Annotated in this window: 51 protein-coding genes (1 of these 51 cut by a window edge); 25 read left to right on the top strand and 26 right to left on the bottom strand. The window is 70.7% G+C overall.

Annotated features, from left to right (window positions below; all coding sequences use genetic code 11):
• Together EV292_RS15355 and EV292_RS15350 are read right to left on the bottom strand one after the other, a co-directional pair.
• Positions 1-1,227, bottom strand: partial view of a tryptophan halogenase family protein gene (locus tag EV292_RS15355; RefSeq protein WP_132910122.1) — the 5' portion only. Its footprint begins 318 nt before the window's first position; the window shows 1,227 of its 1,545 coding nt (coding positions 1-1,227); it begins with the start codon at positions 1,225-1,227; its stop codon lies off the left edge, out of view.
• Positions 1,228-1,276: 49 nt separating this feature from the next.
• Positions 1,277-4,330 carry a TonB-dependent receptor gene (locus EV292_RS15350; protein ID WP_165927139.1) on the bottom strand — a complete coding sequence of 1,018 codons (3,054 nt, stop codon included), beginning with the start codon at positions 4,328-4,330 and terminating at the stop codon, positions 1,277-1,279.
• Between the two features lie 375 nt (positions 4,331-4,705).
• Between EV292_RS15350 and EV292_RS15345 the strand changes: the two genes are divergently transcribed.
• Positions 4,706-5,479: a hypothetical protein gene (locus tag EV292_RS15345; protein ID WP_132910120.1), complete on the top strand. Its 774-nt coding sequence runs from the start codon at positions 4,706-4,708 to the stop codon at positions 5,477-5,479.
• A gap of 72 nt (positions 5,480-5,551) precedes the next feature.
• On the opposite strand, the gene lldD is transcribed toward EV292_RS15345, so the two are convergent.
• Positions 5,552-6,700 carry an FMN-dependent L-lactate dehydrogenase LldD gene (gene lldD, locus EV292_RS15340; protein ID WP_132910119.1) on the bottom strand — a complete coding sequence of 383 codons (1,149 nt, stop codon included), beginning with the start codon at positions 6,698-6,700 and terminating at the stop codon, positions 5,552-5,554.
• Between the two features lie 122 nt (positions 6,701-6,822).
• Here lldD and EV292_RS15335 point away from each other — a divergent pair, with 122 nt between their 5' ends.
• Positions 6,823-7,686, top strand: a complete 864-nt coding sequence (locus EV292_RS15335; RefSeq protein ID WP_132910118.1) for a fumarylacetoacetate hydrolase family protein — start codon at positions 6,823-6,825, stop codon at positions 7,684-7,686.
• A 43-nt stretch (positions 7,687-7,729) separates the two neighbouring features.
• Here EV292_RS15335 and EV292_RS15330 read toward each other — a convergent pair whose 3' ends face one another.
• The 3 genes from EV292_RS15330 to EV292_RS22700 form a co-directional block, all read right to left on the bottom strand.
• Positions 7,730-7,933 carry a hypothetical protein gene (locus EV292_RS15330; protein WP_132910117.1) on the bottom strand — a complete coding sequence of 68 codons (204 nt, stop codon included), beginning with the start codon at positions 7,931-7,933 and terminating at the stop codon, positions 7,730-7,732.
• A gap of 67 nt (positions 7,934-8,000) precedes the next feature.
• A complete protein-coding gene (locus EV292_RS15325) occupies positions 8,001-8,486 on the bottom strand; it encodes a GAF domain-containing protein (protein WP_132910116.1) in 486 nt (161 codons plus the stop codon).
• A gap of 44 nt (positions 8,487-8,530) precedes the next feature.
• Positions 8,531-8,692 carry a hypothetical protein gene (locus tag EV292_RS22700; RefSeq protein ID WP_165927138.1) on the bottom strand — a complete coding sequence of 54 codons (162 nt, stop codon included), beginning with the start codon at positions 8,690-8,692 and terminating at the stop codon, positions 8,531-8,533.
• A 150-nt stretch (positions 8,693-8,842) separates the two neighbouring features.
• Between EV292_RS22700 and EV292_RS15320 the strand changes: the two genes are divergently transcribed.
• Positions 8,843-10,249: a methyl-accepting chemotaxis protein gene (locus tag EV292_RS15320; RefSeq protein ID WP_132910115.1), complete on the top strand. Its 1,407-nt coding sequence runs from the start codon at positions 8,843-8,845 to the stop codon at positions 10,247-10,249.
• Between the two features lie 12 nt (positions 10,250-10,261).
• On the opposite strand, the gene EV292_RS15315 is transcribed toward EV292_RS15320, so the two are convergent.
• The gene (locus EV292_RS15315; protein ID WP_243693803.1) at positions 10,262-11,392 is read right to left on the bottom strand and encodes a serine hydrolase; all 1,131 of its coding nucleotides are present in this window, start codon (positions 11,390-11,392) and stop codon (positions 10,262-10,264) included.
• Positions 11,393-11,575: 183 nt separating this feature from the next.
• On the opposite strand from EV292_RS15315, the gene EV292_RS15310 reads away from it, so the two are divergent.
• Genes EV292_RS15310 through EV292_RS15300 form a run of 3 tightly spaced genes read left to right on the top strand, consistent with a single transcriptional unit; the run spans position 11,576 to position 14,173 of the window.
• The gene (locus EV292_RS15310; protein WP_132910113.1) at positions 11,576-12,574 is read left to right on the top strand and encodes an LLM class flavin-dependent oxidoreductase; all 999 of its coding nucleotides are present in this window, start codon (positions 11,576-11,578) and stop codon (positions 12,572-12,574) included.
• 52 nt (positions 12,575-12,626) lie between these two features.
• Positions 12,627-13,103 carry a 5-(carboxyamino)imidazole ribonucleotide mutase gene (purE, locus tag EV292_RS15305; protein ID WP_279432432.1) on the top strand — a complete coding sequence of 159 codons (477 nt, stop codon included), beginning with the start codon at positions 12,627-12,629 and terminating at the stop codon, positions 13,101-13,103.
• Positions 13,100-14,173, top strand: a complete 1,074-nt coding sequence (locus EV292_RS15300) for a 5-(carboxyamino)imidazole ribonucleotide synthase (protein ID WP_132910112.1) — start codon at positions 13,100-13,102, stop codon at positions 14,171-14,173. The genes purE and EV292_RS15300 overlap by 4 nt, the downstream gene beginning before the upstream one ends.
• A 16-nt stretch (positions 14,174-14,189) precedes the next feature.
• Here EV292_RS15300 and EV292_RS15295 read toward each other — a convergent pair whose 3' ends face one another.
• Positions 14,190-14,801 carry an MSMEG_1061 family FMN-dependent PPOX-type flavoprotein gene (locus EV292_RS15295; protein WP_132910111.1) on the bottom strand — a complete coding sequence of 204 codons (612 nt, stop codon included), beginning with the start codon at positions 14,799-14,801 and terminating at the stop codon, positions 14,190-14,192.
• Between the two features lie 166 nt (positions 14,802-14,967).
• On the opposite strand from EV292_RS15295, the gene EV292_RS15290 reads away from it, so the two are divergent.
• Entirely contained in the window at positions 14,968-16,104 is a 1,137-nt protein-coding gene (locus EV292_RS15290; RefSeq protein WP_132910110.1) for an AI-2E family transporter, read from the top strand.
• A gap of 172 nt (positions 16,105-16,276) precedes the next feature.
• On the opposite strand, the gene EV292_RS15285 is transcribed toward EV292_RS15290, so the two are convergent.
• Both EV292_RS15285 and EV292_RS15280 read right to left on the bottom strand, forming a co-directional pair.
• The gene (locus tag EV292_RS15285; protein ID WP_132910109.1) at positions 16,277-16,576 is read right to left on the bottom strand and encodes a hypothetical protein; all 300 of its coding nucleotides are present in this window, start codon (positions 16,574-16,576) and stop codon (positions 16,277-16,279) included.
• 10 nt (positions 16,577-16,586) lie between these two features.
• Entirely contained in the window at positions 16,587-19,457 is a 2,871-nt protein-coding gene (locus EV292_RS15280; RefSeq protein ID WP_243693802.1) for a pitrilysin family protein, read from the bottom strand.
• Positions 19,458-19,586: 129 nt separating this feature from the next.
• Here EV292_RS15280 and EV292_RS15275 point away from each other — a divergent pair, with 129 nt between their 5' ends.
• From EV292_RS15275 to EV292_RS15245, 7 genes are all read left to right on the top strand, one after another.
• Positions 19,587-20,051, top strand: coding sequence for a MarR family transcriptional regulator (locus tag EV292_RS15275; RefSeq protein ID WP_132910107.1), 465 nt, complete (start codon positions 19,587-19,589; stop codon positions 20,049-20,051).
• Positions 20,039-21,472 carry an efflux transporter outer membrane subunit gene (locus EV292_RS15270; protein WP_132910106.1) on the top strand — a complete coding sequence of 478 codons (1,434 nt, stop codon included), beginning with the start codon at positions 20,039-20,041 and terminating at the stop codon, positions 21,470-21,472. The genes EV292_RS15275 and EV292_RS15270 overlap by 13 nt, the downstream gene beginning before the upstream one ends.
• Entirely contained in the window at positions 21,469-22,656 is a 1,188-nt protein-coding gene (locus tag EV292_RS15265) for an efflux RND transporter periplasmic adaptor subunit (protein WP_132910105.1), read from the top strand. Before EV292_RS15270 ends, EV292_RS15265 begins: the two co-directional genes overlap by 4 nt.
• Positions 22,657-23,058: 402 nt before the next feature.
• Positions 23,059-24,603 (top strand): DHA2 family efflux MFS transporter permease subunit, encoded by a 1,545-nt coding sequence (locus EV292_RS15260; protein WP_132910104.1) that lies wholly within the window; start codon positions 23,059-23,061, stop codon positions 24,601-24,603.
• Between the two features lie 532 nt (positions 24,604-25,135).
• Positions 25,136-26,329 (top strand): kynureninase, encoded by a 1,194-nt coding sequence (gene kynU / locus EV292_RS15255; RefSeq protein ID WP_132910103.1) that lies wholly within the window; start codon positions 25,136-25,138, stop codon positions 26,327-26,329.
• Positions 26,329-27,141, top strand: coding sequence for a tryptophan 2,3-dioxygenase family protein (locus tag EV292_RS15250; protein WP_132910102.1), 813 nt, complete (start codon positions 26,329-26,331; stop codon positions 27,139-27,141). The genes kynU and EV292_RS15250 overlap by 1 nt, the downstream gene beginning before the upstream one ends.
• Before the next feature lie 308 nt (positions 27,142-27,449).
• Entirely contained in the window at positions 27,450-30,107 is a 2,658-nt protein-coding gene (locus EV292_RS15245; RefSeq protein ID WP_165927137.1) for a M1 family metallopeptidase, read from the top strand.
• Positions 30,108-30,388: 281 nt separating this feature from the next.
• Here the strand turns inward: EV292_RS15245 and mmsB are convergent, their stop codons facing one another.
• The 6 genes from mmsB to EV292_RS15215 form a co-directional block, all read right to left on the bottom strand.
• The gene (gene mmsB, locus EV292_RS15240) at positions 30,389-31,267 is read right to left on the bottom strand and encodes a 3-hydroxyisobutyrate dehydrogenase (RefSeq protein ID WP_132910100.1); all 879 of its coding nucleotides are present in this window, start codon (positions 31,265-31,267) and stop codon (positions 30,389-30,391) included.
• A gap of 368 nt (positions 31,268-31,635) precedes the next feature.
• Entirely contained in the window at positions 31,636-32,412 is a 777-nt protein-coding gene (locus tag EV292_RS15235; RefSeq protein WP_132910099.1) for an enoyl-CoA hydratase, read from the bottom strand.
• A gap of 11 nt (positions 32,413-32,423) precedes the next feature.
• On the bottom strand, positions 32,424-33,467 hold the full coding sequence (locus tag EV292_RS15230) for an enoyl-CoA hydratase/isomerase family protein (protein WP_207913443.1): 1,044 nt from the start codon (positions 33,465-33,467) through the stop codon (positions 32,424-32,426).
• A 196-nt stretch (positions 33,468-33,663) separates the two neighbouring features.
• The gene (locus tag EV292_RS15225; RefSeq protein WP_132910097.1) at positions 33,664-34,809 is read right to left on the bottom strand and encodes an acyl-CoA dehydrogenase family protein; all 1,146 of its coding nucleotides are present in this window, start codon (positions 34,807-34,809) and stop codon (positions 33,664-33,666) included.
• 14 nt (positions 34,810-34,823) lie between these two features.
• Positions 34,824-35,321, bottom strand: coding sequence for a hypothetical protein (locus EV292_RS15220; protein ID WP_132910096.1), 498 nt, complete (start codon positions 35,319-35,321; stop codon positions 34,824-34,826).
• A gap of 22 nt (positions 35,322-35,343) precedes the next feature.
• Positions 35,344-36,897, bottom strand: coding sequence for a CoA-acylating methylmalonate-semialdehyde dehydrogenase (locus tag EV292_RS15215; RefSeq protein ID WP_132910095.1), 1,554 nt, complete (start codon positions 36,895-36,897; stop codon positions 35,344-35,346).
• An 83-nt stretch (positions 36,898-36,980) separates the two neighbouring features.
• On the opposite strand from EV292_RS15215, the gene EV292_RS15210 reads away from it, so the two are divergent.
• The 4 genes from EV292_RS15210 (at position 36,981) to EV292_RS15195 (ending at position 39,933) form a co-directional block, all read left to right on the top strand.
• Complete coding sequence (locus EV292_RS15210; RefSeq protein ID WP_132910377.1) at positions 36,981-37,892, top strand: LysR family transcriptional regulator; 912 nt, start codon at positions 36,981-36,983, stop codon at positions 37,890-37,892.
• Between the two features lie 107 nt (positions 37,893-37,999).
• Positions 38,000-38,677, top strand: a complete 678-nt coding sequence (locus EV292_RS15205) for a PEPxxWA-CTERM sorting domain-containing protein (protein WP_132910094.1) — start codon at positions 38,000-38,002, stop codon at positions 38,675-38,677.
• Positions 38,674-39,306 (top strand): L,D-transpeptidase family protein, encoded by a 633-nt coding sequence (locus EV292_RS15200; RefSeq protein ID WP_132910093.1) that lies wholly within the window; start codon positions 38,674-38,676, stop codon positions 39,304-39,306. The genes EV292_RS15205 and EV292_RS15200 overlap by 4 nt, the downstream gene beginning before the upstream one ends.
• Before the next feature lie 99 nt (positions 39,307-39,405).
• Positions 39,406-39,933, top strand: a complete 528-nt coding sequence (locus EV292_RS15195; RefSeq protein WP_132910092.1) for a CAP domain-containing protein — start codon at positions 39,406-39,408, stop codon at positions 39,931-39,933.
• Between the two features lie 4 nt (positions 39,934-39,937).
• On the opposite strand, the gene EV292_RS15190 is transcribed toward EV292_RS15195, so the two are convergent.
• The 6 genes from EV292_RS15190 to EV292_RS15165 form a co-directional block, all read right to left on the bottom strand.
• Positions 39,938-40,696, bottom strand: a complete 759-nt coding sequence (locus EV292_RS15190) for a metallophosphoesterase family protein (RefSeq protein WP_132910091.1) — start codon at positions 40,694-40,696, stop codon at positions 39,938-39,940.
• A gap of 199 nt (positions 40,697-40,895) precedes the next feature.
• Positions 40,896-41,408: an FxDxF family PEP-CTERM protein gene (locus EV292_RS15185; RefSeq protein WP_132910090.1), complete on the bottom strand. Its 513-nt coding sequence runs from the start codon at positions 41,406-41,408 to the stop codon at positions 40,896-40,898.
• A 348-nt stretch (positions 41,409-41,756) separates the two neighbouring features.
• Positions 41,757-42,308 carry a hypothetical protein gene (locus EV292_RS15180; RefSeq protein ID WP_132910089.1) on the bottom strand — a complete coding sequence of 184 codons (552 nt, stop codon included), beginning with the start codon at positions 42,306-42,308 and terminating at the stop codon, positions 41,757-41,759.
• 2 nt (positions 42,309-42,310) lie between these two features.
• On the bottom strand, positions 42,311-43,096 hold the full coding sequence (locus tag EV292_RS15175) for a WecB/TagA/CpsF family glycosyltransferase (protein ID WP_132910088.1): 786 nt from the start codon (positions 43,094-43,096) through the stop codon (positions 42,311-42,313).
• Positions 43,086-44,528, bottom strand: coding sequence for an undecaprenyl-phosphate glucose phosphotransferase (locus EV292_RS15170; protein WP_243693801.1), 1,443 nt, complete (start codon positions 44,526-44,528; stop codon positions 43,086-43,088). The genes EV292_RS15175 and EV292_RS15170 overlap by 11 nt, the downstream gene beginning before the upstream one ends.
• Positions 44,529-44,565: 37 nt before the next feature.
• Positions 44,566-45,954, bottom strand: a complete 1,389-nt coding sequence (locus EV292_RS15165; protein ID WP_165927136.1) for a tetratricopeptide repeat protein — start codon at positions 45,952-45,954, stop codon at positions 44,566-44,568.
• A 195-nt stretch (positions 45,955-46,149) separates the two neighbouring features.
• Between EV292_RS15165 and EV292_RS15160 the strand changes: the two genes are divergently transcribed.
• Genes EV292_RS15160 through EV292_RS15145 form a run of 4 tightly spaced genes read left to right on the top strand, consistent with a single transcriptional unit; the run spans position 46,150 to position 50,247 of the window.
• Positions 46,150-46,752 (top strand): polysaccharide biosynthesis/export family protein, encoded by a 603-nt coding sequence (locus tag EV292_RS15160; RefSeq protein WP_243693800.1) that lies wholly within the window; start codon positions 46,150-46,152, stop codon positions 46,750-46,752.
• Positions 46,749-47,960: a hypothetical protein gene (locus tag EV292_RS15155; protein WP_132910086.1), complete on the top strand. Its 1,212-nt coding sequence runs from the start codon at positions 46,749-46,751 to the stop codon at positions 47,958-47,960. The genes EV292_RS15160 and EV292_RS15155 overlap by 4 nt, the downstream gene beginning before the upstream one ends.
• Positions 47,957-49,435 (top strand): Wzz/FepE/Etk N-terminal domain-containing protein, encoded by a 1,479-nt coding sequence (locus EV292_RS15150; protein WP_165927135.1) that lies wholly within the window; start codon positions 47,957-47,959, stop codon positions 49,433-49,435. Before EV292_RS15155 ends, EV292_RS15150 begins: the two co-directional genes overlap by 4 nt.
• A 29-nt stretch (positions 49,436-49,464) precedes the next feature.
• Positions 49,465-50,247, top strand: a complete 783-nt coding sequence (locus EV292_RS15145) for a CpsD/CapB family tyrosine-protein kinase (protein ID WP_165927134.1) — start codon at positions 49,465-49,467, stop codon at positions 50,245-50,247.
• A 302-nt stretch (positions 50,248-50,549) separates the two neighbouring features.
• On the opposite strand, the gene EV292_RS15140 is transcribed toward EV292_RS15145, so the two are convergent.
• On the bottom strand, positions 50,550-51,407 hold the full coding sequence (locus EV292_RS15140) for a SurA N-terminal domain-containing protein (RefSeq protein ID WP_132910083.1): 858 nt from the start codon (positions 51,405-51,407) through the stop codon (positions 50,550-50,552).
• A gap of 86 nt (positions 51,408-51,493) precedes the next feature.
• Between EV292_RS15140 and EV292_RS15135 the strand changes: the two genes are divergently transcribed.
• On the top strand, positions 51,494-51,745 hold the full coding sequence (locus EV292_RS15135) for an XrtV sorting system accessory protein (RefSeq protein ID WP_132910082.1): 252 nt from the start codon (positions 51,494-51,496) through the stop codon (positions 51,743-51,745).
• 18 nt (positions 51,746-51,763) lie between these two features.
• Here EV292_RS15135 and epsI read toward each other — a convergent pair whose 3' ends face one another.
• Both epsI and xrtV read right to left on the bottom strand, forming a co-directional pair.
• Complete coding sequence (epsI, locus tag EV292_RS15130) at positions 51,764-52,459, bottom strand: exosortase-associated protein EpsI, V-type (RefSeq protein WP_165927133.1); 696 nt, start codon at positions 52,457-52,459, stop codon at positions 51,764-51,766.
• Complete coding sequence (xrtV, locus tag EV292_RS15125; protein WP_165927132.1) at positions 52,449-53,348, bottom strand: exosortase V; 900 nt, start codon at positions 53,346-53,348, stop codon at positions 52,449-52,451. The genes epsI and xrtV overlap by 11 nt, the downstream gene beginning before the upstream one ends.
• A 297-nt stretch (positions 53,349-53,645) precedes the next feature.
• Between xrtV and EV292_RS15120 the strand changes: the two genes are divergently transcribed.
• Complete coding sequence (locus tag EV292_RS15120; RefSeq protein WP_243693799.1) at positions 53,646-54,860, top strand: glycosyltransferase family 2 protein; 1,215 nt, start codon at positions 53,646-53,648, stop codon at positions 54,858-54,860.
• Here the strand turns inward: EV292_RS15120 and EV292_RS15115 are convergent.
• On the bottom strand, positions 54,809-55,816 hold the full coding sequence (locus EV292_RS15115; protein WP_132910079.1) for an acyltransferase: 1,008 nt from the start codon (positions 55,814-55,816) through the stop codon (positions 54,809-54,811). The two genes, EV292_RS15120 and EV292_RS15115, sit on opposite strands and share 52 nt — an antisense overlap.
• Before the next feature lie 163 nt (positions 55,817-55,979).
• Between EV292_RS15115 and EV292_RS15110 the strand changes: the two genes are divergently transcribed.
• The coding region (locus EV292_RS15110; protein WP_132910078.1) for a GDP-mannose 4,6-dehydratase at positions 55,980-56,353 on the top strand (374 nt) is incomplete at its 3' end.

Below are 56,353 nucleotides of genomic sequence, written 5' to 3'. Positions count from 1 at the left end.
CCAGAAGTCGGTGTCGCGCCGCTCGGACAGGCAGTAATGCAGCTTGATGAAGTCGAGCGCGCGCTCGTAGCGGCGCAGCAGGTTGGCGTTGAACTGGCGCGCCGAGGTCTCGTGATCGCCGCTCCACGGGAAGAGGTTGGCGATCATCGCGGCGGACACCTCGGCGAAGGCGATGCCGGTCGCCTCGAGCGGCTCGAAGAAGCCGCTCGACAGCCCGACCGCGACGCAGTTGCGCCGCCAGTTGACCTCGCGGAAGCCCGCCTCGAAGCGGAAGCGGCGCACCTCGGCCTGTTCGCCGCGCGCGCCGAGATAGCGGCGCAGCGCGCGCTCCGCCGCGTCGTCATCGCTGTGATCGGACGAGTAGACGTGGCCGATGCCGCGGCGCCGATCGAGCCCGATGTCCCAGATCCATCCCGCCTCCTGCGCGGTGGAGATGGTCTGCGACGCGATCGGCGCGTCCGCGGCCTCGTACGGGAGCTGCGCGGCGAGCGCGCGGTCGCAGAACAGCACGTCGCGGCACGAGCGGAACGGCACGCCCATCGCCTTGCCGATCAGCTCGGCGCGGAATCCGGTGCAGTCGACGTAGAGGTCGGCGGTGAGCGCGCCGTGGCGCTCGGTCTCGACCCGCTCGATCGCGCCGCTGTGGTCGAGCGCGACATGGGTGACGGTGTCGATCAGATGGGTGACGCCGTTCGCCACCGCGCGCTCGCGCAGCAGCCCGGCGAGCGCGACCGCGTCGAAGTGGAAGGCATAATTGAGCGGCCCGACATAATCCGGGTGGGTCGGGAGCTTGGGCGCGCGCGCCGCGTCGGCGGCGGCTTTCTGCGGGGTGGACACCTCATCCCACTCGGCGTCGCCCGCCGCGCCGCTGAGCCAATAGGGCAGCAGCTCGAGCCCGCCCGGCGCCTCCGCGACCTGGAACGGGTGCATGTAATGGTCGCGGCCGAGCGTGCCCGGCGCGCGTTGCCAATGGACGAAGCGGGCGCCCTGTTTGAAGGTGGCGCCGCAGCGCCGCACCAGCTCGGCCTCGTCGACGCCGATCGTGGCGAGCGTGCGCCGGATCGTCGGGAAGGTGCCCTCGCCGACGCCGAGCACGCCGATGTCCTTGGACTCGACCAAAGTGATCGCGACGCCGTCGGCGAGATCGGCACCGAGCCGCTTGGCGAGATAGCCGGCGGTGAGCCACCCCGCGGTGCCCCCGCCGACGATCAGCACGCGCTTTCTCATCGCTCTCTCCCGATCCGCCGGCCCGCGCCGGCGGATCGTCATAACAGCCTTAGAAGGAGAGATTGATCCCCGTGCTGATGCGGCGGTCGCTCTGGAACCAGCTGCGCCCGACCAGCGCGCCGCCAGGATATCCGCCCATCAGCGTGCGCTGGGTCGAGGCGGTCAGGTTGGTCCCTTGCACGCCGAAGGAGAAATGGTCGTTCACCTTGAAACGGACGCCGGCATCGAGCGTGCCGAACGCGCCGCCGTAGACGGGGAGTGCGATCTGGATGTTGTCGCTCGCCGCGCCCGCCGGTGCGGCATAGAAGCCGTAGGTCGGGTTCGTGCCGTTGCTGTTGGTCGTCTGCAGGTAGCGCGAGCGCCACGAATACGCCACGCGCAGCGAGATCGGGTTGCGCTCGTAGAGCAGGGTCGCGTTGGCATTGTGCTTCGACAGGCCGATCAGTGGCGCGTCCGAGCGGATCACACCGTTGATGTCGCGGTACAGATCGCCGGGGTTCTTGCTGTCGATGAAGGTGTAATTGCCCTCGAAGCCGAAGCCGCTCAGCAGCCCGGGCAGCATATCGAGGAAGAACCGGCCGCCCACCTCGACGCCCTTCACCGTCGCCGCGCGATCGGAGTTGATATAGTCGGACGCCGCCGCGGTGACGACCTCGTTGGTGCCGTCGGCGAACACCACGTTCACCTGGCGCTGCGTCAGCGAGTAGATCGGCAGGTCGGTGATGCGCTTGTAGAAGGGCGCGACGTGGAACGACGTGCCCGCGCGCGGGTACCATTCCAGCGATATGTCGAAATTGTTCGACATCGTCGGCTTCAGCAGCGGATTGCCCGTATCGGCGCTGAAGTTGGTGAACAGGCCGGGCTGGCCCTGCACCGGATTGGACGTCGTCTGCACGCTGACCGATCCCGAGGCGCGCAGCGCCTGGAAGCTCGGCAGGTCGAGCGTGATGTTGTAGCCGCCGCGCAGCTTGGTGTTGCTCGTCGGCGCGAACTCGAGGTTCACCGATGGCAGGACGCGCGTGAACTCGGCCTCGCCGCCGCGCGGCACCGCCGCGTCGGTCAGCGTCACCGTCTGGCCGTTGCGGATGAAGGTGCTGGTGTTCTGGCGGATGTAGCCGCTGCCCTCGTTGCGGATGTTGACGACGCGGACGCCGACATTGCCCGAGATCCCCGGCATGTCACCCTGCGGCCCAAAGCGCAGCAGCGCGTAGCCCGCGATGTTGCGCGTGTAATTGTCGACGCGGTCATCGGGCAGCACGAAGCCCGGTGTGCGGATCCCGGACAGGCCGCCGTAACCGCTGACCGGCAGCGGACCGGAGACCGAGCAGTTCGATCCGTCGGCCGGGCAGAACCCAGCCGGCGGCTTCTGGACCAGCCCGGTGCGATCGAAGACGAAGCGTCGCGCCAGCGACTCGGTCGCGAACATCAGGTTGCCGGGCAGGATCGTATTGCCGCGGAAGAAATCGTCGAAGCTGTGGACCGAGACGTCGCCCGGCGCGGCGTTGGCATAAGTGAGCTGCGGGTCGCCGTTCCAGCCGCGGCCCAGCGCCGACCAGTTATAGCCGTTGGCGAAGTCGCGCTCGGTGCGGACCGCGGCGCGCGCGCCGAGCTTGACCGAGCGGAAGAAGCTGTCCTCGAACTTATATTCGGCGTCCACCTGCGCGGAGTCGAGCCGGCCCTTGTTGTTCTCGTTGTGCGGCATCGACGCCGACCAGAAATAGCTCGACGGATCGGCGAAGGACGCCTGGACGTCGGGGTTGACCGTGATGCGCGGCAGGTCGCCGGTGAGGTCCATGCCGAAACCCGAGCCGAAGCTCACCTCGCGGAAGATGTCGAGCCGATCGTAGATCTGCTTGGAATCGACGCGCTGGATCGCGCCGCGGATCGACAGCGCGCTGTCGTCGGGCGCGTAGGCGAAGGACAGCGAATAGTCGCGCGTGACCGTGTTGCTGGTCACGAACCCCTTGTTGCCGCTGCTGTTGACGATCCCCGTCCGCTGGAACGTGGCGGGATCGCGGTTGAACAGCGAATCTGTCTTCAGCAACAGACCATTGTCGTCGAACTGGCTGGTGGCAGGATCGACCGCGAGCGTCTGCGACGAGACCTGCGCACCATAGTCGCTCGACTGGCTCTTGTAGCGCGACTGGAAGAAGGTGCCGGTGAAGGTCAGCGAGTCGCTCGGCGCCCATTGCACCGCGCCGTAGATGCCGTAGCGGCGATACTGGAACGCCTCGTCGCCGTAGGTGAAGCCGCCGGGGACGTAATAATCGTTCCCGCTGATGCGCGTCTTGAAATAGGGCTCGGTGCGGATGAACTGCGACAGCGAGCTGAACTGGCTGAAGGCGAGGTCGGCGAGCACGCCGATGCGGCCGATGCCGGTGTCGAAGCTCTTGGTGACGAGGAACGAGCCGGTCGGATCGGCCTTGTTGGCCATGTCGCCCAGCGCCAGCTCGCCGGTCCCGGCGACGTGGAAGCCGCCATTGAAGTCGAACGGCAGCTTGGTGCGCAGGTCGATCTGGCCGCCGGTGCCGCCCTCGATCAGGTCGGCGGTGGAGGCCTTGTACACGTCGACCGCGGCCATCAGCTCGGGGGTGACGTCGCTCCACAGGATCGCGCGGCCGTTGTTGGCGCTGAAGATCTCGCGGCCGTTGAGGCGCGACGCGACGCCGGTCAGGCCGCGCACCTGCACGCCCGAACCCTGCACCGAATAGTGGTCGGGATCGCCGAGCGCGGCGAAGCGCACGATCGACACGCCCGAGACGCGCTGGAGCACCTCGGTGATCGAATTGTCGGGCAGCTTGCCCGCGTCGTCGGCGACGACCGAGTCGATGATGGTCTCGCTGCGGCGCTTGCGCTCGTCGGCGGCCTGCAACGCCGCACGACGGCCGGTGACGACGACGTCGCCGGCATCGTCCGCGCCGGGCTCACCCTGCTCCTGTCCGGGGGCGGCGGCCTGGGTGGCGTTGGGCGCCACCGGCTGGATCTCCGTCTGTGCCCAGGCGGCACCGCTCACGCCCATCGCCAGCAGCGCGGCGAGCGACACGCCGACGCGCAGCGACGAGTGAACGTTAACAGATCGAACGAGTCGCGAGGTACCCAGCATCATCCCCCCCTTTATTTCCGTCGACACGACGGTACGGACAGTGCGCCTTGTTGAGCGCTACCATCGCTGCCGTGTAGCTGCTCGGACATGTCGGATCAATGTGAAACTCGCACTCGCTCGCGACAGATCGGGATGTGCGGGGTAATTAGCTGGAATAGAAGGAAATCAACTTTCCGGGGCAGTCACGGACGGCGGCGCGCTCCCGCCAAGCCTCTGTCTCATCCCAAGACAAACATAAGCGTCGCGCGGACCACCGTCGCGGGTCGGCGTCACGGTTGATCGTGTGCCCCCCTCGCCCGACCATGCGCGCATGACCGACGCTCTCTTCCGCCGTCATCGCGGTCGCGCGCCCGGCTCCCGCGGTGAGTCGCGGCCGTGAGGACGCGCGACATCAACCGCCAGGCGCGGGCCGCGCTGATCTGGCTCGCGCCGGTGCTCGCCGCGCTGCCGATCGCCTTCTACGTCGGGGGCATCCTGCTCACCGCGGGGGCGTTCTTCCCGCTGGGGATCAGTACGCTCAGCGCGTTCGGTGCGACCGAACTCGCCCTGGCCGGCTGGCTGCGGCTCGGCAGCGTCACGCTCCTGCTCCTGCCGGTGTTCGTCATCGCGTCGATCCTCGTCTGGCCGGTGTCGCGGCTGCTGTCGCGCCGGCTGAGTCGCGCCGCGCCGCGCGCAATTCCGCTGGCCAGCGCGATGGTCGTGGCGGGCTGTTGCGGCATCGCCGCGATCGCGGCACGCGGCGTGTTCGAGGCGCTGGTCGCGCTCTTCGCCGCGGCGGTGTTCGTCGTGCTCGTCGTCGCGCTGCTCCGCCGCAGCGAGGCGGCGCTGCAACGGACGCTGCGCCCGCTCCGCTGGTATCTGGCGGCCTTCGCGATCACGCTCACTTTGCCCGCGCTGGGCGAGGCGGTGTCGCCGCTCGCGGACGGGCCGCGCCGCCCCGGCGTCGCCGCGCTCGCCACCCCCCGCGGACTGGCGTGCGTCCGCCCCCTGCTGCTCGGCCAACGTCGGATGCTGTTCGCGCAGGGCAACCGCATCTACCTCGCCGACGATCAGGCCAATGTCGCGCTCGAGGTCGGTCGGCTACCCCCCGCCACCGTCCCACGTGCCGACGACTGCCTCGCCCTCCCCTTGTTCAAGAAGGACAGCTAACGGCGAGCGGCTGGTAGCGTTACCAAGACAACGCTGTCATTCCGGAGCGGTCGGGGGCTTGACCGCGGGCGTTCAGCGCGGGACGAGCGCGTCCGGCCCGATCGCGTCGATCGTGGTGCAGCCGGTGAGCGCCATCGCCACGCGCATCTCCGCCTCGATCAGCGCGAGCATCCGCGCCACCCCGGCCTCGCCCCCCGCCGCGAGCGCATAGGCCCAGGCGCGCCCCAGCAGCACGCCGCGCGCGCCGAGCGCCAGCATCCGCACGACGTCCAGCCCGGTGCGCACCCCGCCATCGGCGAGCACGGTGATCCGGTCGCCCACCGCCTCCGCGATCGCGGGCAAGGCGCGTGCGGTGGAGGGCACGCCGTCGAGCTGGCGCCCGCCATGGTTGGAGACGACCAGCCCGTCGGCCCCCAGCGCCGCCGCCTCGCGCGCGTCCTCGGCGTCGAGCACCCCCTTGAGGATCAGCGGCCCGTCCCAGTCGCGCCGGATCGTCTCGAGGTCGCGCCACGTCACTGTGGGGTCGAAATTGTTGCGCATCCAGCCGAGGAAATCCTCCAGCCCCGAACTCTTGCCGAGGACCGGCGCGACATTGCCGAGCTGGTGCGGGCGCCCGTGCAGGCCGACGTCCCATGCCCAGCGCGGGTGGCGCAGCGCCTGGCCGAAGCGCCGCGCCGCGCCGCGCCATCCGGTCGCCCCCGCCAGGCCCGAGCGATAGTCGCGGTAGCGCGATCCCGGCACCGGCATGTCGACCGTGAAGACCAGCGCGTTGCACCCGGCCGCGCGCGCCTGGTCGAGCAGGTCGCGCATGAAGCCGCGGTCGCGGATCATGTAGAGCTGGAACCAGAAGGGCCGCGTCGTCCCGCACGCCACCTCGGCGATCGGGCAGGCCGAGACGGTCGAGAGGCAGAAGGGGATGCCCGCCGCCTCCGCCGCGCGCGCCGCCTGCACCTCGCCGCGCCGCGCGTTCATCCCCGCCAGCCCGATCGGCGCGAGCGCCACCGGCAGCGCGAGCCGCTGGCCGAACAGCTCGGTCGACAGGTCGAGCGCGCCGATGTCGCGCAGCACGCGCTGGCGCAACTCGATCGTCTCGAGATCGGCGACGTTCCGCCGCAGCGTCGTCTCGCTGTACGAGCCGCCGTCGATATATTCGAACAGGAAGGGCGGCAGGCGGCGCCGCGCGAGCGCGCGGAAATCGAGGGTGGAAGCGACGATTGTCATGAGGTTCGGGTTCACGAAGGCGGTGGCGCGCTGTAGCGCATAGGTGCAACCTGCATCCACTGGCGCGCGATGGCAACGTCCGCGTGGCCGCGCCGCTTCCTCCAGCCGTCGAGGTGATCACGATGAAACTCTGCCGCTACGGTGCGAAAGGCGCCGAGAAGCCAGCGCTGGTCGACGCCGACGGCCGGCTGCGCGACCTGTCGGGCGTGATCGCCGATCTCGGCGCGGCCGACCTCGCGCCGGCGTCGCTGACGCGCCTCGCCGCGCTCGATCCGGCGTCGCTGCCGCTGGTCGAGGGCACGCCGCGCTACGGCGTACCGGTCGCGGGGACGCAGAAGTTCGTCGCGATCGGGCTCAATTATGCCGATCACGCCGCCGAATCGAACCTGCCGATCCCGGCCGAGCCGGTGGTCTTCAACAAATGGGTCAATTGCCTCCAGGGCGCCAACGACCCGGTGGTGATCCCGCGCGACAGCGCAAAGACCGACTGGGAAGTCGAGCTCGGCGTCGTGATCGGTACGCGCGCCAGCTATGTCGACGAGGCCGCCGCGCTCGATCATGTCGCGGGCTATGTCGTCGTCAACGACGTCTCGGAACGCCACTGGCAGCAGGAGCGCGGCCCCACCTGGGACAAGGGCAAGGGCTTCCCGACCTTCGGCCCGGTCGGGCCGTGGCTCGTCACCGCCGACGAGGTGGGCGACCCGCAGCAGCTCCGGCTGTGGCTCGCGGTCAACGGCAAGACGGTGCAGGACGGCTCCACCGCGACGATGATCTTCACCGTCGCGCAGATCGTCGCTTATTGTTCGCAGTTCATGACGCTGGAGCCCGGCGACATCATCACCACGGGCACCCCGCCGGGTGTCGGCCTGGGCCAGAAGCCAGCGCCCTGGTATCTCAAGCCGGGCGACGTCGTGACGCTCGGGATCGACCGGCTCGGCGAGCAGCGCCAGGAGTTCGTCGCCTGGTCGCGCGAGGCGCTGGGCTGAGCGGGGCCGCGGCGGCGGGTGCCGCCGCGGACCGCCGCCCGGGTCATTTCTCGACGACGCCGCGCCCCGCCACTTTCTCATAGGCCGACAGCTCGTCGCCGATCGCGACCTTGGCGGCGAGATCGTCGGCGCGCGCGCGGTCCTTGGCGACCCGCTTGGGATCCCCGTCGTCGTCGGGGTCAGCCGCGCCCACGTTGGGGCTGTCGGGCACATACAGCACGCGCTGTTCTTCGCTGTCGTCGGCCATGCGCGATTCTCCTTGGTTCACCCCTGGCCAACGCGTCAGCCGCCGGGGGGTGCCGCGCGGAAGCGCATCAGATCGCCATGATCCGCTCGGCCCGTCGTGCCAGATGCGTCAGATCGTACACGTCGAAGCGACCGAGCCGCGGCGTCGTGTCGGCGACGCACAGGGCGCCCAGCGCGAAACCGGCGTGATCGACCAGCGGTACGCCCGCGTAGAAGCGGATGTGCGGATGCCCGGTGACCGCCGGATTGGAGCCGAAGCGCCGATCGTCGCGCGCGTCGGCGACGATCATCGGCTCGCCCGGGCGAAGGATCGTGTGCGCGCAGAAGGCATCGCGGCGCGGCCCTTCCTCGGCGTCGATCCCGATGCGCGCCGCGAGCCACTGGCGCGAGCGGTCTACCACCGAGATCGCCGCGATCGGCGCGCGGGCGAGACGCGCGGCCTCTTCCACGATGCGCTGCAGCTCGGGATTGCGCGGCCGCAGCAGGATGCCGCAATGATCCACCGCGCGCTGGCGCGCGATCTCATTGGCGGGAAAGGGAGCGAAGCTGCCCATCGCTCAGCGCCGCCGCGCCGCGGCGTGCGTCGTGCCGGTGCGCATCAGATCAACACGTCCGAGTTGGGGCGCGGCGGAAAGCGCAATTTGGCCTCCACCTCGCGCATATAGCGTTCGACCTCCTGCGCGGCGCGAATGTCGGTCAACGTGCCGGCGACTCGCGCGGCGACTTCCAGCTCGTTCTTGAGCTTGCGCGGATCATCCACGGGTACTCTCCTGTGTCACCGTGATTGTGTCAGCCTATCTGCCCCTTAAGTCCTAACAGACGGTTAACGATATAGTTAACGGCGCATCAACCACTTAGCCCACCCTTACGCGCTTGCGGTAAAGCCGCCTTAACCCGTGGCAGCTAGGATATGGCTTTCCGCAGGGGACCATGGGTGCCGCTCGACCAGACCATCGCTGAAGCCGCGCGCCGCTCGGGCGAGCTGGGGATCCGGACGCTCGATCTGCAGGCCGATATCGCCGAGCTGTCGACCCGCGTCACCGCGCAGGCGGGGACGATCGAGGGGATCGGCGCGCAGGCCAGCCGGCTCGCCGCCGACGCCGAGAATGTCGCGCATGCCGCGCGCGACGCGCTCGACACCACCACCGGCGCCAATGCGGTGCTGGCCGATTCGAACGTCCAGATCGACGCCGCGACCGGCGACGTGGTCGAGCTGATCGCCCAGGTCAGCCGCATCCACGAGAGCCTCGGCGGCTTCACCTCCGCGCTGGAGGATGTCGGGCGGGTCACCGCGACGATCGACGCGATCGCCAAGCAGACCAACCTGCTCGCGCTCAACGCCACGATCGAGGCGGCGCGCGCGGGCGATGCCGGACGCGGGTTCGCGGTGGTGGCGGGCGAGGTCAAGAAGCTCGCCTCGGAGACCGCGGTGGCGACCGCGCGGATCAACGGGTCGATCGACACGCTCACCGCCCAGGCCGATGCGATGCTCGGCCGCGTCGATCTCGGCGTCGCCAAGGCGCGGTCGGCGCATCGCGGCACCAAGGACATCGAGACGCTGGTGGCGCGGCTGCGCGGGCTGATGGACGGGTTGGCGCGCAACAGCGAGGCGGTGGCGCAGCGCGTCGGCTCGATGGTGAGCGCGGTGGGAGAGGTGCGCGGCGGCCTGGGCGAGCTGGCCAGCACCTCGACCGACAATGCGCGCGGGCTGCAACGGCTGTCCGACCGCGTCACCAGCGTCAGCGACGACACCAACGATCTGCTCCAGACGCTGGCCGAGAGCGACGCGGACATGCCCGATCGACCGTATATCCGCTTCGCGCTCGCCGCCGCGCGCGACGTGTCGGAGGGGCTGGCGCGCTTGATCGCCGAGGGTGCGCTCGACAAGGCCGCGGTGATGAGCGAGCGCTATGCCCCGGTCGAGGGCACCGACCCGCCGCTGTTCACGCATCCTGTCATGACCGCGCTGACCGCGCTGGCGCGCCCGCATCAGGAGGCGGCGCGCGCGCTGCCCGGCTTCTTCGGGATGAGCTTCACCGATCGCAACTGCTTCGGCGCGGTGGCGATGCCCGAGCGGTCGCAGCCGCAGCGCCCCGGCGACCGCGCGTGGAACGCGGAGCATTCGCGCAACGGCGTCTTCTTCCACTTCCCCGAGACCGCGGTGCAGGTACGCATCACCCAGCCCTTCTGCCTCAAGGCCTATCGTCGCCCGGTCGAGGGCGGCGGGGTGGTGCTGCTCAAGCAGGTGATCGCGTCGATCGCCGTGCTGGGCGATCACTGGGGCGTGCTCCAGCTCGCCTACGCCAACCAGGGCTGAGCCGCGGCGGGCTCAGTCGTGCGCCGCGACCAGCGCGCGCGTGACGTCCCCCATCAGCCGCATCCGCACCGGGATCGGCTCGCGCGTGCTCGCGATCAGCACCGCCACCGCGTAGCGATGACCGTCGGGCGCGACGATCAGCCCGACGTCATTATAGCCGGTCGCGAGCGAGCCGAGCTCCTGCCCCGTGCCGGTCTTGTGCGCGAGCGTCCAGCCCGGTCGCAGCCCCGAGCGGAGCCGTAGCGGCCCGGTCCGGCTCTGCCGCATCAGCGCGAGCAGCGAGGCGGTGGAACGCGCGCTCAGCAGCTTGCCCTGCGCCAGCAGCGACAGGCCCAGCGTGATGCCGTTGGCCGAGGCGCCATCGTAGGGCGCGGCGAGATAACGGTCGAGCGCGCGCCGCCGCACCGGCTCGCTGAGCTTCGCGCGCGCCTGGAGAAAGCCCCAGCCGCCGGCCCATTCGTCGCGCCATTCCAGCCCGGCGGTGCGCGCCTGGAGCAGCCGCTCGCCCGGCCCGAAGGTGACACCCTCGATGCCCTTGTCGCGCAGCAGGCGGCGCACCGCGATCGGCCCGCCGACCCGCCACAGCAGCACGTCGTTGCAGGTATTGTCGCTGTGCGTCATCGCGCCGCGCAACAGCTCGCCGATCGTGGTGCGATGGCCCGCCGCGCCGACCTTGGCGCGGATCGGCTGGTGGAAGAGCGTGAGGTCGGAGCGCCGCACCGTGATCGCGTCGTCGAGCGACAGCTTGCCCGCGTCCACCGCCGCCATCACCGCGATCGCGACCCATAATTTGCTCACGCTCTGCTGCGGGCGCGCGCTGTCGCCGCCCCAGGCGACGGTCCAGCCCTCGTCGATGTCGCGCACCGAGATGCCGACCTGCCCGCGGAACGCCCCGCCCAGCGCCTGCACCGCGTTGAGCAAGGTCGCGGGCGGCTGCGGACGCTCGGGGGCGCTCGGCGTAGCGGGAACGGGCGCCGGGCGCGCGGGCGGCGCGGTCTGCACCGTGATCGGCGTCGTGACAGGCGCAGCGGGAGCAGGCGCGGCGGGGGCGGGAGCCGGGGGAGCCCCGGCGGGTACACAGGCGGCGGCATGGATACAGGCGACGGCGAGCAGGCCGCCGCGCACAAACGCGAGACGAGACAATATTGCTTCCCTTTTGGCCCTCTTACGCATCCCTTCGAGGAGAGGCCAGCGATGCCGCACGCCCTGCCCCGCGCGGCGTGGCGTTCGTCGCGCCGGCGTCATGCCGCGCAGCAAGCCGCGCTTTGTCGCTCCCAAGCGAGGATCGCCTGGCATCCGGCGGGGGTCGTCCCCACTTCGGTTCGCATGACGCTCTTCTCGCTCCTCGACCTCGTTCCCGTCACCGAGTCCGGCTCGGTCGCGGAATCGCTCCGCAATGCCGCCGATCTCGCGCAGCACGCCGAGGCGCTCGGCTACCACCGCTATTGGGTAGCGGAGCATCACGGCATGACCGGCATCGCCTCGGCCGCGACCGCGGTGGTGATCGCGCATGTCGGCCAGGCGACCAGCACGATCCGCGTCGGTGCGGGCGGGATCATGCTGCCCAATTCGGCACCGCTCCAGATCGCCGAGCAGTTCGGCACGCTCGACGCGCTCTTCCCCGGGCGGATCGACCTCGGCCTCGGTCGCGCGCCCGGCTCCGACCAGCGCGTCGCGCAGGCGCTGCGCCGCAACCTCAGCAGCGACGCCAACGAGTTCCCGCGCGACGTCGTCGAGTTGCAGAGCTATTTCGCCGACGACGGCCGCACCGGCATCACCGCCACACCCGGCGCGGGCGCGAAACCGCAAATGTGGATCCTCGGCTCCAGCCTGTTCGGCGCGCAGCTCGCCGCGATGCTGGGCCTGCCCTATGCCTTCGCCTCGCATTTCGCGCCCGACGCGCTCGACCGGGCGCTGGCGATCTACCGCCGCGATTTCCGCCCGTCCGCGGCGCTGGAGCGGCCCTATGCGATGGCGGGCTTCAACGTCTTCGCCGCGGACACGCACGAGGAGGCCGAGCTGATCGCCAGCTCGCAGCAGCAGCAGTTCGTCGCGCTGCGCACCGGCAATCCCGGCCGGATGAAGCCGCCGGTGCCGGGCTATCGCGCGTCACTGCCGCCGCAGCATGCCGCGATCCTCGACCATGCGCTGTCGGCGAGCGCGATCGGCACGCGCGACGAGGTGGCGCGCGGCATCGCCGCCTTCGTCGCGCGCACCGGGGTGGACGAGCTGATGATCACCAGCGCGGTCTACGACCATCAGGCGCGCCGCCGCTCGATCGCACTGGCGGCGGACGCGATGCAGGAGCTCCAGCTCGCGGCATAATTGCTCGACTTGGGCGCTTGCCCCGCCCGCACCGCGCCGCTAACCGCACGCGATGGCGCGCGTCGGCATCATCATGGGGTCCACCTCAGACTGGGAGACGATGCGTCACGCGAGCGAGACGCTCGACGCGCTCGGCGTCGCGCACGAGACCAAGGTGGTGTCGGCGCATCGCACCCCGCAGCGGCTGTATGAGTACGCCAGCGGCGCGGCGGCACGCGGGCTCCAGGTGATCGTCGCGGGCGCGGGCGGCGCGGCGCATCTCCCCGGCATGGCGGCGGCGATGACGCATCTGCCGGTGCTCGGCGTGCCGGTCGAGTCCAAGGCGCTCAAGGGCATGGATAGCCTGCTCTCGATCGTGCAGATGCCCGGCGGCATCCCGGTCGGCACGCTCGCGATCGGCAAGGCCGGCGCGATCAACGCCGGCCTGCTCGCCGCCGCGATCCTCGCGCTGGGCGACGAAGAGCTGTCGGCGCGGCTCCAGGCGTGGCGCGAGCGGCAGACCGAGTCGGTCGCGGTCGACCCCGCATGAGCCAGGAACCGATCCCGCCGGGCAGCACGATCGGCATCCTCGGCGGTGGCCAGCTCGGGCGGATGATCGCCAGTGCCGCGGCCGACCTCGGTTATCGCACCCATGTGCTCGCGCCCGATCGCGAGAGCGTCGCGGCGCAGACCGCCTCGTCGCTCACGCGCGCCGACTATCACAACAAGGTCGTGCTCGCCGACTTCGCCGCGCAGGTCGACGTCGTCACCTATGAGTTCGAGAATGTCGCCGCCGGCCCGGTCGAGTGGCTGGCCGAGCGCGTGCCGGTCTATCCCGGACCGAAGAGCCTCGCGGTGGCGCAGGACCGGGTCAAGGAGAAGAGCTTCGTCGAGCAGGTCGGCGGCCGCCCCGCGCGCTGGCAGGCGGTGACCTCGCGCGAGGAGCTCGACGCCGCGATCGCCGCGATCGGCTGCCCCGCGGTGCTCAAGACCACGCGTTTCGGCTATGATGGCAAGGGCCAGGCGCGGCTCGCCTCGCCCGCCGACGCCGACGCGGCCTGGGAGGCGATCGGCGGGCCGGCGGTGCTCGAGGCGTTCGTCGCGTTCAGCCACGAATTCTCGATCGTGCTGGTGCGCGGCCGCGACGGCGCGATGACGAGCTACCCGCCGCCGTGGAACGAGCATCGCGACGGCATCCTGCACCGCTCCACCCTCCCCGCCCCGCCCGAGATCGCGCGGCAATGGACCGAGGCGGCCGCGCTGACCGGCCGCATCGCCGACGCGCTCGGCCATGTCGGCGTGCTCACCTGCGAATATTTCGCGAGCGCCGACGGTCCTGTGTTCAACGAGATGGCGCCGCGCGTCCACAACAGCGGGCATTGGACCATCGAGGGCGCGGCGACCTCGCAATTCGCCAACCACGTCCGCGCGATCTGCGGCCTGCCGCTGGGCGACACCGGGCTCACCGCGGCACAGGTGGCGATGGAGAATCTGATCGGCGACGAGTGGGAGCGCTGGCCCGAGATCGTCGCCGAGCCGGGCGCCTACCTCCACCTCTACGGCAAGCGCGAGAGCCGCGCCGGGCGCAAGATGGGGCATGTCACGCGCGTGACGCGCTGAGCCGGGGAGCGCCGGCTCAGTAGAGGTCCTTCCGCACCGCTTCCTGATAATCGGCGTCCAGCCGCGCGGCGTCGGCGGCCGACCCGCCGCTGAGCGCCGCCTTCATCGCGCCGATCGAGGGGACCGCGTCGCGCGCGAGCCGGGCGTCGGGTGCCCAGAGCCGCGCCCGGTTGATCGCCTTGCCGCAGTGGAACAGCACCTGCTCGACCGCCACGACGATGGCGGTCTTGGGCCGCTTGCCGCTCTCGCTCAGCTGCTCGAGCAGCGCGGCATCGTCGCTGATGCGACCGCGCCCGTTGATGCGCAGGAAGACATCGAGACCGAGGAAGAGGAAGAGCAGCGCCAGCCGATCATCCTCGACGAGGTTGCGCAGCGTCTCGATCCGGTTGTTGCCGGGCCAGTCGGCGAAAGCGACGTGCGCGGGATCGAGCACGCGGACGAAGCCGGGTGGCCCGCCGCGCGGCGACACGTCGAGCCCCTCCTCACGCCCGCTGGCGAGACAGAAGAAGCTGGCCTGCTGGAGATAGGCCGCGTGGAAATCGATCAGCCGCGGCAGCACCGCCCGCTGGATCGACTCGGCCGGCGGCGCATACAGGCGGTCGAGGTCGGCGGCGGTGAGATCAGGCATCGACGTTCCCGATGGATCATCGGGCTATAGTCTCTGGCGCACCGCTGCGCACAGACGCGCTGACCCGGATCGGCGTTCGCACGAGCGCACCGACGCGCGCGGGAGCAAAGCCGCGCGCGGCGGGTTGCCATGGCGTAACGATCTTCTTCCCACCGAGGTCCACCGAATGACGATCCCGCGGCGCCGTGTCGAGAACGGCGGCTTGCTCCTGTTCCTGCTGCTCATCAGCGTCGCGCTGGTGGCGGTGGTGTCGAGCTTCCTCGGCGCCCTGCTCTGGGCGGCGCTGGCGGCGCTGCTGTTCCAGCCGCTCTACCAGCGGCTGCTCAACCGCTGGCCCGAACGGCGCAACATGGCCGCCGCGGTGACGCTGCTGATCATCACCGTCGCGGTGGTGATCCCGGCGCTGATCGTCGGCAGCCTCGTCGTCGACCAGGCGGCGGGCGTCTACACCCAGATCCGCGGCGGCCAGATCAATTTCGCGACTTATTTCCAGCAGGTCCACGACGCGCTGCCCGAGCGATTGCGGCGGCTGGTCGACAACTCCGGCTTCAACAGCTTCGAGCGCGCACAGGCGCAACTCAGCGCGGCGGTGAGCAACAGCGCGAGCACGCTGACGCGCCGCGCGCTGTCGATCGGCGCCAACGCCGCCGCCTTCCTGCTGGCGTTCGGCGTCGGGCTGTACGTCACCTTCTTCCTGCTGCGCGACGGCGACCGGATCGGCCCGGCGGTGGTGCGCGCGCTGCCGCTCGAGCCGGCGGTGGCGGGCAAGCTGGCGGACAAGTTCGTCGCGGTGGTGCGCGCCACGATCAAGGGATCGGGCGTGGTCGCGATCGTGCAGGGCGCGCTCGGCGCGGTGACCTTCTGGATCGTCGGGCTGCCCGCGGCGTTGCTGTGGGGCATATTGATGGCGATCGCGGCGCTGCTGCCCGCGGTGGGGCCGGCGATCATCTGGGCGCCGGTCGCGCTCTATCTGCTGGCCACCGGGGCGATCTGGCAGGCGGTGGTGGTGATCCTGTCGGGCGTGCTGGTGATCGGCCTCGCCGACAATATCCTGCGCCCGATCCTGGTGGGGCGCGACACCGGCATCCCCGACTGGCTGGTGCTGGTGACGACGCTGGGCGGGATCGACCTGGTCGGGCTCAGCGGGATCGTGGTCGGGCCGCTAATCGGGGCTTTGTTCATCACCGGCTGGCAGGTGCTGACCGAGCAGCGCGCGGGGCAGCGGGAGGCGGGCGACGCTCCCTCCCCTTCAGGGGAGGGTCGGGGTGGGGCGTCGCCGTCTCACCGAGACCGGCGCGCGTGAGGGGTGCGCCAGCCCGACACCTCGCCTAGAGGAACGCCCCTACGACATTCTCCCGTCATCCCGGACTTGGTCCGGGATCCACGGTGCCGCATACTCCTAACGCGTTGTTTTTGCGGAAGGGTGGATCCCGGAACAAGTCCGGGATGACGGGGGGTGAGAGGAGGAGCTCACCTCACCCCACGCGCGTGCCCGACAGCGGGAAGCTGCCGAACGCGCCCGCGCCGACGCTGCCCGTGATCGTGTCGCCGTCGACCGTCGCGGAGATGTCGAGCGTCATCGGCATCGGCGAGGTCATCTGCTGCTTCCACGCCAGCGTGTCGCCGTTCACCGAACCCTGCACGTCCGAGGCGCCCATCGCGCCCGAGGCCTGGCCGGTGAAGCTGTCGCCCTGCGACGTCACCGTCAGCGTCAGCTTCTGGTCGCCCAGCGGCGACTTCACGGTGCAATCGTAGGTTCCGTCGACTCCGGCCATCACGCTCTCCTCACTTCGTGGCGGCGGCAGGCGTCGCCGGGGGCGGCGTGCCCGCCACCGCGGATGCCGCCATGACCTCCACCGGCAACCCCAAGGAGTCAAGCTGCGGCTTCACCTTCGCGGCCTCGCCCACGACCACCCAGACGAAGCGCGCCGGGTCGATCGCGGCCTTGGTCGCCGCATTCACCTGCGGCAACGTCAGCGCGCGATACTTCTGCGGCAGCGTCGCGTAATAATCGTCGGGCCGGCGGTAGAGGTCGTTCGACTGCATCGCGTCGAGCACGTTGTCCGACGTCTCGAACTCGCCCGAGAGCGAGCGCGTGCCGCCGTTGATCGCGCGCTCGAACTCGGCCTGGGTCATCGGCTGCGACGTGAGATATCGCGCGATGTCGCCGCGCAGCGCCGCGACCGCGGGGCCGGTCTTGTCGGCCTGCACCGGCGCCGAGATCACATAAGGCGCGGCGAAGGCGTTGCGGCTGAAATTGCCGCCGACGCCGTAGGACCAATGCTTGTCCTCGCGCAGGTCCATGTTGAGCCGGCCGAGGAAGCTGCCGCCGAGCGCGTCGTTGCCGACCTCGACCGGCAGAAGATCGTCGGTGCCCTTGAGCCCGGTCTGCACGCCCCCAGCGATCAGCGACTGCGGGCTGTCCGGGCGGTCGATCACGACGATGCGCGGGCTGGCCGAGGTGACCCGCGCCGGGAAGGTCTTGCTGCCCGCGGCACCCTCGGCGCGCCAGTCGCCGAAGCGCGCCTCCATCACGCGCCGCACCTCGGCGAGCGGGCGATCGGAGACGACGAAGATCTTCGCCTTGTCGGGGCGCAGCCACGCCTGGCGGAAGGCGAGCAGGTCGGCGCGGGTCAGCGCCGCCACTGCCGCCGGATCACCCGAGCCCTGCGCCTTGGCATAAGGCGAGCCGGGGGAGACCAGCTTGGGCAGCACGCGCCGCGCCAGTCCGTTGGGGCTGGTCAGCTCCTGCGCGATCGCGGTGAGCTGCTGCGTCTTGACGCGACCCAGCTCGGCCTCGGCGAAGGAGGGCTCGCGCGCGATGCTGGCCCACAGCGCGGCGCCGGCGTCGAGATTGGCGCTGGGCACGCGCAGCCCCAGCGAGGTGCGGTCGGCGCTGCTGCCGCTTGAGATCGAGGCGCCGAGCCGCTCGCGCGCCTCCGCGATCTGGATCGAGTTGAGTTCGCGCGTGCCCTCGTCCATCATCGCCAGCGTCAGCTGCTGCGTGCCGAGCTTGTCGGCGACGTCGGCGGCGACGCCCGCGTCGAAGCTGAGCACCGCCTGGGTGACCGGCACCGCGCCGCGCTGCGCATAGACCAGCTCGATCCCGTTCGACAGCCGCGCGCGCTCCACCTTGGGGAAGCTGAGCGCGCCGATCGGACCGACGTCGGGCAGCGGCCCGCGCGTGCCCTTGGGCGGCTGCTCGGGCGCCTCCTTCACCGGCGCGGGCGGCGGCACCTTGCTCTCGGCGTAGGCGTCGCGCTGGCCGTCGACGATCTGGAGCGAATAGGCCGGGCGCGTCAGCCATTTGGCCGCGGCGGCGCGGACGCTGGCGGGGGTCTGCGCGGCGAGCGCGGCGAGCTGCTTCTTGTAGAAGCCGGGGTCGTCCGAGTAGAGCGCGCCCTCGGCGAGCGCCACCGCCTTGCCGCCGAAGCCGCCGACCGCCTCGAGCCCGCCGATCCGTGCCGAGACGGTGCTGGTGACGTAGCGCGCGACCTCGTCGGCGCTGGGGCCGGTCTTGATGAAGTCGGCGACGAGCTGGTCCATCCGCGCCTGCACCTGCGCCGCGTCTACGCCGGGCCGCACCATGGCGATCAGCTGGAAGGTGCCGACCTGCGCGAAGCTCTCATATTCCGCCGACGCCTGCACCGCGAGCTTCTCGCCCTTGACCAGCACATTGTCGAAGCGCGAGCTGGCCAGGCCGCCGAGCACGCCGGCGGCGACCTCGAGCGCGGGCGCGTCGCGGTCGTTGAGGCCGGGCACCGCCCATTCCTTCATCACCAGCGTCGCCGCGACGCGGTCCTTCATGATCTCGCTGGCCTTGCCCGGCAGCGACGAGGGCACCGGCGCGGGCGGCGCGACGCTCTTCGGCCCCGCGGCGATCGCGCCGAAATATTTCTCCACCTTGGCGCGCGCGGTGGCGAGGTCGACGTCGCCGGCGAGCACGAGGACGGCGTTGTTGGGGCCGTAATGGCTGCGGAACCACTCCTTGACGTCGGCGAGGCTGGCGGCGTCGAGGTCGGCCATCGAGCCGATCGTGGTGTGACCGTACGGGTGGCTCGCGGGGAACAGCCCCTCGGTCGCCTTGTAGCGCAGCAGGCCGTAGGGCTGGTTGTCGCCCTGGCGCTTCTCGTTCTGGACGACACCGCGCTGCTCGTCGAGCACGCTCTGGGTGATCGCGCCGGTGAGATAGCCCATCCGGTCCGACTCGAGGAACAAGGCGCGGTCGAGCGCGGCGGTCGGCACCGTTTCGAAATAATTGGTGCGGTCGAAATAGGTCGTGCCGTTGAAGTCGGTCGCCCCGACCTGCTGGAGCGGCTCGAAGAAGTCGCCCGGCGCGTTCTCGCTGCCGTTGAACATCAGATGCTCGAACAGATGCGCGAAGCCGGTCTTGCCCTGCGGCTCGTGCTTCGAGCCGACGTCGTACCAAACGCTGACCGCGACGATCGGCGCCTTGCGATCGGTATGAACGATCACGCGAAGGCCGTTCTTGAGCGTGAACTGCTGATAGGGGATGTCGATCGCCTTCACCAGCTCGGACACCGGGGCGGCAGCGGGCAGCGGGGCGGCGGAGCGGGCGACGGGAGCCTGGGCGTGAGCGGGAGCAGAGAAGACCGCCAGCGCCGCGCCGGCCGCCAGGAACGCACGATAGGTCAACGGATGATGCTCCCGCGGGATGGTGACGGCGGCGACCATAGCGGGCCGGCGACCGCCCGCAAGCGCGGCGCCCAGCAACATGGCGAAACAATTATTGACTGCACCGGCAATGGTTGCTAAGGCAACCGAATGCCGTTCTACAATCGTGACAATTTCGTGCCCGATGACTCGGCGGGCTATCTGATCAAGCGGTGCAACCAGCTCAACGTGGCGCTGCTCGATCGGACGTTCGCCGAGGAGGAGCTGACCGCCTCGCAATGGTCGACGTTGCTCACCATCCACCTCGACGCCGAGGCGACCTGCGCCTCGCTGGCGCGCGACCTCACCTATGACAAAGGCGCGATGACCCGGCTGATCGACGTGCTCGAGGCGCGCGGGCTGGTCGAGCGCGCGCGCAGCGAGGACGATCGCCGCGTCGTCAACCTGTCGCTGACCGACGCCGGGCGCGACGCCGCGATGCGCTGCCGCGACAAGGCGATCGAGTGCTGGAACCGCCATCTCGCCGACTGGAGCACCGCGGAGATCGAGCAGTTCCTCGCGCAGCTCCGCAAGCTGCGCCGCACGCTGGAGGAGACCGACGCATGCGCCGACTGATCCCGCTCGCCGCCGCGCTGCTCGCCAGCGCCTGCGCGGTCCCCGGCTCGCCGCCGGTGACGATCGCCAAGACCGCGCCCGACCTCGCGCTCGCCGGCCCGTCGGTGACGCTCGCGCCCGACTGGTGGAGCGCGATCGGCGACCCGCAGCTCGACCGCCTCGTCGCCGACGCGCTGGCGGGCAACCCCTCGCTCGACGCCGCGGCGGCGCGCGTGCGTCAGGCCGAGGCGACGCTGGCGCGGCAGGACGCCGAGCGGCGCCCCGACGCCGCACTCGACGTCAACGTGCAGGGCCAGCGGCTGTCGAGCAACTATATCATCCCCCCGCCCTTCGCGGGCACGGTGCGCGCGCTCGGCACCGGTCAGGCCGGGCTCAACTGGAACCTCGACCTGTTCGGCCGGCAGAAGGCCGCGATCGCGGGCGCCGCGGCGCAGCTCCAGGCGGCCGAATATGACCGCGCCGCCGCGCGGCTGATGCTCGCCGGCGCGGTGGTGCAGAGCTATGTCGAGCTGGCGCGCGCCGAGCGGCAGGCGGCGATCGCCGAGCGCACCATCGCGACGCGGCAGCAGTCGCTCGGGCTGGTGCAAGTGCGCGAGCGCAACCGGCTCGCCAGCCGGATCGACATGACCGCGGCGCAGACGCGCGTGTCGCAGGCGCAGCTCGCGCTGGTACAGGCGCAGGGCGCGCGCGCGCTCGCCGCCGACGCGCTCGCGGCGCTGGCGGGACGCGGCGGCGACTATGCCCGCGCGCTCCAGCCGACCCGGCTCGCCGCCGACGCCGCGCTGCCCGTGCCGGCGACGCTGCCCGCCGACCTGCTCGCGCGCCGCCCCGACGTTGCCGCCGCACAGGCGCGCATCGCCGCCGCCGCGGCGCAGCGCCAGGTCGCGCGCCGCGCCTTCTATCCCAACATCAACCTCTCGGCGCTCGTCGGGCTACAGGCGATCGGCTTCGGCAATTTCGTCGACCTGTCGTCGGGGATCGCGGGGGGCGGCGCCGCGATCCACCTGCCGCTGTTCGACAGCGGGCGGCGGACGGCCGAGCTGCGCGGCGCCACCGCCGCGGTCGATGTCGCCACCGCGCAGTACAATGAGTCGGTCGTCGCCGCCGCGCGCGACGCCGCTGACTCTATCGCGCGCGTGCAGGCCGCCGACGCCGCGCGCCTGCGCCAGCGCGAGGTGGTGACCGGGCTGGCCGAGACCAACCGGCTCAACGGCGTCCGCGTGCAGAGCGGGCTGTCCAGCCGGCTCGATCTGGTCAACACCGACATCCGCCTGCTCGAGGCCGAACTGGCCGACGCCAATCTCGCGATCGACTCGCTCGCGGCGCGCGCGCAGCTCGCCACCGCGCTCGGCGGCGGCTTCGCGCTGCCGACGCCCGCTACCCCCCTTCCCGCCACCGGCGCCCAGGACCTGTCCCGATGACCGACACCGCCGCCCCCACGCCCTCGCCCGCCCCCGCCCCGACGCCCGCGCCCACGCCCGCGGGCAAGCCGAAGGCGCGCCGCCGCGCCTTCCTGATCCTCGGCGCGGTGCTGCTGGTGGTGCTGATCATCTGGGCGATCATGCACTTCTTCTTCGCCCCGCCGGAGGAGGAGACCGATGACGCTTATGTCGCGGGCGATGTGGTGGCGATCACCGCGCGCGACCCCGGCACGGTGACGCAGCTCCACGCCGACAACACCCAGTCGGTCACCGCGGGCCAGCCGCTGATCGACCTGGACCCCACCACCGCCGACGTCAACGTCGCCGCCGCCGGCGCCGAGCTGGCGCGCGCGGTGCGCTCGACGCGCGCCGACTTCACGCGCGTGGGCCAATCCGACGCCGCGATCGTCCAGGCCGAGGCCGAGCTCAACCGCGCGCGCGACGATTACGCGCGCCGCCGCGGCGCCGCGCAGCAGGGCGCGATCTCGGGCGAGGAACTCAGCCACGCCGCCGACGCGGTGAAGGTGGCGACCGCCAACCTGCGGCTCGCGCGCGAGCAGCGCCGCCAGGCGCAGAGCGCGGTGCAGGGCACCGACGTCGACACCAACCCCGCGGTGCTCGCCGCTATCGCCAACTACCGTCGCGCCGCGGTGGCGCGCGGCCATATGCACGTGATCGCGCCGATCGCGGGCGTGGTGGCGCAGCGCACGGTGCAGGTCGGCCAGCAGGTCAATGCGGGGACGCCGCTGATGGCGATCGTGCCGCTCGACCGGCTGTGGGTCGACGCCAACTTCCGCGAGACCCAGCTCAAGGACCTGCGCATCGGCCAGCCGGTCAGGATCACCGCGGACATGTACGGCGGCGACATCGTCTATCACGGCCGCGTGATCGGGCTCGCCGCGGGCAGCGGCAACGCCTTCGCGCTGCTGCCGCCGCAGAACGCCAGCGGCAACTGGATCAAGATCGTCCAGCGCGTGCCGGTGCGGATCGCGCTCGACCCCCGCGAGCTGCGCGCCAACCCGCTGCGCGTCGGCCTGTCGGTGACGACGACCGTCGACACCGCCGACCAGCGCGGCGCGCGGCTCGCACAGGCAGCGGCGGCGCCTTACCGCGGCGACACCAATGTCGGGACCGACCCCAAGGTCGAGGCGGAGATCCGCCGCATCGTGGCGGCCAACCGGTGAGCGGCGTCGCGGAGCGGCTCGGGGCGGGGATCGCGCTGCTGTTCCCGCGGGTCGGTGACGCGGTGAGCGCGCAGCCGTCACCTATCGCGCTTCCCTCACCTTCTTCGTCATCCCGGACTTGTTCCGGGATCCAGCGTGCGCCGAGCCTCACGCCTGCGGGATACGCGGAAGGCTGGATCCCGGAACAAGTCCGGGATGACGGTAGCGCTTGGGATGACGGTAGCGCGGCGTACCACGGTAACGCGTGGGACGACCGTCGCGCGTCGGACCACGGTGGCGCGACGGACGACGATAGCCCGGGGGACGACGGCTCCTCCCGTTCCGCGATGATCGGCAGCGCGCGTCAGCGTTCGTGTCCCTGGATTCCCGCGTGCGCAGGAACACGGTTGAGGGGACCGCATCATGGCTAGCGGCGCGCCGCAGGAACAGGCGCCGCTCACCGGCGTCCAGCTCGGTGTCACCGCCTTCGCACTGGCGCTCGGCACCTTCATGATGGTGCTCGACAGCACCATCGCCAACGTCTCGCTGCCGACGATCGCGGGCAACCTCGGCGTGTCGAGCGACAATTCCACTTGGGTGGTCACCGCCTTCGCGGTCGCCAATGGCGTCGCGGTGCCGCTGACCGGCTGGCTGATGCGGCGCTTCGGCGTGGTGCGCGTGTTCTGCACCTCGGTGGTGCTGTTCACCCTCGCCTCCTTCCTGTGCGGCGTGGCGTGGGACCTGCCCTCGCTGATCCTCTTCCGCGTGCTTCAGGGCGCGGTGTCGGGGCCGATGATGCCGGGCAGCCAGGCGCTGCTGATCTCGATCTTCCCGCACGACAAGCGCTCCACCGCGCTCGGCATCTGGTCGATGACCACGCTGGTGGCGCCGATCATGGGGCCGATCCTCGGCGGCTACATCTCCGACAACTACCATTGGTCGTGGATCTTCCTGATCAACGTGCCGTTCGGCGTCGTCACCGCGCTGGTGTGCTGGTTCAACCTGCGCAGCCGCGAGACACCGACGATGAAGCTGCCGATCGACACGGTCGGGCTCGGGCTGCTGGTGCTGTGGGTCGGCTCGCTCCAGGTGATGCTCGACCTCGGCAAGAACGCCGACTGGTTCAACGATCCCCTGATCGTGGTGCTGACGATCACCGCGGCGATCGCCTTCGTCGCCTGGGTGATCTGGGAGCTGACCGACGCCAACCCGACGGTGGATCTGACCTTGTTCGCGCGGCGCAACTTCTGGATCGGCAATCTCTGCTTCTCGCTCGGCTACGCGGTGTTCTTCGCCAACATCCTGATCCTGCCTTTGTGGCTCCAGACCCAGCTGGGCTATACCGCGACCTGGGCCGGGCTGGTGGCGGCGCCGAGCGGGGTGGTGGCGGTGCTGCTGACCCCGCTGGTGGCGCGGCTGTCGGGCAAGGTCGACGCGCGCCTGATCGCGACGATCGCCTTCGCCGGCTTCGCGATCAGCTATTGGATGCGATCGGGCTATACCGCGCAGGCGACCTTCGGCGACCTCGTGCTGCCGCTGCTCGTCCAGGGCGTGTCGATGAGCACCTTCTTCCTCGCGATGCTGACGATCTCGCTCGACAAGATCCCGCCGCAGCGGCTGCCCTCGGCGACCGGCATCTCGAACTTCTGCCGCATCACCGCGGGCGGGTTCGCCGCCTCGCTGATCTCCACTGCATGGGACCGGCGCGAGGCGCTCCACCAGAGCCGGCTCGCCGAGGCGATCGGCAACGGCATGCCGTATCAGCTCGCGGCCGAGCAGATGCAGCGCATGGGGATGAGCGCGCAGCAGGCCGCCGCGGCGGTGACGCGGCAGATGGTGGGGCAGGCCTATCTGCTCGCCTCGGTCGACCTGTTCCGTCTGTCGGCGTGGCTCGCGGCGGGGCTGATCCTGCTGGTGTGGACCTGCCGCCGGCCGAGCGCGCCGTCGGGTCCGGTCGCGGCGGACTGAGGGGCGTAGGTGCCCCGGCGGAGACCGGGACCGGTCGGGGAGCGGGAGTGGGTCTCGCCGGTGTCGCCCTACCGGGCCTGTCTTCGCGCCACCTTTGCCAGCGTCGCGGGACGCTCTTCGTCCTCCGTCATCCCGGACGTGTCCCGGGATCCACGCTGCCGCGGGAACAACGCGCCGTGAGTCTGCGGCACGGTGGATCCCGGACCAAGTCCGGGATGACGGAAGTTTTGCGGAGGCTTACCGTCGCGAGGAACGTTGGGGAGATGGGGCGATGGGGCGTGCTGAGATGCGGTCCTTCCATTTTGCCGTCACCACCCCGGCGGACGCCGGGGTCCAGTTGGGAAAGCCTCCGTGGGACTTACCATCGTCCCCCAACTGGGCCCCGGCGTCCGCCGAGGCGGTAGGGAGTGTGGAGAGGTGGTGAGCGCGGAGCGGTGAGCGCGGAGCAATGAGCGCGCGAAGGCGGTGCGCCCCGAGCAATCCGAGCCTGTCGCGATTGGCCCGCTCCCTCCCGCGCGCTAAAGACGCGGGCATGACCGACTTCGCCGCCACCCGTGCGCTGTTCCATCTGCCGCCGGGCGTGATCTACCTCGACGGCAACTCGCTCGGCCCGCTGCCGCGCGCGGCCGAGGCGCGCGCCGCCGCGGCGATCCGCGAGCAATGGGGCGAGCGGCTGATCCGCGGCTGGAACGACGCCGGCTGGATGGCGCTGCCGACCCGCGTCGGCGACCGTATCGCGCGGCTGGTCGGCGCGCCCGCGGGCAGCGTCATCACCGGCGACACGCTCTCGATCAAGCTGTTCCAGGCGCTAGCCGCCGCAATCGCGCTGCGCCCCGGCCGCCGCGTGGTGCTGAGCGACAGCGGCAATTTCCCGAGCGACCTCTACATCGCCCAGTCGCTGCTCGACTCGCTCGGCCAGGGCCATGAACTGCGCGTCGTCGCGCCCGAGGAGGTGGCGGACGCGATCGACGAGGACGTCGCGGTGACGATGCTGACAGAGGTCGACTATCGCACCGGCCGCCTCCACGACATGCGCGCGCTCACCGCAAGCGCGCACGCCGCCGGCGCCATCGCTCTGTGGGACCTGGCGCATTCCGCCGGCGCGCTGCCGGTCGATCTTGCCGGCGCGGACGCCGACTTCGCGGTCGGCTGCACCTACAAGTACCTCAACGGCGGCCCCGGCGCCCCCGCCTTCCTCTATCTCGCGCCGCGCCACGCCGAGACCGCGCGCCCGATCCTGAGCGGCTGGCTCGGCCACCGCGCGCCCTTCGCATTCGAGCGCGACTATGCCCCCGCGCCGGGGGTCGAGCGGATGCGCGTCGGCACGCCGCCGGTGATCGCGCTGTCGGTGCTCGACGCCGCGCTCGACGTCTGGGACGGGGTCGACATGGCCGACCTGCGCGCCGCCTCGATCCGCCTGTCGCAGTGCTTCATCGCCGAGGTGGAGGCGCGCTGCCCCCAGCTCACGCTCGCCTCGCCGCGCGACCCGCACGCGCGTGGCAGCCAGGTGAGCGTCGCGCACCCGCAGGCCTATGCGGTGATGCAGGCGCTGATCGCGCGCGGCGTGATCGGCGACGTGCGCGCGCCCGACCTGCTGCGCTTCGGCTTCACGCCTCTGTACCTGAGCGAGGAGGAGGTGGTGCGCGCGGTCGACATCCTCGCCGACATCCTCGCCACCGGCGCGTGGGACCGCCCCGAGCATCATGCCCGCGCCGCGGTGACGTGATGAGCGAGCATCACGACGCCGAACTGAACTTCGCCGGGCGCATGGGCTATGGCGACTATCTCGCGCTCGACCGATTGCTCGACGCGCAGCACCCGCTGAGCGACGCGCACGACGAGCTGCTGTTCATCATCCAGCACCAGACCAGCGAATTGTGGATGAAGCTGGCGGTGCACGAGCTGGAGAGCGCGCGCGACGCGATCCTGGCCGATCGCCTGCCCCAGGCGTTCAAGCTGCTCGCGCGGGTGGCGCGGATCCTGGAGCAGCTCAACGGCGCCTGGGACGTGCTGCGCACGATGACGCCGTCCGACTATACCAGCTTTCGCGACGCGCTGGGGCAGTCGTCGGGGTTCCAGTCGTGGCAGTATCGCGCGGTGGAATATCTGTGCGGCAACCGCGTCTCCGCGACGCTCGGGCCGCACCGCCACCGCGCGCCGACGCTGACGCGGCTGGAGGCGATCCTCGCCGCGCCGAGCATCTACGACGCCGCGCTGGTCCGCCTCCACGCCGCGGGCTTGCTCGCCGATCCCGCGCGCGACTGGCGCACGCCGCACATCGCGAGCGAGGCGGTGGTGGGCGCGTGGGAGCAGGTGTATCGTGCGCCCGAGACGCACTGGCCGCTGTACGAGCTGGCGGAGAAGCTCGTCGACCTGGAGGATTATTTCCGGCGCTGGCGCTTCAACCACGTCACCACGGTGGAGCGCGTGATCGGGCTCAAGCGCGGCACGGGCGGCACCGCGGGTGTGTCGTACCTGCGCAAGATGCTCGAGGTCGAGCTGTTCCCCGAGCTGTGGCAGGTGCGCACGCGGTTGTGAGGAAGTATAGGGTGGTTGCTCTCTCTTCCCTCACCGTCATCCCGGCCTCGCGCCGGGATCCATTCTTCCGCGAGAGCAACGCCGGCGGCTCTCGCGGCACTATGGATCCCGGGTCAAGCCCGGGATGACGGGGGTAAGCTGCGTCCGCGACAATGAACCTTCTGCATCCGGGGCGGTGGATGCCGGAACAAGTCCGGGATGACGAAGGGGTGTTCAAAGGTCTCAACGCAGAAGCAGCGCTGTCGCGGGGGATGCACTTCGGCCGGTTCCGTCCTAGGCCTGCGGCAACCAGAACGAAGGTCGCGCCCATGAGACTCCCGCTGCTCGCCTCCACCGCCCTCGTCCTCGCCGCGCCCGCGCTGGCGCAGCAGGCCCCCGCCCCTGCCCCCGCCACCACCGCCCCAGGCCCGGTCCCGCTCGGCCAGCTCCCCGACACCGCGCGCCCCACCGCCTATCGCATCGACCTCACCGTCCGCCCCGAGCGGGAGCGCTTCACCGGCCACGCCGAGGTCGACGCCGAGCTCCGGCGCGCCACACCCTCGCTCTACCTCCACGGCAACGGCCTCGCCGTCAGCAAAGCCGTCGCGCGCGTCGGCGGCCGCACCGTCAGCGCGCGCTACACGCAGGTCGACACCTCGGGCGTGGCGCGGCTCGATTTCGCGACGCCGCTCCCCGCCGGTCGCGTCACGCTCGCCTTCGACTATGACGCGCCCTTCATGACCGGCGCCGAGGGGCTGTACCGCGCCAAGGTCGGCGACGACTGGTACGCCTGGACGCAGATGGAGCCGATCGACGCGCGGCGCATGTTCCCCGGCTTCGACGAGCCCGGCTTCAAGACGCCCTTCACGCTCAGCGTCACCGCGGCGAGCGGGCAGCAGGTCTTCGCCAACACGCCCGAGACCGCCGCCACCCCCGCCGGCGCGGGGCTGACCCGCCATGTCTTCGCCGCCTCCAAGCCGCTGCCGACCTATCTCGTCGCGATCGCGGTCGGCCCGTTCGACGTCGTGCCCGGCGACGCGCCCGCCAACGCGGTGCGCAAGACGGCGCTGCCCTATCGCGCCATCGCCACCAAGGGGCAGGCCGAGCGGCTCCGGCTCGCCGCGACCGAGGGGCCGAAGATCCTCGCGCTGCACGAGCGATATTTCGGCATCCCCTATCCCTACGAGAAGCTCGACCAGATCGCCGGCCCGGTGATGAGCGGCGCGATGGAGAATGCCGGCCTCGTCACCTACAACGACACGCTGCTGCTGCTCGACCCCGACGCGCCCGCGTCACAGCGGCGCGGCTTCGGCACGGTGGTGGCGCACGAGCTGGCGCACCAATGGTTCGGCGACCTCGTCACGCCGAAATGGTGGACCGACATCTGGCTCAACGAGAGCTTCGCCGAATGGGCGGGCAATCGCGTCGGCGAGATCTGGCAGCCGGGGCTCGGCACCGACGTCGCGCAGCTCGCCGAGGCGTTCACCGCGATGGACACCGACAGCCGCGCGGTGGGCCGCCCGATCCGCCAGGAGATCACGCGCAACGACCAGATCGCCAGCGCCTTCGACTCGATCACCTATCAGAAGGGCGGTCAGGTGCTGACCATGGTGGAGCGCTATCTCGGCGCGGAGAAGTTCCGGAAAGGCGTGCAGTTCCATCTAAACCGCTTCCGCTACGCCAACGCAGCCGCGGACGATTTCTTCGAATCGATGGCGACCGGGTCGGGCGATCCCGGCATCGTCCCGGTGTTCCGCAGCTTCGTGACGCAAACCGGCGTGCCGGTGATCCGCATCCGCGCCGACGGTGCCGGGCGGTGGCAGCTGAGCCAGCAGCGCTATCGCCCGATCGGCGTCGCCGCGCAACCGGCGCCGCAGACATGGACGGTGCCGGTCTGCGCGCGCCAGGGCGAGACGCGCAGCTGCACCCTGCTCGGCAGCGCGACCGGCACGCTCACTCTGCGCGGCAGCGGCGTGGCGGTGCCCAATGCCGATGGCGCGGGCTATTGGCGCTACAGCCTCGACGATGCCGGCTGGGCCGGGCTGCTCAAGGGCGCCGACACGCTGCCCGCGCGCGAGGCGATGGCGGCGGCGGACAGCCTGTGGGCCGACTTCCTCGCGGGCAACGCCAGCTTCGCGCGCGTGATCGCGGGGGCGCGCGCCTTCGCCGCGCATCGCGAGCGCAGCGCCACGCTGCAACTGCCGCAGGCGATCGCCGAGGTCGAGCAGCTCGACCTCTCGCCCGCCGCGACCGCGGGGCTGCGCCGGCTCGCGGGCGAGCTGTCGCTGCCGCGACTGCGCGCGCTCGGCGCGGTGTCGTTCGCGCCGGGCGCCTATGCCGGCGAGGAGACCGGGCAAGCGCTGCTGCGGCAGAACCTCGTCGACTATGCCGCGCAGACCGCGCGCGACGCGGCGCTCCGCTCGCAGCTCGCCGAGGCGGCCGAGGGCGCGCTGGCGGCGACGCCGCGCGCGATCGATCCCTCCTATCGCGAACTGGCGTTCGCGGTGGCGGTGGAGGACCGCGGCGTGGTCTTCATGAACCGGCTGCGCGACGCGCTGGCGGCGAGCGGCGATCCGCTGTTCCGCTCGCACGCGGTGCGCGCGCTGGGTCGCGCGAGCAGCGCCGCCGAGGTGGCGCGCGCGCTCGAGCTGACGCGCGACCCGGCGCTGCAATCGACCGAGCGGCTGACGCTGATGACCCGGCTCGCCGGCCAGAAGCTCGGGCGGGACGCGCTGCTGGCGCTGTTCACGCGCGACTTCGACGGCGCGATCGCGGGGGTGCCCGCCTTCGCGCGCGCGCGCATCCCGACGCTGTTCGGCGGCTATTGCAGCGCGGACAAGGCCGAGGCGGTCGAGGCGCTGTTCCGCCCGCGGCTGGCGACGCTGGGCGGGGGCGAACTGGAGCTGAGCCAGGCGCTCGGCGCGATCCGCCAGTGCGTCGCGCTGCGCGCGGCCAAGCGCGCGGAGGTGGAGGCGGCGCTGCGGTGAGGGGGCTCGCGCGAGCAAGCACCGCGCAATCCCTTACAAACGTCACCCCGGGCGTGTTCCGGGGTCCACGACGCCGCGCGGATTACCTCTGTGGAGCGTGCGGCGCCGTGGATCCCGGAACAAGTCCGGGATGACGTTGTGTTTCGTGGATTGATGGTCTTCAGCGCGTGAACCAGCGGAGTGCTCCTGCGGACGCAGGAGCCCAGAGCCACGAGCGTCACGCCTGACGCGCTGGGCTCCTGCTTCCGCAGGAGCACGGTTCAACCAGGGTAGATCAGACCCTAAGCGCCCCGCAGCATCCGGATGATGCCGGAGAAATCCTCGCCACCATGCCCGCTCTCGCCGAACGCGCGGTACAGGTCGCGCGCGTGGCCGCCGAGCGGCAGCGTCGCGCCGCCGTCCGCCGCCGCGGCCATCGCCAGCTCGAGGTCCTTGAGCATCAGCGCGCCCGCGAAGCCGCCGCGATAGTCGTTGTCCGCGGGCGATTGCGGGCCGACCCCCGGCACCGGGCAGTAGCTCGTCATCGACCAGCTCTGCGCGGTCGCCTTGCTGGCGATGTCGTAGAACACCTGCGGGTCGAGCCCGAGCCGCTCGGCGAGCACGAAGCCCTCGCAGGTCGCGATCATCGTCGCGCCCAGGATGAGGTTGTTGCACAGCTTGGCGGCCTGGCCGGTGCCGCTCGCCCCGGCGTGGATCACCGCCTTGCCCATCGCCTCGAGGTACGGCCGCGCACGCTCGAACGACTCGGCCGGCCCGCCGACCATGAAGGTGAGCGTGCCCGCGGTCGCCGCCGCGATGCCGCCCGACACCGGCGAGTCGACCGCGGCGACGCCGCGCGCACGCGCCTGTTCGGCGACCGCGCGCGCGGTGGCGACGTCGATCGTCGAGCAGTCGATCAGGATCGCCGCGGCGTCGACCAGCGGCAGGATCTCGTCATAGACCTGCGCGACGTGGCGCCCCGCGGGCAGCATGGTGACCACCGCCTCGGCGCCATCGACCGCCGCCGCGGCGCTCTCCGCGGCGAGGCAGCCGGCGCCCTCGGCGCGCGCCAGCGCCTCGGCGGAGAGATCGAAGGCGCGCACGTCATGGCCGTGCTTCGCGAGGTTGGCGGCCATCCCGCCGCCCATGTTGCCCAACCCGATGAACGCGACGCGTGCCATATTGCCTCTCCTCCTTGCTGGGGCTTGCCCCCGATCCGTTCGCCTCGAGTATCCGTCGCGCTTTTCGAGTTGGCGTATCGACAGGTCGTCGCGCGTGGTCCTCTCGACACGTCATCGCGGCAAGCTCGATCACTGCTCGAGGTGAACGGGTGGGATGTGGCGCCCGTCGTTCATGTTGCCGAGCAGGAAGAACGCGACAGCTGCGCCCCCCCTCACCTCGTGACCGTCACTCCTCTCCGTTCGCCTCGAGTAGCCGTCGAGCTCGTCGAGACGGCGTATCGAGAGGTCGGCGCACGTGGCCCTCTCGACACGTGATCTCGGCAGGCTCGATCACTGCTCGAGGCGAACGGATGGGGCAACCACCGAACCTACCGCCCGCTCCACTGTCCGGCACGCTTCTCCACGAACGCGGCCATCCCCTCCTTCTGGTCGGCGGTGCCGAACAAAGCGTGGAACAGCCGGCGCTCGAACTGGACGCCCTGCGCCAGCGTCGTCTCGAACGCGGCGTTGACCATCTCCTTGTTGGCGATCGCGGCAAGCGGCGCCATCTCGGCGATCGTCGCGGCGGTGCGCAGCGCCTCGTCGAGCAGCTCGGCGGCGGGCACGACGCGGCTGACCAGCCCGGCGCGCTCGGCCTCGTCGGCGTCGATCATCCGGCCGGTGAGCACCATCTCCATCGCCTTGGCCTTGCCGACCGCGCGCGCCAGCCGCTGCGAGCCGCCCATGCCCGGCGAGACGCCCAGCTTGATCTCGGGCTGGCCGAACTTGGCGGTGTCCGCCGCGAGGATGAAGTCGCACATCATCGCCAGCTCGCAGCCGCCGCCCAGCGCATAGCCCGCCACCGCCGCGATCAGCGGCTTGCGCGTCCGCGTCAGCTGCTCGTAGCCGGCGAAGAAATTGCCCGCATACATGTCGGCGAAGCCCTGCTCCGCCATCTCCTTGATGTCGGCGCCCGCGGCGAAGGCGCGCTCGCTGCCGGTGAGCACGGCGCAGCGCTGCGCGGGATCGGCGTCATAGTCGGCGAGCGCGCGCAACAGCTCGGCGAGCACCTGCGAGTTGAGCGCGTTGAGCGCCTTGGGGCGGTTGAGCGTCAGCAGCGTCACCGCGCCGCGGCGCTCCACCAGGATCGTCTCGTAATCGGCCATCAGTCGGTCCCTCAATCGTGCGGAGTCCAGGCCTCGGCCTCGGGCAGCGGGGCGAAGATCTGGTCGATGACATGGTCGCTGACGCCCGCGGGCGTGGCGGGCTCCCAGCGCGGGGTATTGTCCTTGTCGACGATCACCGCGCGCACGCCCTCGAGGAAGTCGTGGCGCTGCACCACGCGCGTGGCGACCGCATATTCCTGCCGCATCTCGTCGGCGAAATCGGCCATGCCCGCCCCATGCTTGAGCAGCTTGAGCGAGACCTTCATCGTCTGCGGCGACTTGGTCCGCAGCGTCGCCAGCGTCGCGCGCGCGAACTTGCTGTCCTCGGCCTCCAGCGCGGCGAACACCGCCTCGACCTCGTCCGAGGCGAACAGCCGGTCGATCGCCGCGCGCTGGTCGAGCAGCGCGGCATGGCCGGGATCGACATGCGCGGCGTCGAGCAAGGCGCGCAGCTCGGCCGGGCGGGCGGCGATGTCGCGCTTGAGCGCGTCGAGGCGCGCGCTCTCTACATAATGCGTCGCCAGCCCGAGCGCGTGGCAGGCCGCGCCGTCGACGCGCGCGCCGGTGAGTGCGAGATACTGGCCGATCCGTCCCGGCAGGCGCGAGAGATACCAGCCGCCGCCGACGTCGGGGAACAGGCCGATCCCGGTCTCGGGCATCGCCAGCTTGGTGTTCTCGGTGGCGACACGATAGCGGCACGGCTGCGACAGGCCGACGCCGCCGCCCATCGTCACCCCGTCCATGAACGCGACCACGTCCTTGGCGTAGGTGAACAGCCGGTGGTTCATCCGATACTCGACGTGGAAGAAGGCGCGCGCCGCGCTGCCGTCGCCCGCACCGCTCTCGGCGAGCAGGCGGATGTCGCCCCCGGCGCAGAAGCCGCGGCCCTCGGCATGGTCGATCGTGACGCAACGGATCGTGTCGTCGCCGCGCCAGCGCTCGAGCGCGTCGAGGATGTCCGCGCACATCCCGGCGGTGAGCGCGTGGAGTGCCTTGGGGCGATTGAGCCGCAGCTTGGCGACGCCGCCCTCGGCCTCGGCGATGAGATCGGTCATCAGATCCTCCCTGCCACAGGTAGGGGGATGGCGATCCCTGCACCGCGCCCCGCCGTCATCCCGGCCTTGTGCCGGGATCCATGGTCCCGCAAGCGCAGGAATCGGAGCGTACGCGGCACGATGGATCCCGGGGCAAGCCCGGGATGACGGCGGAGCATGTGGCTGGCACCACTACGGGAAATCTGGCCCAACCCCCTCATTGCCGGGTCAGCTCGCGGCCGACGATCATGCGCATCACCTGGTTGGTCCCCTCCAGGATCGAGTGGACGCGCAGGTCGCGCCAGAAGCGCTCGATCGGATAGTCCTTGAGATAGCCGTAGCCGCCGTGGAGCTGCAGCGCGCCGTCGACGATCGAGGAGCCGTTGTCGGTCGCCAGCCGCTTCGCCATCGCCGAGAAGCGCGACTTGTCGGGCGCGTCCGCGGTCACCTTGGCGGCGGCGAGATAGAGCAGCGCGCGCGCCGCCTCTAGGTCGGTTGCCATGTCCGCTAGCATGAACTGCGTGTTCTGGAAGTCGGCGATCGGCTGGCCGAACTGCTGGCGCTCGCGCGCGTAGCGGATCGACTCGTCGAGGCAGCGCTGCGCCCCCCCGAGCGAGCAGGCGCCGATGTTGAGCCGCCCGCCGTCGAGCCCCGCCATCGCGATGCGGAACCCCTCGCCCTCCGCGCCGACCAGATTGGCGGCGGGCACGCGGCAGTCCTCGAAGATCACCTGCGCGGTCGGCGAGGCGTTCCAGCCGAGCTTGCGCTCGGGCGCGCCGAAGGACAGGCCGGGCGTGCCCTTCTCCACCACGATCGCGCTGATGCCGCGGCTCTTCTCCTCGCCGGTGCGCACCATGCAGACGTACAGGTCGTTGTAGCCCGCGCCCGAGATGAACTGTTTGGTGCCGTTGAGCACGTAATCGTCGCCGTCGCGCCGCGCGCTCGTCTTCAGCGCCGCCGCGTCCGAGCCCGAGCCCGGCTCGGTGAGGCAATAGCTGCCGATCGTCTCCATCGTGACGAGGCCGGGCAGGAAGCGGTCCCTGATCGCCGCCGAGCCGAAGCGATCGATCATCCAGGCGACCATGTTGTGGATCGAGATGAACGCGCTGGTGGCGGGGCAGCCATAGGCCATCGCCTCCATCACCAGCGCCGCCTCGAGCCGGCCGAGCGCGATCCCGCCCGACGCCTCGCTGACGTAGATCGCGCCGAAGCCGAGCTCGCCCGCCGCCTTCCACACGTCGACGGGATAGTGGTGCGTCTCGTCCCACTCGGCCGCGTGCGGCGTGATGCGATCGGCGGTGAAACGGCGCGCGAGCTCCTGGATCTCGCGCTGGTCATCAGTGAGGTCGAACTGGTCGGTCATGTCCTGCCTTGCGGTCAGCAGCGCCGGTAGCGCTGGACGTTGGGTGCCTCGGTGCGGACGAGGATGGTGCCGCCCTGCTCGAGCGTGAAACGGTCGCGCCGCTCCCATGTCGCGCCTTCGCCGCCATCGAAGCGGAGATCCGCCACCACCTCATAGGGGGAGCGCTGCTCCAGCCGCTGCACGCGCGCCTTGGATTCGTGGAAGCGGATCGTGTCGGCGTCGACGTTGATCCGCCCGGTCGCATTCGTATTGGCGAGCTGACAATCGTCGTAGCTGACACCCCAATAGCCGAGAAAGTCGGTCGGAAAAGCACGGGCGCGCGCGGCGGTCTCGGTCGGCGCGGCGATCGGGACGCCCGCGCGCGCGGTGGTGGCGACGCCGTTCTGCGCGGCGGCGCGCTCGATCGCGGCCTGGGCGCGCGCCTCGTCCGCGGGCACGTCGTGGCGGTTATAGTCCGCCGCGTCGGGCGAGCAGGCCGCGAGCGTCGCCGCCAGCCCCGCCGTCATCGCCATCCGTCCGCTCTGCCGCATATCGTCACCCCATCGTCGGGATCACGAACGCGTCCTGCACGCGCGAGGGTCCACCGTCCTCGCTGCCGCTGGGGAGCGCGGACCCGTCGGGCCAGCGCTGCGTCACCGTCTTGACCTTGGTCCAGAAGCGCACGCCCTCCGGCCCGTGCTGGTTGATGTCGCCGAAACCCGAGCGCTTCCAGCCGCCGAACGTATGGTAAGCGACCGGCACCGGGATCGGCACGTTGATCCCGACCATGCCGACGTTGACCCGCGCGGCGAACTCGCGCGCGGCGTGACCGTTGCGCGTGAAGATCGCGACGCCGTTGCCGTACTGATGCTCGCTCGGCAGCCGCAGCGCGGTCTCGAAGTCGGGCGCGCGGACGATCTGGAGCACCGGCCCGAAGATCTCCTCCTGATAGGAGCGCATCTGCGGCGTGACGCGATCGAGCAGCGTCGGGCCGACGAAGAAGCCCTGCTCATGCCCCTGGAGCGTGAAGCCGCGGCCGTCGACGACCAGCTCCGCGCCCTCCTCGACCGCGGTGCCGATCCATTGCTCGACGCGCTGCTTGTGCGCGGCGTTGACCACCGGGCCGTAATGCGCCTCGGGATCGGTCGAGACGCCGACCCGCAGCCCGCCGATCGCGGGGATCAGCTTGTCGCGCAGGCGCTCCGCGGTCTGGTCGCCGACCGGCACGACCACGGGCAGCGCCATGCAGCGTTCCCCCGCGGAGCCGAAGGCGGCGCCGAGCAGGTCCGCGACGACCTGGTCGAGATCGGCGTCGGGCATCACCACGCCGTGGTTCTTGGCCCCGCCCATCGCCTGCACGCGCTTCCCTGCGTCCACGCCGCGGCGGTAGACGTAATGCGCGATATCGGAGGAGCCGACGAAGCTCACCGCCGCGATCGCGGGATGGTCGAGGATCGCGTCGACCATCTCCTTGTCGCCGTGGACGACCTGGAGGATGCCTTCCGGCGCACCCGCCTCGAGCATCAGCTCGGCGAGCCGCACCGGCACGCTCGGGTCGCGCTCGGACGGCTTGAGCAGGAAGGCGTTGCCGCAGGCGATCGCGACACCGAACATCCACATCGGGATCATCGCGGGGAAGTTGAACGGGGTGATGCCCGCGCCGAGGCCGAGCGGCTGACGCATCGAATAAACGTCGATCCCCGGACCGGCGCCCTGCGTATATTCGCCCTTGAGCGCGTGCGGGATGCCGCAGGCGAACTCGATCACCTCGAGCCCGCGCTGGATGTCGCCCTTCGCGTCGGCGATCACCTTGCCGTGCTCGGACGCGAGCAGCCGCGCGAGATCGTCCATCTCGCGCTCGACCAGCTCCTTGAAGCGGAACAGCACGCGCGCGCGGCGCTGCGGGTTGGTCGCGGCCCAGCCCGGCTGCGCCGCCTGCGCCGCGGCCACCGCGCGATCGAGGTCGGCGGCGGTGCCGAGCGTCACGCGCGCCTGCACCTGCCCGGTGTTGGGGTCGAACACGTTGCCGTGCCGCGCCGCCGCGGGCACCCCGCCACCGCCGCCCGCGGTGGACGCGGCGCCGGCGATGTGATGGTCGATGGTGCGCATCGCCTCTCCTCTCTCTGTCGCCTTGCTGTGCGGCGCGGCGCGGTTGCAGGCAAGCGGCAATTCTGCAACCTCCGCCTGCGATGATGCAGCCGATCGCGTGGAACGACCTGCAGGATTTCCTCGCCGTGGCACGCGCCGGGCAGATCGCGCGCGCCGCGGTGCTGCTCGGCGTCGACGCCACCACGGTCGGGCGGCGGCTGCGGCGGCTCGAGTCGCGGCTCGGGCGCACCTTGTTCGAGCAGACGCGCGAGGGGCAGGTGCTGACCGAGGCGGGCGAGGCGCTGTTCGCACAGGTGGAGCAGATGGCGCGCGCCGCCGAGCGGATCGGCGAGGGCGCCGATCCGCCGGGCGCGCTCACCGGCACGCTGCGCGTCAGCGTTTCCGAGGGATTCGGCACCTGGCTGGTGGCGCAGCATCTCGATTCGTTCGCGGCGGCGCACCCGGCGCTGACGGTCGATCTGGTCGCCAGCTCGGGCTTCCTCAGCCCGTCGCGGCGCGAGGCGGACGTCGCGGTGCTGCTCGCGCGCCCGCGCCAAGGGCCGGTGGTGGCGAGCAAATTGGCCGATTACGCGCTCCACCTCTATGCGGCGCGAACGCTGGTGGCGCGCGACGGCGCGCCGACGCTGGCGACGCTGGGCACGCGTCATCGGCTGGTCGGCTATATCCCCGACCTGCTCTACTCGCCCGAACTGCGCTACCTGCACGAGATCGGCGCCGCGCTGGCGCCGACGCTGCGCAGTTCGAGCATCAACGCGCAGGCGCGGCTGATCGCCGCGGGCGCGGGCGTGGGCGTGTTGCCGCACTTCATCGGGGGTCGTGATCCCGCTCTGTGCCGGGTGATGCCCGACGTCGCGATCACGCGCGCCTTCTGGCTGGTCACGCACCGCGATACGCGACAGTTGCGGCGAGTCCGCGCGTTCCGCCATTGGTTAATTCAACTGGTCGACGAGCATCGCGACCAACTGCTGCCCCAGCGCAACACTGTGCCACGATAAGGTCTTAGATCCCGACATTTTTCTGGACTCGTCGCGGTGCGCTGGTCCAGATGGATCATCGCGCTTCCTTGACCGTTGCCCGGTCGGAAACAGGGTTGGTCTCATCGATGAATAATTGGCGTCGCCCGATCACGCTCCTGTGGCAATTCTCGCTCGGCCGCGCCGTCGTGGGCGGTCTGGTGGGCGTCGCCACGGTCGGCGGCTATGCCGGCATGGGCGGCACCATCGGCGGGTTCGGCATCGCGGACGCCTCGGCGACGGTAGCGCATCTGGTCGACGCGCCCGACCCCGGCGCGATCCTCGGCGCGCGCTCGCCGGGCGGGCGTGAGGCCGGCGCGATGTTCACCACCAAGCCGCCGCGCGAGCGGGTCGCCGGTCGGCCGCGCGTGCCGCTGCCCTCGGCGCCGCGCGAGCGCGTGCTCAGCAACGTCCGCGAGCGGCCGAGCATCGGCTGGGCGCCGCCCTTCGTCGGCTTGCCCGACACGCCGCTGGCGTTCGGCCCCGGCGTGCCGGTCGGCGACCTGCCGCTGACTCCGACCGCGCTCGGCCCGCTGCCGCCGGGCGGCGGCGGCTTCAACCCGGTCACCCCCTTCGTTCCCGGCGGCGGGGGCGGTGGTGGCGGTGGCGGCGGCGGTGGTGGCGGCGATGATGGCACGCCCCCGCCGACCCCCGCGGTGCCCGAGCCCGCGACCTGGATGACGATGATCCTCGGCTTCGCTTTGATCGGCGGGGCGCTGCGCCGCGTCGCGCGGCGGCGCAGCGTGGAGCCCTCCCCCACCGCATGACCCGTTTCGCCGGGGCGGCGCTGTCGGTGGGCGCCGCGGTGGTGGGCGCCGCGGGCGCCGCGCTGCTGCTCGTGCCGCGATCCGATCCGCGCCCGGCGCCGGCGGTCGTCCGCTCCACCGCGCCCGCGACCACGATCGGCACCTTCGGCACGCGCGTCCATTATCCCGCGGGCGGCGAACCCGCGCTGAGCACGCCGGGGGGGCCAGCGCTGCGGGTACACAGCCTGCTGCGCGTCGACCGCCCGATGAAGTTCGGCGATTTCGTGTGGAACGACATCGGCGTCCCCGCGGGCGACACGCGCATCCGCGTCGACCTCGGCCGCCAGATCGTCTCGGTGTTCCGCGGCGGGCACGAGATCGGCACCGCGGTGATCCTGTACGGCACCGACCACAAGCCGACGCCGACCGGCACCTTCCCGATCCTGGCGCGCGCGCGGCGGCACCGTTCGTCGCTCTACGACGCCGAGATGCCGTACATGCTGCGGCTCACCAACGACGGTGTCGCGATCCATGCCAGCGCGGTGCGGCGCGGCTTCGCCACGCATGGCTGCGTCGGCGTGCCCGAGGCATTCGCGCGGCGGCTGTTCGACGCGAGCGCGCGCGGCGACCTCGTCACGATCGCGGCGTAAACATAGCTTACTGCCCGTAAACCACGTCTGTCGACGCGCTGGCAAGCGCCCGCCGGTTACATCGCCCTCCTGGAACGTGGATCAGGAAGGGTTCGGGACATGCCGCGCACCCGCGCGCCTCGCAAGCTGCTCGCCGCCGTCGCCGCGGTGCTGGTCGCCCCGCTGCTGAGCGGCGCGGCGAGCTTCTCGCAGACCTTCGACGCGCGCGTGCTGGCGGCGCACAATCACGAGCGCGCGACGATCGGCGTCCCGGCGCTGCGCTGGAACCGCGAGCTGGTCCAGTCGGCGCAACGCTGGGCGGATTATCTCGCCAGCACCGGGCGGTTCGAACACGCGCCGGAGCGGCATTACGACCCCGAGGGCGAGAATCTCTGGGCGGGCACGCGCGGCTATTTCTCGCCCGAGGCGATGGTCAATGGCTGGATCCGCGAGAAGCGCTTCTTCCGCCCCGGCGTCTTCCCGTACAACAGCGTGACCGGGCGGGTCGACGATGTCGGCCATTACACCCAGCTGATGTGGCGCGACACGCTCGAGGTGGGCTGCGCGGTGGCGCGCGGGCGCGAGGAGGACGTGCTCGTCTGCCGCTACAAGAACGCGGGCAATTACCTGGGCGAGCGCCCCTTCTGAGCGATCAGTCGAGCCGGCTGGTGAGCAGCCAGCGGCGATCCTCCTCCAGCCCCAGCACGGTGAGTCGGTTCGAGGCGTAAGCGCCGGTGTCGATGCCGATCCGGTTGGCGCGGAACTCGGCGCGCGCGCTGATCGTGTGACCGTGGACCACCATCATCCCGTGATCGACGCGGCTGTCGAGGAAATCACCCCGGATCCAGCGCAGGTCACGGTCGCTCTGCTCCTCCAGCGCGACGCGCGGGCGGATCCCGGCATGGACGAACAGATAATCGCCGAGCCGGAGCCACCGCTCCATCCGGCGCAGGAACGCGACATGGAGCCCCGGGATCGAGTCGCGCATCGCGCGGCGGAACGCCTCGGGGTCGCGCAGGAAGAGCGCTGGGTCGACTCCGTAGCTCAGCAACGTCTCCGCCCCGCCGACCGCGAGCCAGTCGTCCGCGCGCGCCCAGTCGCCGTCGAGGATGTCGAGCAGGGTCTGTTCGTGATTGCCGCGGATGAAGTGACGCTCACCGAAGGCGCCGCGCCCGCTGGCCAACATGCTGATGACCGCGGCCGAGCCCGGGCCGCGATCGATCAGATCGCCGAGAAAGACGACATGGACCTCGGGATAGCCGCCGCGCGCGGCGCTGTCCTCACGGATCCAGTCGAGCATCGGCGCGAGCAGGTCGGCGCGGCCATGGACGTCGCCCACCGCATAGGCGCGCAGACCGGGTGGCAGCACATAGCGCGCTTGCCGCTCGCGGCGCCACCATCGCCCGATCATCGCCGCACCACCGCCTCGCCGCCTCCCGCCGCGTGCCGGCGCTCGCTCGCCGTGCTGTCGAACAGTGCGGCGGGCGGGTCAAGCGGGTGATCGACCCGGCACGCACGAGAACGGCGGCCGCTCCGCAGAGCGACCGCCGTCTCAACGTCCCGGGACCGGGAGGCGCGGGCGGCCCGGCGGGCCGCCGCACGCCGCCAGATCAGATCGCCTGCGCGAAGCGCACCGACGGGCGGCGACGCAGCGCGTAGCCGACGACGCCGAAGCCGAGGATCATCAGCGCCCAGGTGGCGGGCTCCGGCACCGCGGCGAAGGTCACGTTCGCGGTGTAGCTGCCGCCACCCTGCGAGCTGCCGTTGATCACCAGCTTCTGCGGGTTGGTGATCGAGGGGATGCCCGCGGTCGGCAGGGTCAGCGTGTACACGAAGTCGCTCACCTTGGTCAGCGTCAGCGCCGAGCCGTTGAGCGTGCCCGAGGCCAGCGTGAGGCCACCGGTGAACGACAGCGAGATCACGCTCGCGCTGACCGAGCCGGCGGTCGGAACGGCGAAGTGATACTCGTCGCTGAAGCTGCCGGCGGCCGGGATCACCGTGCCGGTGGTGCCCGAGTAGGTGCCGTCGGCCGACTGGGTCAGCCCGATGGTGGTGGCCGCAGTGGCCGGGGTGGCGACGGCGAAGGCGCCGGCGACGAAAGCGGATGCGATAAAGCTCTTCATGCGGATAACTCCCTTTGATCCCTGAAACACCACGACCCGGACGCTTGGAGCGGCCCTTCCTCGACCCGCCACTGATTCGTCAGATAGCCGTTTACGGAAACTAAACCATCACCAAAATGAGGACCGGCGCACTGTTTCGGGACAGCCCACGATTGTAACAACTGTCGGCTGGGCTCAACGCCACCGCGACGTCACGCTTCAAGCGGTAAATAGGCAGCGTCGCAACGACCGCTTTTTCCTTTTTCGGGACTGACGAGGCAGGGAACTAATCCAAACGGGTCCAGTTCGGCCCCTCCGCTCAGCCGGCGCGACTCGGATGAACAGCCGTTAACAATTAAGAACAGACAGTCATCGCGCGGCAACACGCCGCAACATTACTAGTAATGCCCCAAGAGCGACGATGACGATGCCACCGATCTCAAGCAACCAATTGACCCGCACCGACAGCAAGGTCACGCCGAGCGCCCAGTCGACATGATGGAACGACGAAGCGCGGACCAGGATGAAGCAATACAGGAAGATCAACCCGGCCAAGGCGATCCGACGTGGCATCTCTTGGCGCCGGATGATAGAAGGCACGACGAGCAGAGCCGCGAAGCCGATTGCCGCAACTGCGAAGATGAACGCAGCCTGAAGCTCACGTCGCCGCTCGTACCAGCCGTGCGCCTTGGTCCAGTCGCGCACGACTTGGGTAAGAAGTGATTGAAGATCGAGCTGTTTATTGACCGCCAGCAGCAACAGGATGGCGGCGAGCCCTTCCCAGAAACGCGGCGGCGGTGCGCGACTCGAGTCGCGCCGGGCGGCTGCCCCGCACAGCACCGCGGCCGCGACGTAGAAAAAAACGGTGATCCAGCCGATCGCGGTGGGATCGCCGATACCGGGGTGCCAGCGATCGTCCACGATCAGCGCGGCACCGCGCCCTGACGCTCCCGCCGCCACCGCGCCGCCATCCGAAAGATCCGCGGCCCTTCCACGAGATAGCGCCGCCAGAGCCGGCGCGGCTGCGAGCCCAGCCGGTGCGCCCATTCGAGCCCGAGCCGCTGCACCAGCACCGGCGCGCGCCGCTGGCGCCCGGTGATGAAATCGAGCGACGCGCCGATGCACAGCGCCGCGCCGCGCGCCCCGCCCAAGGCCGCGATTCGCGCCGCGACGACCTCCTGCTGCGGCGAACCGACCGCGATCAGGAGGAAGCGCGCCGCCGAGTCGCGCCCGAACGCCGCCGCCGCGTCGAGCGCGGCCTCGTCGCGGATCAGTCCCATCGGCGGCAGGTGCTGGACGAAGCGCAGCAGCGGATAGCGCTGCTCCAGCGCGGCGAGCAGCGGGGCGTCGCCGCCGATCAGCGCGATCCGGTCGCCATCGCGCGCCACCTCGTCGAGCAATCGCGCGGTGAGGTCGCTGCCCGGCGCGAGCGGCAGCGTGACCCCGCACCAGCGCGCGAGTCGCGCCAGGATGCGGCTGTCGCACAGCACCAGCGTCGCGCGCTCATAGGCCTGCCACAGCGCGGCGCCGAGCGGGTCCGCGCGCCCCAGCGTGTCGAGCCGCACCAGATGGTCGACGTTGGGGGTGACGACATAGACGAAGCAATGCCCGGGCTCGACCGAGTCGAGCCAGCGGAGCGCCGCGTCGGTGTCGAGCGGATCGAACGCCAGGCCGAGGAAGTCGCGCCGCGCGCGCGGCTCAATAGGCATTCTTGTCGAACAGCAGATTGACCACCGTCTGCACGATGATCTTGAGGTCGAGCGTGAGCGACCAATGATCGATGTAATAGCGGTCCAGCTCGACCCGCCGCTTGGCGCGATCGATCGTCTGGATCTCGCCGCGCAGCCCGCGCACCTGCGCCAGTCCGGTGATGCCCGGCTTGACGCGGTGGCGCGCGGCATAGCCCTTCACCGCGTCGAAATAATAATGGTCGCCTACCTTCATATGGGTGGCGTGCGGGCGCGGGCCGACGATCGACATCTCGCCGCGCAGGACGTTCCAGATCTGCGGCAGCTCGTCGATGCTGAGCTTGCGGATGAGCCGGCCGACCGGGGTGACGCGCGGGTCGCCCTTGCGCGTCCGCTCCGCCCCCGACACGTCCTGCCGGTCGACGTACATCGACCGGAACTTGTAGACCATGATCTCGCGGTTGTTGAAACCGAAGCGCGGCTGCTTGAACAGCACCGGGCCGCGGCTGCTCGCCTTGATCGCGATCGCGGTGACGAGCAGCAGCGGGGACAGGAAGATCAGCGCCAGTCCGGCGATGATGAGGTCCTCGGCGTCCTTGAGCAACGTGTCGCCGTCGCGCATCGGGCGCTGCCACAGCGTCAGCACCGGGATCGAGCCGACGAAATTGACGCGATAGTCGGGCGCCAGCGCCACCGCCTCGCGCGGGATCAGCGAGATGTCGATCGCCACCTCGCTCAGCTTCTCGATGATGAGGTCGAGTCGGTCGCGCTTCATCTCGGCCAGCGAGATCAGCACCTGATCCACCTCGCCGTCGCGCGCCAGCGTCAGCAGCTCGGAGAAGCCGCCGATGAAGGGCAGGTCGCCCACGGTCTCGTCGCGCTCGCGCCGCGCATAATCGTCCGCCACGCCGACCAGCAGCAGCTGCGGCAGCGCCTGCAGGTCGAGCATGCGGCAGGTCTGCTCGACGATCCCGGTGTCGGCGCCATAGATCACGACGCGCTGGCGGATCCGCCCGCTGCGCGCCAGCCGGTGGAGCAAGGCGCGCAGCACGAAGCGCGACAGCAGCAGCGATCCCACCGACCAGCCGACGTAAGCGAGCGTCAGCCCGCGCGAGAATTCATCGACCAGCCCGAACTGCCAGACGATCGCACTGCTCAGCAGAGCGGCGAAGATATAGTCGAGCGCCACCGCGGCGTCGCTCGACCGCAGCATCGCGAGCGACTGGCTATAGACGCCGCGCGACTGGCGAATCAGGATGAAGGCGACCCCGGCGATGAACGCCGCCGCGGTATGGACCCCGGGGACGACCCCCTGCCCCACCGTGACCTGATAGGAGATCAGCGCCGCGGGCATGCTGAGCAACAGGCACAGCACGTCGACGACGAAGATCAACGTCGGGATCACGTTCGACGTGAATCGCCTGATCTTGGTCGCTGGCACTACCGTCGCCACCCGCACCTGCCCCGCCGCTGCATCAACCGAAGTCCGGTCACCATTGTGCCCGCGCTAACCGTTGCTGCTCAACAAATTGTTGATCCAGCGCGGCGACGTCGTCGCGCCGGCCCGCGGCGACGAGGAATAGGCGCAGATGATCGCGCAGCAGCGGGTCGGCCGGAATGTCCTGCAAGCCGCCGCGCAGCGCGTTCTCGGCGAGCTGCGGCTGGCCCGCCTGCTGGTAGGCGCGCGCCAGCCGGACGCGATCGTCCGCGGCGCGCGGCTTCTCGGCGACCAGCCGCTGCGCGTCGAACACGGCCTGCCGCCCGCGCCCGGTGCGCAGATACAAATCGGCGCGCGCGCGCAGCGCCACCACATTGCTGCGGTCGAAGGCGAGCACCTGGTCGAGCAGCGTCTCGGCGGCGCGATCCTGCCCCTGTGCCGCGCGGGTCTGCGCCAGCAGCGCCAGCGCCGAGGCGTTGGCGGCGGTGACGGGCGGGCGGGCGAGCGGCGCGACCAGCGCCTCGGCCTCGTCCGCCTCGCCCGACAGCATCAGGAAATAGGCGTAGCGCAGCCGGTCCGCGACGCTGGCGCGGGGCGCCAGCGCGCGCGCGCGCGCCACGCCCCATTCGCGCGGTTCGTAGCGGCGCCACAGCGCGAGGACGTCGATCAGCGCGCCGCCATGATCTCCCGCGACCATCTGCTCGGTCAGCGCGCGCGCGCGGTCGCGCCGCCCCAGTCGATAGAGCGTGTCGGCATAGCCCACGCGCAGCGCGGCGTCGCGCGGGCGCAGCGCCAGCAGCTTCTCGCGCGCGACCGCGAGCGGGGCGAGCCGGTCGAACCGCGCCGCGATCGTCGCGAGCGTCTCCAGCGAGGGCGCATCGGCGGGGTGATCGGCGACATAGCGGTCGAGCAGCGCCAGCGCCTGGTCCTGCTCGCCCGAGGAGGCGAGCGCGCGCGCCTTGAGCACCGTGGCGTTCGAATCGGTCGGGCGCGACGCCAGCACCGCGTCGGCGCGCTGGAGCGCGCCGGCATAATCGCGCTCGTGCAGCGCGACGAAGCCGAGCGTCGCCTGGGGCGCGGGATCGCTCGGCTGGAGCAGCAGCACCTGATTGGCGAAGCGTCGCGCATCCTCGACGCGCCCGCTCAGCGCGGACAGGTCCGCCAGCGCCTGGAGCACCACCGCGTCGGAACGGTCGAGTTCGTTGGCGCGCGTGAAGGCGCCGAACGCGCCCGAATAGTCGCCCATCGTGAGCTGGACGCGGCCGAGCGCGGTCCAATATTGCGCGTTGGCGTCGTCGATCTGCACCGCGCGCAGCATCGCCTGACGCGCGTGCCAGGGATCATTATTGGCCATCGCGGCCTCATATTGCGCGGCGAATTGCGCTGCGCGCTGTTCCGGCGGGCGACAACCCGCCAGCGCCGCCAAGGCGATCAGCGTCATCGGCGCGCCTTCGCGCCACACACGCACCAGAATGCTGCACATACTCAACAATCTCGTGCGTACTTCTTGAGGAAAATGCGATAAGGGCGGCTGACGGTGCCGGCGATACTCGATATGAGACAGTCGAGCAATTAAACTCGTAGCGTGTGCGGATCGATGTGTGGATCAGGCCGCGAGTAATTGGGGGGTTGAGGGATGATCATGAAGCTTTGGTCGGCGGCAGCCGTGGCGTTGGCGCTGTCGACCGCCGCGCCGGCGCTGGCCCAGTCGGCCGCGACGGGCGCCGCCGCCCCGCTCGCCGCCTATCGCATCAACCCCGGTGACGAGCTCGACATCTTCGTCTGGGGCGAGGAGCGGTTGCAGCGCACCGTCCGCGTCCTGCCCGACGGCACCTTCTCCTTCCCGCTGGTGGGCAAGGTGGACGCGCTCAACGCGCTGCCCAGCGAGATCGAGGCGCGCATCACCAAGGGGCTCGAGTCGCAGTATCGCACCGCGGTGCCGCAGGTGACCGTGTCGGTGAAGACCCCGTCGGGGCTGCAATTCTCGGTGCTGGGCAAGGTGCGCTCGCCCGGCTCCTTCACCCCCGGCCGCTATGTCAACGTGATCGAGGCGCTCAGCTTCGCGGGCGGCCCGACCGAGTTCGCGCAGCTCGGCAACGTCGTCATCATCCGCAAGACCCAGACCGGCAGCCAGGCGATCCGCGTCCGGCTGAGCGACCTGATGAAGGGCTCGACCGGCGACCTGTCGGGCGAGTCGATCCCGCAGGTGCGCGGCGGCGACACGGTCATCGTCCCGTGAGGCGCGCGATCCGCTGCCTGCGCCTCGGTGTCGCGCTGCCGCTCGGCGCCGCGCTGATCGCGCTGCCGACCACGCTCGCCACCGCCCAGTCCACCCGCCTGATCGTCGACGGTCAGGCCGGGCTGGGCTATTCCACCAACCCCTTCCTGATCGACGGCGACGATCGCGGCAGCGCGTTCAGCGAGCTGTCGATCACGCCGCAGCTCATCCAGGTCGACGAGAAGGGCGACGCGGCGCTGCGCGCTTTCTATCGCCGCACCGATTACTTCAACCGCTACGATTCGGCCGACGCCTATGGCGCGGAGGCGAGCGCGCGGCGCCAGCTCAGCGAGACCCTCGCCGGCCATGCCAGCGTCGGCTATGAGAGCTCGATCCTCGGCCAGGCGAGCTACGGGCTGGTCGGCGTGCTCGATCCCAGCGTGCCGATCGATCCCGGCACGCCCGATATCGCGCTGCTCGGCCTGCGCCAGCGCCAGGAGAGCATCACCGCGGCGGTGGGTGGCGACCTGCGCATCAGCCAGCGCGACACGATCAACGCCGAGGGGCGCGCGGTCCAGATCAACTACGGCGATACCGGGCTGCTGACCTCGTCGCGCACCACCTCGGCGACGCTCGGCTGGTCGCACGCGGTCTCGGCGCGCACCAGCGTCGGCCTCCAGGGCTCGGGCTCGTGGAGCGATTTCGGCCGCCAGGGCAATTCGGGGTCCTTCTATCAGCCGCAGGTCACCGTCACCCACTCGCTCAGCGAGACGGTCTCGGTCACCGCCGCGGTCGGCGCGCTGTTCATCACCTCGCGCACCCCCGCGGGCACGGTGAAATCGACCGGACTGTCGGGCAATGTGCTGGCCTGCAAGTCGAGCCAGCGCACCAACGCCTGTCTGCGCGCCTATGCGGACGCGCAGCCCACCGGCTTCGGCGACGTGTCGAAGCGCCAGGGCGTCGGCGCGGACTATTCGTATCTGGTCCGCGAGAACGACGTGCTGCGCGCCTCGCTCGATTTCTCGCGCGTGCAGGAAACCTCTGATTTGCCGCAGGCTCGCAACGCCTCCTTCATCACTGGTGGGGCAAGCTACGAACGTGGCTTCTCGCGGCGACTCTTCGGCGGAGTCGCGGGCGGCTATCGCCGCGCGACCGGCAGCGATCGCGGCGCGGTGTCCGACCTGAACGTGAAGGCGTTCGTGCGAGTGAGATGGGGCGATACGCGGTGAGTGACCTCGATACGGAAGACGAACAGTCGGGCGGCGGCTTCTTCGGCTATATCCCGACCATCCTGTGGCAGCGCCGCTGGCTGATCGTCGTGCCCTTCGTGGTGCTGTCGACGATCGGGGTGGCGCTCGCGCTGCTGCTGCCGCCGATGTACCGCTCGTCGGCGACGTTGCTGGTCGAGTCGCAGGAACTGCCCTCCACGCTGGTCAGCTCGCCGCTCACCCAGATCATCGACCAGCGCATCGCCAAGATCCGCGAGCAGGTGCTCAGCCGCGGCGACCTGATCGAACTGATCGAGCAGAACGGCCTGTACGAGAAGGAGCGCCGCTCCAAGCCGCTGTCCGACATCGTCGCGACGATGCAGAAGGCCACCGAGGTCAAGGCGGTCAGCGGTGACATCGGCCAGGGCCAGCAGGCGCAGGCCGGCGGCACCAGCACCATCGCCTTCACGATGAGCTTCGATTACGCCGATCCCGGCAAGGCGCAGGCGGTGATGCAGAGCATCGTCAGCCGCTTCCTCGAGATCGACGCGACCAGCATGGCGGCGCAGGCGACCAACACGGTCGACTTCCTGCAGGACCAGTCGCGCAAGCTGCAGGAGCAGATCGGCCAGATCGAGGGCCAGATCACCGCGCTGAAGGCGCGCAACGGCAGCGCGCTCGCCACCGGCGGGCTGGTGCTGCCGTCGAACGCGAGCACCTACAGCTCGCAGATCGCCCAGCTCCAGAGCGAGAATCGCTCGCTGCTGGCGCAGTCGCGGCGCAGCGGCGGCAAGGACCCGCTGGTGCAGCAGGCCGAGGCGGCGCTGGTCGCGGCGCGCGCGGTGTTCAACGAGAGCCACCCCGACGTGGTGCGCGCCAAGGCGCGGCTGGCGCAGGCGCAGGAGATCTCCGCCTCGCAGGGCGCGTCGTCCGACAGCGCGCTGATCCAGAGCCAGATCCAGGCGAACAACGCGCAGATCGCGCAGCTGGAGCAGTTCCGCGCCAGCGACAATGCGCGCACCTCGGCGAGCATGGCCGCCTCGTCGCGCGCGCCGGTGGTGCTGGAGCAGGTGAGCCAGCTCGAGTCGCGCGCCAACGGGCTGCGCGACCAGCTCAAGGACATCACGGGCAACGTGCTGCGCGCGCAGAATTCGGCGCGGATGGCGCAGGAGCAGAAGGGCGAGCGGCTCACCGTGGTCGATCCCCCGGCCGCGCCCGACAAGCCGGTGTCGCCCAACCGCCTGCTGCTGATCGGCGGCGGGATCGCGGGCGGGCTGGGGCTGGGCATCGTGCTCGCGCTCGGGCTCGAGTTCCTGTTGCGCCCGATCCGCGGGGTCGACCAGCTCAAGGCGCTGGGGCTGGAGACGCTGACGGTGGTGCCCACCTTCACGCCCGATCTCGGCCCCGGGCAGAAGCGGCGCCGCTGGCTGCCCGCGCTGCGCTTCCGCCGCAAACCGTCCCTCGCCGCCGACCCCGCGTCGGGCGCGGCGCTGTGAAGATGACCGACATGCTCAAGGCGATCCCGATGTCCACGTCCCAGGCCACGCCGCTCGCGGCCGAGACCATGCCGACGCTCGACCAGTCGACCGAGTTCGGCTGGAGCAGCGCCGAGGCCAAGCAGCGCGGCATCTACGGCTTCGACAGCCGCGACGTGCGCTCGCGCCCGTTCAACATGCTGCGGTCGCGGCTGCTCAAGCTGAACCGGCACAAGGGCTGGCGTCTCTTCGGCATCGTCTCGGCGACGCCCGCGGTCGGCAAGTCCTTCTGCGCCACCAACCTCGCCGCGGCACTGTCGCGCACCCCGGGGCTCGACACCTATCTGGTCGACCTCGACCTGCGGCGCGGCTCGATCGCGCACAATTTCGGCCAGCCGGTCGAGGCGGGCATGCGCCATTATCTCGAGGGCGAGGTCGAGTCGCTGCGCTCGCTGGCGTGGCACCCGCAGGGCGAGCGGCTGGTGATCCTGCCGACCGATCGCGCGCCGGCGCATTCGGCCGAGCTGCTCGCGTCCGAGCGGATGGATCGCACGGTCGCGGCGATGCGCGCCTGCACCGCGCCCTCGCTGTTCCTGTGCGACCTGCCGCCGGTCTTCGCCAACGACGACGCGACGATCGTCACCACCAAGCTCGACGCCTTCATCCTGGTGGTCGAGGAGGGGCGCACGACCAAGAAGCAGGTCAAGGACGCGCTGCACGTGCTCGACCAGGCGCCGTGCGCGGGCGTGGTGCTCAACCGCTTCGACGGCGGGTTGCTCGCGGACAGCTATGGCTATGGCTATGGCGCGGGTTACGCCGACTATTACAAGTGAGCGCGCGCGGGCCTGACGCCCGCTCCCGCTGACGGGACGCATGCGCCGGCGCAATTTCCCGCCACCGTCATCCCGGCCTCGCGCCGGGATCCATTTCTTCGCGAGAGCAACGCCTGCGGCACTCGCGGCGCGATGGATCCCGGGTCAAGCCCGGGATGACGGGGCAAGCCGCTTCCGCGACAATAAACCTTTTTGGGTCCGGCCCCATGGATCCCGGCGCGAGGCCGGGATGACGAGGGCGCGCCGCCTCCGCGACGATGAACATGCTCGGGGCGGCGCGTCGGCGCGCCGCCCCGCCCGCCTCACTTCTTGGCCGCGCCGGGGGCCGCGGCGCCACCGGTGCCGGCGGGGGGCGCATAGCCCGGCTGATATTCGATCTTCGCGCTGGTGCGCAGCTGCTTGACCTGATCGTTGAGGCTCTTGTCCTCGTTCTGCTTGCGCAGCGCGGCGACCGCGGCCTTGCGCATGTCGTCGGCCGAGGCCGCCACCGGCTCGCGCCCGACGATCACGCTGGCGAACAGCTTGCCGTTGGCGGGCAGCACGAACGGCTCGGACGCGGGCAGCGCGAAGATGCGCTTGAGCACCTCGGGCGGCACGCTGGCGGTGTCGAGCCGGCCGGTGGTGCGCGTGAAGGGGATGTTGAGCTTGGTCAGCATCGCCGCCACCGCGTCCATCGTGTGCGCGTCCTTGAGCGGCTCGAGCACCTTGGGATCCTGCGGCGGATCGATCACGATCTGCTGGAGCGCCAGCACCTGCCGCTGCGCGAACGCCTGCGGGTTGGCCGCCATGAAATCGTCGATCGCCTTCTGATCGGGCAGCTTCTGGCTCCCCGCCTGGCGCTCCGCGTTCATCGCGATCAGCAGCTCGTCGGTCAGGCGGCGCTGGCGGCTGAGGAACTCGGGCGTCTTGTCGACGCCGTTCTTGCGCGCGTCCTGCGCCAGCAGGCGGCGGCTGATGATGTTCTGCAACAACTGGGTGCGGACCTGCTTCTGGTCGGCGCCCTGCGGCACGTTGGCCTGCTGCAACTCGGCGTTGAGTTCGCCGACCGAGATCTCGTCCCCGTTCACCACCGCCACGGTCTGGCCGGTGGGCTTGCGATCACATCCCGCGGCGAGCAGCGCGAGCGAGCTCACCGCGACCAGAGTCCCACGCCTGAACATCTCATTCCCCTCTTCATTGCCGGCGCCGTGCCTAGCACTAAGCGCGGTTTTGATGTACCGGTTCGGCGTCAAGGATTGGACGCCGGATGCAAACTGCTTACGATTGGGTGACTTTGGCCATTTTCGCCGGCCTTGTCGTGCTGTTTCTGCAACGATCGGTATCCAGCGAGCGGCAGGATTCGATGCTTGCCTATCTCGCCGGTGCGGTGATCTGCGCGCTCGCCAATTATTTCGGCAACGGCGGCTATCACCTGCTCGCGATCGCGCTCATCGTGGCGAACCTGATCTTCATCCTCCTCGTCCTGAAGCCGATCGAACTTCCCAGCCGGCGTCCCTGACGCCGGCGCGCGTCCCCATCACCCCATGCCGCTGTCGAGCACGCGGCGCACGTCGGCGGGCACCGCGGCGAACATCGACCGGGTGAAGGACGACAGCGCGCGCATCGCCGCGGCGCGATCCTCGGTCAGCGTCGACAGCCGCACCATCACCGCGTCGGGCACGTCGCCGCGCAGATTGGCGCGCGCCACCGACCAGCGCTGCTGCGCCCAGGTCAGCGGCATGTCGTTGCCGACGCGCGTCCAGTACAGCAATTGCTCGGTACGGTTGTCGGCGCGCGCGGTCATTACGATGGCGTCGAGCGTGCTGCCCGGCAGCGGGATCGCGTTGACGGTCTTGTCGGTGAGCGTGAACCCGCCCGCGGGATAGCAATATTCGGGGCGGTGGACCTGGAGGATACCCGTCTGCCCGCTGCTCTGCGCCACCAGCATCATCACCGGCAGCTCGTCCGGCGAGACATACACGCGCGTGATCAGCTGAGAGTAGAGCATGTCGGAGAGCTGGTCCGCCGGGGGCACCACCAGCCCGCTCTTCGACAGGAACGACCAGGAGCCGATCTGCTGCGGGATCAGCGCGTCGATCTTGCGCGCGCCCAGCAGGTCGATGTGATGCCCGGGCACGCGCGCGGCGGCGACCCCGGCGGTGAGCAGGAACGCCCCGCCGATGATCGCGCGACGGCGGTCCAGCAGGCGCGGCGCGATCGCGTCAGTCGTCATGGCCATTCCCCAGCGCGCGGCGCAGCGGCGCCGCCATCCCGTCGATCGCGAAGATGGTGAGCACCGCCATCAGGAACATCACCAGCCCCGCGAAATCGTGCGCGAACCCCTGCGCCGCCGCGTCGCCGAAATAATAAGTGATGAGGATCAGCAGGATCACGCGGATGAAGTTGGCGAACACCGCGATCGGCAGGATCGTCACCATCAACAACGCGGCGTAGCGCCAGTTCGCCTGATGGCGGACGTAGATATAGAACAGGCAGATCGCGGTGAGACTGATGATCGAGTTGAGCCCCGCGCAGGCCGCCGCCACCAGCAGGTCATATTGCGCGATCTGGATCGACACGCCCGAGCTGCCGATCGGATAGCCCAGCGCGTACAGCAAGTTCACCGCCTGCTGCGAGATCGCGATCTTGAGCGGCTGGGTGACCACCGCCACCACCTGATCGGGCGGCGGGAAGACGAAGCCGAGATAGAAGAGCGGGAACCACAGCCGCCGCAGCACCGCGCCGCCGAGCAGCGCATAGCCCGCCACCAGCAGCGCGCCGTACAACGCGAAGCCCTCGATCTCGATGATGCCGGTGATGCGCGCGGCGACGTAGCACAGCAGGAAGAAGGACAGCAGCGACCAGACGATCGCGGGCCGCCCGGGCGTGCGCAGCGGCCAGGCGGCGGGCGCCTCGCGCCACAGCAGCCACAGCCCCGTGGCGAGCACCAGCGGGCCGTGCCCACCCTGTTCGGTCGACCAGCTGAACTGCGCCACCGTCAGCATCGTCGGCGTCGCCAGCGCGACGCAGCCGATCAGCAGCAGCCAGCCGGTGAGCGGAAGAGCGGGGAATCGAAGCGGTCGCCTGCCACGGACCCGATCGCGATCGGTCGCGGCGTCCAACGTCGCACTATGCTGGCTATTCACCTGTATCGAACTCGATAAGCGGGCAAATACCGAAGCGGCACCGGCGCCCCCTTTCCGGCAGAATGTTGCATAAACGCGAAAACCCCTCCTCGCAACCGAGCCCCCCGGCTTTGGCGCGGCGGAGGTGACGAAAACGGCACGCTTCTCGGTTAACATAGGGCACACCATGGTCGCCCGCCCGGTGCGGCGCGTTGACATGGCGGTGGAAAAGTCGCGACCGGCTGGGCTACAGCGGGCGGGCGCCGCTCGGGCGCGGGACGCGGGGTAGAGCGGGTGTCAGCTGTTGAAATCGTCGCCACCGTGGCAGCGGCCGCCGTCGCCGCGCCCCCGGTCGCGCTGACGCTCGCTTTCGTGGTCGAGGTCGTCGCGGGCCTGCGTGTCCCACCGCCCGCTCCCGCCCCGCCCGCTCTCACCCCGCCGCCCTCGCCCGCCGCCGCCGGCCCGCGCGCGGTGATCGTGATGCCCGCGCATGACGAGGGGCCGATCATCGCGGCGACGGTGGCGCGGCTGCTCCCCGAACTGCCCGCGGGGTTCGAGCTGCTGGTCGTCGCCGACAATTGCCGCGACGACACCGCCGCGATCGCCGAGGCGGCGGGCGCGACGGTGGTGCGGCGCGACGATCCGACGCGCCGCGGCAAGGGCTATGCGCTGGCGCACGCGCGCGATTCGCTCGCGGCGCGTGCCCCCGAGTCGCGCCCCGCGGTGGTGATGGTGCTGGACGCCGACGGCGCCACCGACCGCGCCTCGCTGGCGGCGATGGCGGCGCGCGCGACCGAGCGCCCGGTCCAGGCGGTCAACCTGCTGGCCCCCGACCTGACCGCCGCGCCGATGGTGCAGGTCTCCAATTTCGCCTTCGTCATCAAGAATCTGGTGCGCCAGACCGGGCTCGCGCGATTGGCCGGGCGGGCCAATCTGACGGGCACGGGCATGGCCTTTCCCTGGCCGATCTTCCGCGACGCCCCGCTCGCCACCGCGGACATCGTCGAGGATCTCGCGCTCGGGCTCGATCTGGCGCGGCGCGGCGCGCTGCCGGGGTTCGTGCGCGAGGCCACGGTGTGGAGCGCGGCCAGCAACGCCGCGGGCACGCTGCAGCAGCGCACGCGCTGGGAGGGCGGCTTTCTCGCCACGTCGCTGCGCCGCGCGCTGCCGGCGATGGCGTCCGCGCTGCGCCGCGGCGACGCGCGCGACGGCTGGGCGGGGCTCAGCCTCGCGATCCCGCCGCTGACGCTGCTGCTGATGGTCGATCTCGCCGCGCTGCTGGTCGCCGCGCTGCTGGTGCTCGCGGGCGCCTCGGCCTGGCCCGCGGCGGTGCTGGCGGTGGCGATGGCGGCGGCGGCGGTGGCGCTGCTGGTGGCGTGGCGCCGCGTCGGGCGCGCCTTCCTGTCGCCGGGGGCGGCGGCGCGGCTGCCGCTCTACGTGCTGTGGAAGATCCCGCTCTACCTCAAACTGCTCGGCGGGCGCCCCACCGCCTGGCTGCGCGCGCGCTGAGCCACCAGCCAGCGCTCGAGCCGCTTGCCGCGCTCGATCATCGGCCGCTCGAAGCGGAAGGTGGAGAGATGCGCCGCCGCGAAGACCGCGGCGAACAGCAGCGGGCGCTTGGCATAGCGGATCACCGTCCCGCCGCTGCCCAGCCATGTCGCCGCGAACATGACGTGGAAGACATAGACCGCGTAGGACACTTCGGCGACGTAGCGCGCGGGCGCCGAGCCGAACAGCCGCCGCATCCAGGCGGGCGCGGCATAGATCGAACAGCCCACCGCCGCCGCGGCGAGATAGGGCCGGGCATATTGCAGCGCACCGCTCGCCTCGTGCGCGGCGGCGACCACCAGCGGCAGCAGCAGCAGCGGCAGCAGGGCGGGGAGGCGCTCGGTCCAGCGCGGCGCGTGCGCATGGACCAGCGCGAGCGTGGCGCCGGCGAGGATCTCGTCGATCCGCTGCCAGGTGAAGATGCTGATCGGCGCGTGCTGCACCACGCGCGTCGCGGTGACCGCGAGGCAGAGCAGCGGCAGCAGCAGCAGCGCGCGGCGTCCGCCCAGCGCGACCAGCAGCGCGACGCCGAGGTAGAATTGCACCTCGACGCACAGGCTCCACAGATGATCGCCCCCCGCCAGCAGATGCGTCGGCGGCAGGTTGGCGACGAAGGCGAGATTGGCGGCGAGATCGACGGACGCGGCGCGCGTCACCAGCGCGAGCGCCAGCATCGCCGCCCAGGCGAGCGGGACGATGCGGAACAGCCGGCGGATCAGGAAGGGGGTGACATCGGGCCGGTGCCACAGGAACTGGGTGATGAGGAACCCCGACAGCGTGAAGAACAGCGCCATGCCCGACGCCGCGGCCGCGCCGTTGAGCGCCCAGCGATGCGGCCCGAGCGGCAGCAGATGCCCCGCGAGCACGAGCAGGATGCTCAGCGCGCGCCAGCCGTCGAGGATCGGGATGCGCTGCATCAATCGTCCCTTAGTCTTTGACCACCATGGTTGGCCATCGTCCGACGCGTCATGCCGGCTTTGTCTGAAAGCTTTCTTGTCGCCGCGGAGGATCATTGGCACAAGCACGCGTCCGGCGAGAGGCCGGGGGCGCGCGCGTCAGTCCAGGGGAGTAACATCGATCATGTCGCGTAACTATCAGTCGCGCAAGCGCGTGCTCGTCACGGGCGGAGCCGGCTTCCTCGGCTCGCACCTGATCGACCGGCTGCTCGATCGCGGCGACGAGGTGCTGTGCGTCGACAATCTGTTCACCGGCGCCAAGCGCAACATCGACCATCTGCACGGCAACGCGCGCTTCGAGTTCCTGCGCCACGACGTGTGCTTCCCGCTCTACGTCGAGGTGGATGAGATCTACAATCTCGCCTGCCCCGCCTCGCCGATCCATTATCAATACGATCCGGTACAGACCACCAAGACCTCGGTGATCGGCGCGATCAACATGCTGGGGCTGGCGAAGCGGCTGAAGTGCAAGATCTTCCAGGCGTCGACCAGCGAAGT

The sequence above is a fragment of the Sphingomonas sp. BK235 genome (assembly GCF_004345855.1).
Classification (GTDB): Bacteria; Pseudomonadota; Alphaproteobacteria; order Sphingomonadales; family Sphingomonadaceae; genus Sphingomonas.
The sequence above is the reverse complement of the archived record's forward strand: the minus strand, read 5'-3'. Positions and strand labels throughout refer to the sequence as shown.

Excerpts from the sequence above, each read along its gene's own strand:
- EV292_RS15350 (WP_165927139.1), bottom strand. The coding sequence starts at position 4,330 with ATGCTGGGTACCTCGCGACTCGTTCGATCTGTTAACGTTCACTCGTCG.
- lldD (WP_132910119.1), bottom strand. The coding sequence starts at position 6,700 with ATGACAATCGTCGCTTCCACCCTCGATTTCCGCGCGCTCGCGCGGCGC.
- EV292_RS15335 (WP_132910118.1), top strand. The coding sequence starts at position 6,823 with ATGAAACTCTGCCGCTACGGTGCGAAAGGCGCCGAGAAGCCAGCGCTG.
- EV292_RS15330 (WP_132910117.1), bottom strand. The coding sequence starts at position 7,933 with ATGGCCGACGACAGCGAAGAACAGCGCGTGCTGTATGTGCCCGACAGC.
- EV292_RS15325 (WP_132910116.1), bottom strand. The coding sequence starts at position 8,486 with ATGGGCAGCTTCGCTCCCTTTCCCGCCAATGAGATCGCGCGCCAGCGC.
- EV292_RS15320 (WP_132910115.1), top strand. The coding sequence starts at position 8,843 with ATGGCTTTCCGCAGGGGACCATGGGTGCCGCTCGACCAGACCATCGCT.
- EV292_RS15310 (WP_132910113.1), top strand. The coding sequence starts at position 11,576 with ATGACGCTCTTCTCGCTCCTCGACCTCGTTCCCGTCACCGAGTCCGGC.
- purE (WP_279432432.1), top strand. The coding sequence starts at position 12,627 with ATGGCGCGCGTCGGCATCATCATGGGGTCCACCTCAGACTGGGAGACG.
- EV292_RS15300 (WP_132910112.1), top strand. The coding sequence starts at position 13,100 with ATGAGCCAGGAACCGATCCCGCCGGGCAGCACGATCGGCATCCTCGGC.
- EV292_RS15295 (WP_132910111.1), bottom strand. The coding sequence starts at position 14,801 with ATGCCTGATCTCACCGCCGCCGACCTCGACCGCCTGTATGCGCCGCCG.
- EV292_RS15290 (WP_132910110.1), top strand. The coding sequence starts at position 14,968 with ATGACGATCCCGCGGCGCCGTGTCGAGAACGGCGGCTTGCTCCTGTTC.
- EV292_RS15285 (WP_132910109.1), bottom strand. The coding sequence starts at position 16,576 with ATGGCCGGAGTCGACGGAACCTACGATTGCACCGTGAAGTCGCCGCTG.
- EV292_RS15275 (WP_132910107.1), top strand. The coding sequence starts at position 19,587 with ATGCCGTTCTACAATCGTGACAATTTCGTGCCCGATGACTCGGCGGGC.
- EV292_RS15270 (WP_132910106.1), top strand. The coding sequence starts at position 20,039 with ATGCGCCGACTGATCCCGCTCGCCGCCGCGCTGCTCGCCAGCGCCTGC.
- EV292_RS15265 (WP_132910105.1), top strand. The coding sequence starts at position 21,469 with ATGACCGACACCGCCGCCCCCACGCCCTCGCCCGCCCCCGCCCCGACG.
- EV292_RS15260 (WP_132910104.1), top strand. The coding sequence starts at position 23,059 with ATGGCTAGCGGCGCGCCGCAGGAACAGGCGCCGCTCACCGGCGTCCAG.
- kynU (WP_132910103.1), top strand. The coding sequence starts at position 25,136 with ATGACCGACTTCGCCGCCACCCGTGCGCTGTTCCATCTGCCGCCGGGC.
- EV292_RS15250 (WP_132910102.1), top strand. The coding sequence starts at position 26,329 with ATGAGCGAGCATCACGACGCCGAACTGAACTTCGCCGGGCGCATGGGC.
- EV292_RS15245 (WP_165927137.1), top strand. The coding sequence starts at position 27,450 with ATGAGACTCCCGCTGCTCGCCTCCACCGCCCTCGTCCTCGCCGCGCCC.
- mmsB (WP_132910100.1), bottom strand. The coding sequence starts at position 31,267 with ATGGCACGCGTCGCGTTCATCGGGTTGGGCAACATGGGCGGCGGGATG.
- EV292_RS15235 (WP_132910099.1), bottom strand. The coding sequence starts at position 32,412 with ATGGCCGATTACGAGACGATCCTGGTGGAGCGCCGCGGCGCGGTGACG.
- EV292_RS15230 (WP_207913443.1), bottom strand. The coding sequence starts at position 33,467 with ATGACCGATCTCATCGCCGAGGCCGAGGGCGGCGTCGCCAAGCTGCGG.
- EV292_RS15225 (WP_132910097.1), bottom strand. The coding sequence starts at position 34,809 with ATGACCGACCAGTTCGACCTCACTGATGACCAGCGCGAGATCCAGGAG.
- EV292_RS15220 (WP_132910096.1), bottom strand. The coding sequence starts at position 35,321 with ATGGCGATGACGGCGGGGCTGGCGGCGACGCTCGCGGCCTGCTCGCCC.
- EV292_RS15215 (WP_132910095.1), bottom strand. The coding sequence starts at position 36,897 with ATGCGCACCATCGACCATCACATCGCCGGCGCCGCGTCCACCGCGGGC.
- EV292_RS15210 (WP_132910377.1), top strand. The coding sequence starts at position 36,981 with ATGCAGCCGATCGCGTGGAACGACCTGCAGGATTTCCTCGCCGTGGCA.
- EV292_RS15205 (WP_132910094.1), top strand. The coding sequence starts at position 38,000 with ATGAATAATTGGCGTCGCCCGATCACGCTCCTGTGGCAATTCTCGCTC.
- EV292_RS15200 (WP_132910093.1), top strand. The coding sequence starts at position 38,674 with ATGACCCGTTTCGCCGGGGCGGCGCTGTCGGTGGGCGCCGCGGTGGTG.
- EV292_RS15195 (WP_132910092.1), top strand. The coding sequence starts at position 39,406 with ATGCCGCGCACCCGCGCGCCTCGCAAGCTGCTCGCCGCCGTCGCCGCG.
- EV292_RS15190 (WP_132910091.1), bottom strand. The coding sequence starts at position 40,696 with ATGATCGGGCGATGGTGGCGCCGCGAGCGGCAAGCGCGCTATGTGCTG.
- EV292_RS15185 (WP_132910090.1), bottom strand. The coding sequence starts at position 41,408 with ATGAAGAGCTTTATCGCATCCGCTTTCGTCGCCGGCGCCTTCGCCGTC.
- EV292_RS15175 (WP_132910088.1), bottom strand. The coding sequence starts at position 43,096 with ATGCCTATTGAGCCGCGCGCGCGGCGCGACTTCCTCGGCCTGGCGTTC.
- EV292_RS15165 (WP_165927136.1), bottom strand. The coding sequence starts at position 45,954 with ATGACGCTGATCGCCTTGGCGGCGCTGGCGGGTTGTCGCCCGCCGGAA.
- EV292_RS15160 (WP_243693800.1), top strand. The coding sequence starts at position 46,150 with ATGATCATGAAGCTTTGGTCGGCGGCAGCCGTGGCGTTGGCGCTGTCG.
- EV292_RS15145 (WP_165927134.1), top strand. The coding sequence starts at position 49,465 with ATGTCCACGTCCCAGGCCACGCCGCTCGCGGCCGAGACCATGCCGACG.
- EV292_RS15140 (WP_132910083.1), bottom strand. The coding sequence starts at position 51,407 with ATGTTCAGGCGTGGGACTCTGGTCGCGGTGAGCTCGCTCGCGCTGCTC.
- EV292_RS15135 (WP_132910082.1), top strand. The coding sequence starts at position 51,494 with ATGCAAACTGCTTACGATTGGGTGACTTTGGCCATTTTCGCCGGCCTT.
- epsI (WP_165927133.1), bottom strand. The coding sequence starts at position 52,459 with ATGACGACTGACGCGATCGCGCCGCGCCTGCTGGACCGCCGTCGCGCG.
- EV292_RS15115 (WP_132910079.1), bottom strand. The coding sequence starts at position 55,816 with ATGCAGCGCATCCCGATCCTCGACGGCTGGCGCGCGCTGAGCATCCTG.